The following is a 54,831-nucleotide window of genomic DNA, read 5'->3' on the forward strand; positions in this document are numbered from 1 at the left end:
TGACCGGCAGGTCGAAGGCCGTGAGTTCGTCGTGGACCGGGGCGTAATGGCCCTTGAGGTGGAAATCGGTGGTGGCCATGGATTCACGCGGCTTTCTGGGCGCGAGCCCGGACGATGCGCGGGTAGCGAATGGTGAACGAAATCGGAACCGCGAAGCCGAGGACCTTGATGATGATCAACCCGACGGTGGCGTGCGGTGCGGAGTGCAACAGCACGGCTTCGGCGATCCCGGCGAGCGTGAAGCTGGCTGCCCACACGGCGGTGATGACGACGTTCACCCGGCGAAACACCGGCGTCGCAGCGATTTCCGGCGGGACCATGGTTTTCGCGATCCCCAGCGTGAACGGCCGTTTCGCCGCGATCGAACCCCAGGCGGTCGCCGCCAGCCAAAGATCGGTCAGCGCGCCGACGTAATCCCTGAGCGGCGAGGCCGGGTCGCTGAAGGACCAGACCGAAAGAACCGCGAAGAACACCACTGCGGAGACCTCGATGAACAAGGTGTCCCAGTCCTTGCCGCGCCGGCGTTCGAGCAGGAGCAGCCCGCCCGCGAGCACCAGTCCGGTCAGTCCGGACCACCGCCAGTCGGCCTGGGTGGACACGATCGCGAAGGCGATCCACGGAAGGAAGCTCTTCAGGTAGTTCATCGGGTGCCCCTCGCTCACGTTCCTGTAGTGACATGTCAACGCTAGAACGTGCGGACTGGACATGTCAATAGTGGAAGGTAGGCTGGGTGCATGACTTTGCGACACGCGGTGCTCGGGCTGCTCGCCACCGCCCCCGGAAGCGGCTACGACCTGCTGAAACGCTTCGAAACGGCGATGTCGAGCGTCTGGACGGCCACGCAGAGCCAGCTGTACGGGGAACTGGGCAAGCTGGAGAGCGCGGACCTGATCAAGGTCTCCGCGGAGGGCCCGCGCGGCCGCAAGGAGTACGCGATCACCGACGCCGGGCGCGAGGAACTGCGCAAGTGGCTGCTGGAGGAGAGGCCGCCGGCGGCGCGGCGAAACGAAATGCTGCTGCGGGTGTACTTCCTGGGCGAAGTCACGCCGGAGGAAGCCCGCGGGTTCCTCGGCAGGCAAGGAGCCTCCGCCGAGCGCTTGGTCGAAGAACTGGCGGCGATCGAAGCCTCGGTCGACTGGGACGACAGCGATCTGTCGCTCTACGGCCGCCTGGCCCTGGAGTGGGGCAAGCGGTACGCGGCGATGGAACGGGACTGGGCGGAGTGGGCGGCGGAGACGATCCGTGCCCGCCGCGGGTGACGTGGGGGAGCGAGCGTGACCGAGAGCCAGGTCCGGCACTGCGGCGACGACGCTGTTTTCGCGCACGACCTTCGGGACGAGGGCCAGCCGGAGGCCGAGTTCAATCCCGGCATCGCCGCCCGGCTGCCGCGGAAGAACGCGGCCGCGGGCGTTCTCGCGCGCGATGAACACGACCAGGTTCTGTTCGTTTCTCCGACCTACAAGCCGTTCCTGGAGATTCCCGGCGGTTTGGTCGAAGACGACGAGTCACCGTTGGCGGCGTGCCGTCGAGAGGTGCGCGAAGAACTCGGCATCGACCTGACGGTGGGGCGGCTTCTCCTCGTCGACTGGTTGCCCGCGCACGGCGTTTGGCGGGACAGCCTGCAGTTCGTCTTCGACGGCGGCGTGCTGAGCCGGGAACAGATCAGCGCCATCAGTCTTGCCGGGGACGAATTGAGCGGGTTCGAGTTCCTTGACCTTGAGGTCGCGCAATCGCAATTGCGGCCCTCTAAGGCGCGGCGAATCGCGCTGGCGCACCGAGCGTTGCTGGCCGGGGAGACTTTCTACGGCGAGTTCGGCCGGAGGCTCGGGTAGTCCGAGCCTCCGGCCGAGTGTCACGCGTCGGAAGACCGCTTCCAGATGTTGATGTCTTCCTCGGTGGCGTGCTGGTCGATCTCGGCCAGCTCCTCGTCGGTGAACGACAAGTTGTCCAGCGCGGCCACGTTGTCCTCCAGCTGCTTCACGCTGCTGGCCCCGATCACGAGCGACGTCATCCGCGGATCCCGCAACGCCCACGCCAGCGCGAGCTGCGCCAGCGTCTGCCCCCGCCGTCCGGCGATTTCGCTCAGCGCGCGGATCTTGCCGAGCTTCTCCTCGGTGATCGTGTCCGGATTCAGCGACTTCCCTTGTGCCGCCCGCGAATCCGAGGGCACCCCGGAAAGGTACTTGTCCGTCAGCAGCCCTTGCGCCAGCGGCGAAAACGCGATGCACCCGGCCCCGGCCTGCTCCAGGGTGCCGAGCAGATCGTCGGTCTCGGTCCAGCGGTTGAACATCGAATACGACGGCTGGTGGATCAGCAGCGGCGTTCCCAGCTCCCGCAGCAGCTGTGCGGCCTCCGCGGTGCGCGCGGAGTTGTAGGACGAGATCCCGACGTACAGCGCCTTGCCGGACCGGACCGCCCGGTCGAGCGCCCCGACGGTCTCCTCCAGCGGCGTCTCCGGATCGAACCGGTGCGAGTAGAAGATGTCGACGTAGTCCAGCCCCATGCGGCCGAGCGACTGGTCGAGGCTGGCCAGCAGGTACTTCCGCGAACCCCACTCGCCGTACGGGCCGGGCCACATGTCGTACCCGGCCTTGGTGGAAATGATCAGCTCGTCGCGGTACGGCTTCAGGTCGCTCGCCAGCAACCGGCCGAAGTTCCGCTCGGCGCTGCCGTAGGGCGGGCCGTAGTTGTTGGCCAGGTCGAAATGCGTGATTCCGAGGTCGAACGCCCGGCGCACGATCTCGCGCTGGACAGCGAAGGGCCGATCGTCCCCGAAGTTGTGCCACAGCCCGAGCGAGATCGCGGGCAGCTTCAGGCCGCTGCGCCCGCAGCGGCGGTAGGGCATCGAGTCGTACCGGGTATCAGCGGCAGCGTAAGTCACGCCGCGATGCTAGCCCGCGAGCTGTCGCCGAGCTCCGCGCACGGTGGGTGACCTCCCTTGCCTTCCAAATCCGGTTTCGCGCGCGATGTCCCGTTTGGCCCCGTACTATGCGGGGCCATGGCTGGGCGGTCGCGAGTGCGACGAAGAAGGATGCTGAGTCGGCTCGCGCTGGTGCTGGCGGTCGTTGCCATGGCGGCGGGATGCGGCAGCGGTCCGGCGGAGACGTTCGCGAAGACGAACGCCTGTGAGTTGCTGGCAACTGCAGCGCGGGGCACGCCGATCGACCCGCAGCGAAGCGAGTACAAGCTGACGGAATCCACCCCGGCCGTGACGGGAGGGGTAGGCGGCTGCCGCACCGAGTGGAACCCGCCGCGCGGCAAGCTGACCGGCGACCTGGCCGCGACTCTGGACCTGGCCGAGGCGGAGGATTGGAGCGGGCACAGCGAGCCGAGTTCCCAGGGCGGGCATGAACTCCGGAAGGACACCACGAAAGGCGGCGGCGGATGCCGATATCAGGTCCAGATTTCCGGCACTGACGCGGCGGTGCACATCTGGTACCTCGACCGATCGGTGGGCAACGAAGGGTCCTGCCCGGTCGCGAAACGATTAGTGGACCAGGTCCTGCCCAGCCTGCCGTGAAGCGGGTCCGGTGCTCGACATCGCGAACCCGAGGCCCGGGTGGCGGCTCTGGCAAGCGCGCTCGGCGCCGTCGTGACGTTCGCCCGCTGTCCTCCGTTCAGCGCGACTAGCCAGTACAGTGCAGGTGAGCGATCGCTTAGGAGGTCACGTGGGCACCGGGTTTTTCTCGTCCGTCGACGATGTGTCGGCGCAGCTGGCCGAGGCCGGGTACCTCGCGTCGACCGCGGTCGCGACCACGGTGTTCCTCGCCGACCGGCTCGGGAAGCCGCTGCTGGTCGAGGGCCCGGCCGGGGTCGGCAAGACCGCGCTGGCGACGGCGGTCGCCGAGGTCACCGGCTCGCGGCTGGTGCGGTTGCAGTGCTACGAGGGCATCGACGAGGCCCGCGCGCTGTACGAGTGGAACCACGCGAAGCAGCTGCTGCGGATCACCGCGGGCCGCGACGAGACGTGGGACGAGGCGCGAACCGACATCTTCGGCGAGGAATTCCTGCTGCGCCGCCCGCTGCTCACCGCGATTTCCGGCACCGAGCCGACCGTGCTGCTGATCGACGAAACGGACAAGGCCGACGTCGAGATCGAGGGCCTGCTGCTGGAGGTGCTCGGCGATTTCCAGGTGACCGTGCCGGAACTGGGCACGATCACCGCGACGCAGCAGCCGTTCGTGGTGCTGACGTCGAACGCGACGCGCGAGCTGTCCGAGGCGTTGCGGCGGCGGTGCCTGTTCCTGCACATCGATTTCCCGGACGAGGACCTCGAACGCGAGATCGTCCGGCTGAAGGTGCCCGGCATCGAGGCCGCGCTGGCGGATTCGGTGGTGCGGGTGATCGCCGCGCTGCGGGCGATGGACCTGCGAAAACTGCCGTCGGTGGCGGAGACCGTCGACTGGGCGCGCACGCTGCTGGAACTGGGCGCGGGCGCGCTCGACGAGCGGGTGGTGCGCGAAAGCCTCGGCGTCGTGCTGAAGCACCAGGACGACATCGCGAAGGCCGGGGCCGGGCTGAATCTCGACCGGGTGCTGGACGCGTCATGACCGCCGCGCCGGGCCTGACCGGACGGCTCGCCGAGTTCGTGCGGGCCCTGCGGGCGCAAGGCATCCCGGCCGGTCCGGGCGAGACGGCCGACGCGGCGGCCGCGCTGGAAGTGCTCGGCCTGGACGACCGCGAACTGGTCCGCGAAGGGCTCGCCGCCGCGCTGGTCCGCCGGGGCGGGCAGCGGTCGGTGTTCGACGCCGCGTTCGACCTGTACTTTCCCGCCGGCATCGGCGCCCCGGAGCTGGCGCGCGAAAACCCCCCGCAGGACCGGGAGGAACTGCGGGAAGCGCTCGCCGCCGCCCTGGCCGAGGGCGACGACCAGGCGTTGGACCAGCTCGCCGGACTCGCCGTGGAGCTGCTGGGCCAGTACGGCGTCGGAACCGGCCCGGGCGGCGGGTACTCCGCGCACCAGACGCTGGACCGCCTGCAACCGCAGACGCTCATCGCCCAGGTGCTGGCCGCGATGCGCGCCTCGGGTACTTCGGACGAGTTCACCGACCGGCTCACGCGCGACGAAATCCGCCGCCGCGTCGAGGGTTTCCGCGGACGGGTGCGTACCGAGGCGCGCCGCCGGGCCGCCGAAGTCCGCGGCCGGGAACGGATCGCCAAGCACGCGATCGCTCCTGCAGCCGACCGCGTCGACTTCCTCCTGGCCAGCCGTACGCAATTGGCCGAGCTGCGGCGCACGATCCAGCCGCTGTCCCGCAAACTCGCCACCAGACTTGCCGCGCGCCGCAAACGCACTACCCGCGGCCAGATCGACTTGCGCCGAACGCTGCGTCGTTCACTCTCCACTGGCGGCGTGCCCTTGCGCCCAGCTTACCGGCACCGACGCCCCGGTCGCCCGGAAATCATCCTGCTGTGCGATCTTTCCGGCTCGGTGGCGGGTTTCGCGAACTTCACGATGCTGCTGGTGCAAGCTTTGCGGGACCAGTTCAGCAAAATCCGCGTTTTCGGTTTCGTCGACAGCACCGACGAGGTAACGCACCTCGTGGACACCGGTGCCGCCGATCCCGAACAGCTGGGCGCGCGAATGCTCAGCGAAGCCGCGGTAGTCCGCTGGGACGGCCACAGTGATTACGGCCGCGCGCTAGGCCAGTTCACTTCGCACTGGCTGGACGCCGTCGGCCCGAGAACGTCAGTCCTCATCCTGGGCGACGCTCGAACGAACGGCGGCGATCCGAACCTGGACGCCGTCCGCGCGATCCGCTCCCGTGCCCGGCATGTCCACTGGCTGAACCCCGAACGCCGATCCCTGTGGGGGACCGGCGATTCGGCCGCGCCGGACTACGCGGAGCTGGTGGAGATGCACGAATGCCGGAACGCGCAGCAGCTGGGCGTGCTGGTCACGCGTCTTCTGCCGACCTGAGCCAGCCGTCAATCTCCTTGCGCAGCAACGCTTTGGTCTCCTCCGGCGCGAACGAGGCCTGCACCGCGTTGCTCGCCAGCTTGGCGAGTGTCGCGTCGTCGTAACCGAAAACTTCCCTCGCGCGAGTGAATTCGTCGGTGATCGTGGTGCCCGTGACGTCAGGGACATCGGTGTTGAGCGTGACGCTGAGCCCCGCCTCGATCAACTGGGGCAGCGGGTGCTCCGGGAGCGTCGGCACCAACCCGAGCGCGACGTTCGACGAGGGACACACCTCGAGCGCGATCCCGGCTTCCGCGGTCTGAGAGGTCAGCTCCGGGTCCTCCAGGATGCGGATCCCGTGCCCGATCCGCTCGGTGCCGCCGATTTCGATCGCCTCGCGGATGCTGTCCGGTCCGGCGTCTTCGCCAGCGTGGTGAACGAGGTGCAACCCCGCCTCGCGCGCCCGGACGAAGACTTCTCGGAACGGAGCGAGCGAGTGCTTTTCCTCGCCAGCCATCCCGATCGCGACGATCTCTTCGTGCCGCTTGGCCAGCTCCAGCGTCTTCTCCGCCCGCTCGACCGACCGTCGCCGCGAGTGGTCGAGGATCAACCGCCATTGCAGCCCATGCTCTTTCCCGCCGTCCCACAGTCCTTTGAGGACTGCGTTCAGCGGCAGTTCAAAGTCCCCGATCCGTTCCCCGTGCGAGGCAGCGGTGAACGTGACCTCGACGTACCGGGTCCCCTGAGCGGCTTCGTCCGCGCAGAACTCGCGCGCGATCCGCTCGAAGTCCGCGCCTTCGCGCAAACACGAACGAGTGAGACTGTTGCGATCGGCGAACGCCCGAAACCCGTCGAACGCTGCGGGCTTGTCCGGCACCTGGACCCCGTGGGCAACCGCGAGTTCCTTGAGCGTGCCGGGTCGGATGGTGCTCTCGAGGTGGACGTGGAGGTGCACCTTGGGAAGGGCCGAAAGATCGCGCACGCGTGGATGATGCCCGCCTCGCGCGTCTCCTGTCATCCCGGTTTCGCCGGGAACCCTCGGAGACCGGTCGGCGTTGGGGTAGGTGACGGAAGTTTCCGCAGGGAAGGGACTTTGCGCGATGGCGTTGATGAAGAAACTCACCGTGCTGGCCGGTGCCGCGAGCGCGGTGTCGTACGTGCGGAAGAACCCGGAGAAAGTGAACGAGGCGGTAGGCAAGGCGGCGCGCTTCGTGGACGAGAAGACGAACGGGCGATATCACTCGCAGATCGAGGGAGCTGTCCGGAAGGTCTCGGAGACGACCCGCCCCCGGACGGCCGAGTGAGTCTTGGCTTGGCCCGGGTGCCGGTGGGGGAGTAAGCGGGTGGCCTGCGGGGCGAGGTGGGTGGCTCGCGGGTTGTAGCGTGCTGCGCTGGCGGCGTTCGCTTCAGCGGGCGGGGTTCTGGCCGATCACTTCCTGTGGCGTCGGTTCGTGCAGTTGTTCCGCCTCTGAGCACCCTCGATCGGCATTCGAGGCCCAGGCACGCCTTCCCTCGCTGGTCGGCGAGGCACCGGCGGAGCCCAGCTATCCGCGCCACAACCTTGGCCGGTTGTTCTGCCGCGCCCGCGATGGGTACTTGCCGATTCTGGCCGGTCGTGCTGGCCAGGCTGGTCTGCGGAGTCGGACCGGCCGTTCTGATCAGTTCTGGGGAGCCGGACCGGCCGTTCTGATCAGTTCTGGCTTGCGCCGCCGCCGAGGCTCGCCCATCGTTCCGCCCTGCTCACGTAGCCGCTCCACCGTGGATTCGGCCGTCGGTGCAAGCCAAGCGGAGGCGCTCTGCATGGTCCAGCTGGCGCGTCCAACCCAGCCAGCGTTCTTGCTCGCCAGCCTAGTCTCAGTTCGGCCCAGCCCTCACTCCTCAGCCAGCGCCGCGAGCACGCCCTCCCCGTACTTCGTCAGCTTGCTCTCGCCGATCCCGCTCACCGTGCCCAGTGCGTCGAGCGTCGTCGGCTTCAGCGCGGCGATCTGGCGCAGCGTGGCGTCGTGGAAGATGAAGTACGCCGGGACGCCTTGTTCCTTCGCCGTTGCCGCGCGCCAGGCACGCAGGCGCTCGAACACCGGTGCCGCTTCCTCGGGCATCTCGATCGGAGCAGCCGCCGCCGTGCGGCGGGAGGTTCGCGGGGCGCGCGCCGGGCGTTCCGGTTCGCGCCGCAACAGTACTTCTTGCGAGCCGTTCAGCACCGCCGTCGAGCCTTCGGTCAGCACCAGCGACCCGTAATCCCCTTCGACCGCGAGCAGGTTGCGGGCCAGCAGTTGCCGCACCACCGCGCGCCATTCCGGTTCGCGCAGTTCGGTGCCGATGCCGAAGACCTTCAGCGTGTCGTGCTGGAACTGGGTGACCTTCGGGGTTGTCTTCCCCAGCAGGATGTCGATGATCTGGCCCGCACCGAACTTCTGCCGTCGTTCGTTGCGCAGCCGGACCACTGTGGACAGCAGTTTCTGCGCGGGAATGGTGCCGTCCCAGCGTTCCGGCGGAGTCAAGCAAGTGTCGCAGTTCCCGCACGGCTGGCCGGACTGCCCGAAGTACGCGAGGATCTGCGTGCGCCGGCATTCGACCGTCTCGCACAGCGCCAGCATCGCGTGCAGGTGCTGGGCCTGCAGGCGGCGGTGCATTTCGTCGCCCTCGGAGTTGTCGATCATTTTGCGTTGCTGCACTACGTCTTGCAGCCCGTACGCGAGCCAGGCGGTCGACGGCAGCCCGTCACGGCCCGCGCGGCCGGTTTCCTGGTAGTAGCCTTCGACGGACTTCGGCAGGTCCAGGTGTGCGACGAACCGCACGTCCGGTTTGTCGATGCCCATGCCGAACGCGATCGTGGCGACCACGACGAGCCCGTCCTCGCGCAGGAACCTCGACTGGTTCCTCGCGCGGGTCGCCTTGTCGAGCCCGGCGTGGTACGGCAGCGCCGGGATTCCGTTCTGCACCAGGAAATCCGCCGTCTTCTCCACCGACGCGCGGGACAGGCAGTAGACGATTCCGGCGTCGCCCTGGTGCTCGGTGCGCAGGAGTTCGAGCAGCTGCTTCTGCGGCGAGTTCTTCGGCACGATCCGGTACTGGATGTTCGGCCGGTCGAAGCTCGCGACGAAGTGCTTCGCGCTGTCCAGTCCGAGCCGCTGCGAGATTTCCTTGTGCGTGGCCTCGGTCGCGGTGGCGGTGAGCGCGATCCGGGGCACGTCCGGCCAGCGTTCGTGCAGCGACGACAGCATCAGGTAGTCGGGCCGGAAATCGTGGCCCCACTGGGAGACGCAGTGCGCCTCGTCGATCGCGAACAGGGCGATCTTGCCGCGGTCGAGCAGCCGCACGGTGGATTCGACCGACAGCCGTTCGGGCGCGAGGTAGAGCAGGTCCAGTTCGCCCGCGACGAACGCCTCCTCCACCTCCTGCCGCTGCGCGAAATCCTGGGTGGAGTTGAGGAATCCGGCGCGCACGCCGACGTTGCGCAGCGCGTCGACCTGGTCCTGCATCAGCGCGATGAGCGGCGAGATCACGACGCCGACGCCCGGCCGCACCAGCGCCGGGATCTGGTAGCACAGCGATTTCCCGCCGCCGGTGGGCATGAGCACCAGCGCGTCGCCGCCGGAGATCACGTGCTCGACGATCTCCGCCTGGTCGCCGCGGAACGCGTCGTAGCCGAAGACGCGCTGCAGGGTCTCGAGAGCGGGGGAACGGGTGGCCTGCTCGGCCAGATCGGGGTGCGCCACGCGGCCGATTCTAGGGCGGGAGGCCGTCCGGGCGAGCCTGCCCCGCCGGGTCCGGCGCGAGAGTCCCCGTCGCGCTGGCCGTTTTCGGGCGGTGTAGCGGGCCCGGTCGCGCAGGGTGAGCAGCAAGGCGACTGGTAGCTGTTGGGATGACGGGACCCTTCATGACGTCCCCGTGACAGACGGTGTCGAGACTTCAGTCCCAGTGCCGTTCGCATTCGGTCCCGAGGCGCACAATGGGACCCGTGGCTTTTCCGATCGATGACCTGACCGGGTATTTCTCGGGCGAATGGCTGCTCGCGCGCGAAATCGTCGACGTCGACGGGGCGGCGATGGGCGAGGCGAGCGGCCGCGCGACGTTCACCTCCGACGACGGGGTGCTCGTCTACCACGAGTCGGGAGAGCTGCAGCTCGGAGCGCATCGCGGACCGTTTGTCCGCACTCTGCACTACCGGCCGGCCGGAGGCTCGCGCGCCGCGGTCCACTTCGACCACGGCGGGTTCTTCCACGACCTGGACCTGGCGACCGGGGAGTGGACGGCCGATCATCCGTGCGCCGCCGACTGGTATCGCGGGGCTTACCGCGTGCTCGACGACCGCCAGTGGGTACAGGAGTGGGTGGTGACCGGACCAGCCAAGGATCATGTGATCACCAGCCGGTTCACCCGAGCGGACAAGTGATCTTCCCAGGCCCGATTCCGCACCGCCGCGCTCGGCACGCGGCGGATATCGAAGCGAATGTCCTGCGTGGACTACTTGCGCCGGTTGCGCAGGATCACCAGCAGAACCACTATCGCCGAAACCGCGCAAGCCGCGGTGATCACCATGCCCGCCCAGGTGGGAATCGCGACACCGGCGATGTTGTCGAATCCGGGCAGGGCGCGGGGCGCGGGGATCGCCACGGGGCCCTCCGTTCGCGTCGTCGGCGTGCAGGTTGCTTGCGTGCCGGAGTTTACCTGACGTCGGACGCCACCGTCAGGTCCGAAGTGGACGGTTGCGGTCACCGTTGGTAGTCAGCGGATTTACCCCTGCTGAAGCGGTTTGGCCGGTGCGAGTGGACCCCTCGCGCCGCTCGAGTCACAGTGCTGGGCACAGACGGATCTTCGAGGCATGATCGAGGCAAGCGCACGACGACGGAGGAGGAGCGCGAGATGAATGTGGCCGATCTGCTCGTGGACGGATTCGGCCGGGTGCGGGAAGTGGTGCACCAGGCAGTCGACGGGCTGACCGCGGAGCAGCTGGCGGCGCGACCCGGCCCGGACGCCAACTCGATCGGCTGGCTGGTCTGGCATTTGGCGAGGGTGCAGGACGACCACGTCGCGGACGTCGCGGGCACCGACCAGCTCTGGACGGCCAAGGACTGGCGCGAGAAATTCGACCTGCCGTTCCCGGCAGGCGACATCGGCTACGGGCACAGCAGCGACGACGTCGCCAAGGTGCGGCCGCAGTCGCCGGATTTGCTCACCGGCTACTACGACGCCGTGCACGAGCACACGGTGTCCTGGGTGACCAGCCTCGACGAGGCGGCGCTGGACCGCGTGGTCGACGAAGGCTGGAACCCACCGGTGACGCTCGGCGTCCGGCTGGTCAGCGTGCTGTCCGACGACCTCCAGCACGCCGGACAAGCCGCCTACGTGAGGGGGCTGCTGCTGGGATGACCGCATTGGGGTGACTGACGCTCTGGGCGAGTGACCGGTCCCGCCCGGAGAGCGACAATCGGCTGGGGATAGGGGGCCTGCGTGCGGCAGACGTAGCGGCGTGGCATCGGTCGGTAAGCCGAGTGCTTCGCCTTGCAGGCGCCATGCGGCGAGGCCTGGGCGGTTGCGGTCGCCTGCGGGCAGTGGCCCTTATTCGTCGGACGGGGCGGGAGCATCCGACCGGTCGGCTAGCTGCGTCGGCTTGCACGTGGTGCGTCGCCAGATCCGGACGTCAAGCCTGTGAGTCCGTAGCCGGGGACGGCGGGCGTGCTGCGTGCGGCTGTTCGCGTCCAGTGCTTGCGGACCGCGTGCCAGGTATGGCGGGCTGTCGCGCGGGGTCGGCGGCGCGAGGCCGTGGGCTGCTCAGGTTTCGGCGGCGGGTGGGGGCGGGGCGGTGAGGCAGGCTGAGTGCGGCTGACTGGTGACGCGCGGCGGCACTCCCGGGCCGGGAGACCTCGGTGCCGTAAGCCTGCACACTGCGGGAACCCGCGCCCGGCGGGAACCTGCGGCCTGCGGGAACCTGCGGCCTGCGGGAACCTGCGGCCTGCGGGAACCCGCACCCTGCGGGAACCCGCGGCCTCCGAGACCCCGCGGCCTGCGGGACCCCGCGGCCTGCGGGAACCCGCAGCCTCCGCGAAACCTCAGCCGCCGAGCGGTGTCACTCGTACTCCGTTCCCCGGTGGTCCGGCAGCCGTCGCGGGCCGGGGCCGTCGTGGCCTAGTTGGTCGTTCGGGTTGGCGAGGCGGCATTTGGCCAGGGACATGCAGCCGCAGCCGATGCAGTCGTTCAGCTGGTCCCGGAGTTGTTCCAGCTGGCGGATGCGGTGGTCCAGGTCGGAGCGCCAGCAGGACGAGATGCGGGACCAGTCGGCGCGGGTGGGGGTCCGGTCGTCCGGCAGGAGGGCCAGCACGTCACGAATCTGCGCCAGCGGCATGCCCACCCGCTGCGACATGCGGATGAACGTGACCCGCCGCAGGGCGTCGCGGCGGTAGCGGCGTTGGTTGCCCGCGGTGCGCCTGCTGCGGATCAGGTTTTCGTCCTCGTAGAACCGCAGGGCCGACGCCGGTACGCCGCTCCGGCGGGAGAGTTCGCCCACGGTCAGTTCGGGCAGCTCCGTCTTCGCCATGCGCTCAGCATAGCTTGACTTAAAGGGAGCTTGAAGTTCGAGACTCGCTTCCGGAGGCGGGAAACCTGTTCCGCCCCGGGAAAGGAGAAAAACGTGTCCGAAGCTCCCGTCCGGCTCGCTGTGCTCGTCGGCAGTGCCCGGGAAGGGCGGTTCGCCCCCACGGTCGCGCGCTGGTTCGCCCGCCAGGCCGACCGGCACGGCGGGTTCGCGGTCGACGTCGTCGACGTCGCCGAGATCTCGTTGCCGCTCGCGATGAACGGCGAGGGGGCCGAGCCCGTCGCCGCCCGGCTCGAAGCGGCGGACGCGTTCGTCGTGATCACGCCGGAGTACAACCACAGCTACCCGGCCGCGCTCAAGAACGTCCTCGACTGGTTCCGCGGCGAATGGCAGGCAAAACCGGTCGCTTTCGTCTCCTACGGCGGGATTTCCGGCGGACTGCGCGCGGTCGAACACCTCCGTCCGGTCTTCGCGGAACTGCACGCGGTAACCATCCGCGAAACCGTGAGCTTCCACGGAGCGCACGGCCGGTTCGGGGAGAACGGCGAACCGGTCGACCCGGCCGCGGAGACTGCGGCGAAGGCGTTGCTTGACCAGCTCGAGTGGTGGGCTCGTGCGTTGCAGGAGGCGCGGTTGGTGCGGGCGTACCCGGCGTAGCTGTGGCGGGGCGGCGACGGTCGGTGCAGCCGGGTCTTGACCAGGTGGGCAGTGTGTCCGTGCGTTGCAGGAGGCGCGGAGCGGCGGAGCTCGGCACGGCGGGATCTCGTCCAGGCGGGCAGTAAGGCTGGGACGGCGGAGGTCGGGGCAGTTCTGGGTATGCCCGGAGGAACAGGCCCATCGCGGCAGCGTCCACGATGGGATGGCGAAAGGCGGCGCGATCCCGGGCATCGGCAGGGCGCGCGATGTCGCCAGAGCGGGCGGAAGCCGGTGCCAAGCGGCTGCAGTGCCCTCGACGGCATCGCCTCTCCCGCCTTAGCTTCCCCCTGCAAGAGCGGCGAAGGCCGGGAGATACCCCAGGCCTTCGCCGCCTTCCCGGACAGCACCGGCCGGGCCGTGCTTGCGCGGCGGCTGATCAACCGTGTCCGCCGAGGCCAAGCTCACCCGGCGTAACTGTCCACACCAGACCGCCGCGCGAAGGCAGGGGCGTGTTCCGGCCGAATTCCCACGCCGCCAAGGTATGCGGTCACCCCGGAAAGCACCGGGAATCGTTGCAGCATTCGCATCGGCGCGGGCAGGCGGTTCAGGGTTCCGTCGAGCGCCGGGCGCAGCAGCATTTCGTGTTCGCCCCGTTGGCTGGACTGCACCGCGACAGTGGGCAGCAACCGGCGGCGGCGGATCGCGGCCAGGCGGGACGTCGGAACTTCCCTGCGCCGCAACGGTTCCGCGAGCAGCCGGGCGGTCGCGACGGCGTCCTGCACGGCGAGGTTCACGCCGACGCCGCCCACCGGCGACATCGGGTGGGCCGCGTCGCCGATGCACAACGCTCCCGGCGCGTGCCAGCGCGGCAGCAGGCCCATGGTCACCTCTAGCAGCTTCACGTCGTCCCACGAACGGACGGCGGACAACTGCGCGGGCGTCCAACCGAACAACTCTCCCAGCCGCGAACGGAATCCGTCGATGAGGCCGGAGCGCAGCCGCGCGTCTTGGCCGCGGGGGATGAGGTACGAGGTCTGGTAGTAGTCGCCGCGATCCATGGTCACCGAGGCGTATCCGGGGCCGAACCTCGCGAACACCCCCGGTTCGCCCGGTCCGGCTTTCGGCACCCGGACCTGCCAAACGTCCATCGGGACTTCCGACTCCCGCAGTGCGAGGCCGAGTTCACGGCGCACCGTCGACCAGCGTCCATCACAGCCGACGGTCAGCGGTGCTTCGAGTGCGGCAACGGCACCGGTGTCGTCGCGGTAGTTCACGCCGGTCACGCGTCCGCCCTCGCGGCGCAGGGAAACGACGGAAGCGCCCATGCGCAGGGAGAATTTCGGTTCGGCCGCACCGGCTTCGGCCAGCAGGCCCAGGAATTCGGCTTGCGGCACCATCGCGATGTGCTTGTGCGGGCCGCGCAGTCTGCTGAAATCGGCGGCCACCACGGTCTCTTCGCCGATCTCCATTTTCATCCGCTCCAGGACCGAACGGGACAGAGCGGCGAACCGGGTGCCAAGGCCTAGCTCGTCCAACAGCCGCAGGGTCGACGGGTGCACGGTGTCGCCGCGGAAATCCCGCAGGAAGTCGCGGTGCTTCTCCAGCACCACCACCTCGACCCCGGCCCGCGCCAGCAGCAGGCCCAGCATCACGCCGGCCGGGCCGCCCCCGGCCACCACGCATCCGGTCCGCTCCATCGGGACCTCCAATCTTAGATAGACTCTAAGTTTAGAGTAACGCTAAGATTCACGCCATGACCGGGTTGCGGGAAGAGAAGAAACGGCGGACCCGCCAGGCGCTGATCGAGGCCGCGCTCACGTTGTTCGACGAGCAGGGCTACGACGGCACGACCGTCGCCGAGATCTCCGCTCGGGCGAAGGTGTCCCCGGCGACCTACTTCAACTACTTCGCCGCCAAAGAGGACGTGGTCTTCGCTGACCAGCATCTTTACGACGAGGTGGTGGACGAGGTCTTCGCGGCGGCGGAGCCGGGCGCACCGGTGGCGGAGCTGGTGACCAGAACCGTCCACGCGCTGGCGACGGCGGACGCGTGGAGTTTTCCCCTGGACCATCCGCTCACGGAGGTCCGGACGCGGCTGCTGGCTGGGGTGCCGGCGTTGCGCGCCGGATACCTGCTGCGCAACGCCGCGGTAGGCGATCGGTGGGCGGAGAAGCTCTACGAGACGTGTGCGCCGCAGCTGGACCGGGTCGAGGCTGCCGCGTTGACGGGTGCGGTGCTGGGCGCGTTGGAAGCGGCGTTGCGGCAGGTGCCGCAAGGACACAGCGCGACGGAGGTCGTCCTGGGCATCGTCGAGCGGGTGGTGTACGGGTTTGTGCCCAAGGCGAAAGACTAGTTGCAGTACAAGGATTCGAGTTTGGTGTCCGAGGCGACGACGGTGATCCCTTTGCCGACCGGCTGCCCGGTCGCCGCCATTGACGCGGACACAGTGCAGACCACCTGCTGCAGACCGATCGGGTAGAGCGATTTCATCGATTCCGCGACGGTTACGGTGACCGGAAGCTTGGAGGCGTCGACTGTGACGTGCTGGCCGGGCGTGAGCATCGAGTAGAAACCCTCTTGCTCTTCCTGGCGCGTCGGACCGCCGAACAGTTCGGTCAGCACTGTCGTGGGGGTCGCGTCCTTCGCCCAGGCGCGTTGCACCGGGCTGATCTGTCCCGCGTAGACGAAGTAGAGCGTGATCTGCGGCCGCGGTTCGCCCAGCTGGAACCCGCCGGGCGCCTCGCCGGCGGAGATCACTCCGGTCGGCTGGATGCCGCAGCCGGCGAGGAGAAAGACCGAGATCAGCGCCAAGACAAGCCGGGGAAGTTTCATCGCTCCTCCTGCGCGGTACGGGGCAGCCGGAGCGTGAACCGGGCCCCGTCGCCGGTGTTCGCCGCTTCGATGTCGCCGCCGTGCAGCCGGGCGTTCTCCAGCGCGATCGACAAGCCGAGGCCGCTGCCTTCAGAGCGGGCCCGCGAGGTGTCGGCCTTCGCGAAGCGGTCGAACACCTTCGGCAGCACCTCCTCGGGGATTCCCGGGCCGTGATCGGTGACCGTCAGCGAGACCGCCGCGTCGTCGGCGGTCGCCCGGATTTCGACCGGCGGTGCGCCGTGGCGCAGGGCGTTGCCGACGAGGTTGGCGACCACGAGGTCGAGCCGCCGCGGGTCGGCGGGCACGGTGACGCTGGGGAGGTCGGCCGTCACGGAGTCGGTCCAGCCGCGGGCGGCGAGGCTGTTCGCCACCGCCTCGGCGAGGTCGACCTGTTCGACTCGCAGTTCGGCCCGTCCGGCGTCGAACCGGGAGATCTCGACCAGGTCCTGCACGAGCCGCGTCAGCCGGCGCGTTTCGGCCGACACCAGCCGCGCTGCCACCGCGGTGTCCGCGGGCAGCTGATCGGCGTCTTCGTCGAGGACGTCGGTGACCACGTTCATCGCGGCCAGCGGGGTGCGCAGCTCGTGCGAGACGTCCGCGACGAACCTGCGCGCGTCGGCCTCCATTTCGCGCAGCGAGCCGACGGTGCGCTCCAGTTCCGCCGCGGTGTGGTTGAACGTGGTGACCAGCTGGGCCAGCTCGTCGGAACCCTTGGCGGGCAACCGAACGTCGAGCTGTCCGTCACCGAGTTTGCGCGCCGCCGAATTCAGCGCGCGCACCGGCTGCAGCACCTGCCGCGCGGCCAGCAGCGCCAGCGCGACCGCGACCGGCAGGGCCAGCGCGGTCATCTGCCACGCGCGCGTCGCCAGCTGCTCGATCGCGGTCTGCTGGGTGGCGAGCGGGACCGTTTTGTACACCTCGATGCCGGTGTGTTCGCCCTGCTTCGCGCCGTAGCGCAGCAGCGGCATCCCGATGTAGAGCACCGGACGGCCGCCCTCGAGGACCCGCTGGAACTGGATGGTGGTCCCCGCCGCGACCTCGCTGCGCAGGCCGGCGGGGATGTCCGCCGGATTCAGCCCGACGCGCGAATGCAGCGACCCGAAGACCACGGTCGTGATGCCCTTGAGCGAACTCGCCATGTTGTCGAGCTGCCGCTGGTCGGGCGGGAGCGTCAGCTGCGGCAGGTACGCCCTGACCTCGTCGCGCAGCTGCACCATCGCCGGATCCTGCACGCCGGCCAGGATCGTGTTGCGCGCGGTCACATAGCTCGCGCCCGCCGCCGCGCCCGCGCCGACCAGGGTCATCGCCGCGAACGCCAGTACCAGTCGCAGGCGCAGCCCGGACGCCCACGACCGGAGCCGCTTCACGACCCGGCCCTCACGAGCGACCGAACCGGTAGCCGAAGCCGCGGACGGTCTGCACGTGGTCCGGCCGCGCCGGAACGTCCTCGATCTTCGCGCGCAGCCGCTGCACGCACGCGTCGACCAGGCGGGAATCGCCGAGGTAGTCGTGCCCCCACACGGAGGTGAGCAGCTGGCTGCGGCTGTACACCTGGCCCGGCGTGCGCGAGATCTCCAGCAGCAGCTTCAGCTCGGTCGGCGTGAGCGAAACCTGCTCGCCGTGTTTGCGCACCAGCATCCCGGCCCGGTCGATCACCAGGTCGCCGTGCTGTTCGGGTCCCGCGGCACCGGGTTCGGCGGCGGTGCGGCGCAGCACCGCGCGGATCCGGGCGTCGAGCACACGCGGTTCGATCGGCTTCACCACATAGTCGTCCGCGCCCGCTTCGAGCCCGGCGACGACGTCGAAATCGTCGCTGCGCGCGGTGAGCATGATGATCGGCACCTGGCCGAGCGCGCGGATCCGGCGGCAGGTCTCGAATCCGTCGATGCCGGGCAGCATCAGGTCGAGCACCACGAGCTCCGGCGCGCGTTCGCGCAGCTGGGTCACGCCGTCCTCGCCGGTCGCGGCGGTGTGCACCGTGTGTCCCTGACGGCGCAGCGCCAGCTCCATGCCCTCGCGGACGGACGCGTCGTCCTCGATCACCAACACCACTGCCACAAGGGCCATTATTCGGACTGTTCGCGGATCCGCGCGAGCCGGGCCGATCTTGTAGCGAAACCATGACACAGCCCAGACGGGATCCCGAAATCCCGCGGCCAGGCTCGAAGGCATGGCAGTGCTGACTCCTCACCCCCCGACTCGCCCTCCGACGTCCGAAGCGCGCCCGTCCTCGCCCCGGCACGCGCTCGCCCCTCGCCGGCGTTCGCGGACCGCCGTGCTGGTCGCGGCCGCGATCGGGTTCGCGGGCGCGTTCGTCGTCGCCTATCTGCTGTTCGTGCGGACCGAGGCCGGGCAGCGCGCGGAGGACGGAGTGGTCCGCTTCGCGCAGAACCTTCCGCGGTCCACTGTGGACTGGGCGCGGCCGCTGGCCGGGGTCGACGGGGTCGAGGTGTTCGGGGCGGCCGGAATCGTCATCGTGGCGCTTGCGGTGCTGCGCAAGCGATTCGCGCTCGGCGTGACCGCGCTGGTGCTGTATTTGCTGCCGCTGGCCGCCGCGCAGCTGCTCAAGATCTACCTGCTGGACCGGCCCGACGTCGGTTCGGCCGGAGCTCCGCACCACAACAGCTTTCCGAGCGGGCACGTGAGCGCGGCGACCGCCGTGCTGCTGGCACTGGCCGTGGTGCTGCCCGCGCGGTTCCGGACCTGGGTGCTCGTCGTGGGTGCGCCCGGCGTCGCCTGGGTGGCCGCGGCGACCGTCGCGCTCAGCTGGCACCGGCTGTCGGACACCGTGGGCGCGTGCCTGCTGGTGGCCGCGGTCGTGTCGGCGGGCGCGGCGGTCGTCTCGGCGCGCCGTCCGGACGGCGGCCGGATTCCGCCGGTGCTGACGGCGGTCGCGCTGCTCGGGCCGGTCGCGGGGGTGCTGGGCGGCTACGCGGTGCTCGCGTCGGCGACGTCGGTGCCCGCCCGGTTCATCGCGGCACTGGTGCTCGCGGCGTTGAGTGCGATGGCGGTGGTGTTGCTGGCCGCCGGACCACTCCGGCGGGTGAACTTCGACCCGTCCGGGGCGCGGAACCGGTTGTGCGCTGGTGAGCGTTGATCCCGGCGCTAGCCGCGATCGCCGCTCACGAGGGGTTCCGGCGCGGTTTGATCCGCACCGCGGGCAGCGGGGGAGCGGGCAGCCGCGCCGGGCCGCCGGGGTACGGCTCGATCGCGCCGAACTGGTCGGAATTCGCCTCCCACGCCGCGCGGTACTCGGCGATCTCGTCGTGGCTGCGGCCGACGAAGTTCCACCACATCAGGATTTCCTCGCCGAACGGCGGCCCGCCGAGCACGATCGCGCGGGCGGGCCCAGGCCCGGGGTTGTGCAGGTCGAGCGTGGTCGCGCCGATGCCGAGGTAGCCGAGCTGCGCCCGCTGCAGCGGGGTGCCCGCGAAGGCGAGCTCGCCGGTGTCGAGCAGGACGCCGTGCTCGAAGGACGGATCCGCGTCGAGGCTGATGCCCGCTCCCGGGTCGAGGACGATTTCCGCGCCCAGCAACGGAGTGAACGTCTTCACCGGCGAGGTTTCCCCGGCCAGCGAGCCGAGGAAGACGCGCGCGGTGGCCCCGCCGAGTTGGGTGGCCGGCGGGACGTAGTGCTGGAAGTCGCGGGCGGTGTGCCGGTGCTCGTCCGGCAGCGCGACCCAGAGCTGGACGCCGTGCAGCGTCGTGGTTTCCGGCGTCGACACCTCTTCGTGGCAGATGCCGTGCCCGCCGGTCATCAGGTTCAGCTCGCCGGGCCGGACCATCGCGTGCGAGCCGAGGCTGTCGCGGTGCTCGATCTCGCCGGTGAACAGCCAGCTCACCGTCTGCAGCCCGGTGTGCGGATGCGGGCCGACGGACATGCCGCCGCTGACGGAGGTGTCGTCGGGGCCGTAGTGGTCGGCGAAGCACCACGCGCCGATGAGCGATCGCTGGCGTTGCGGCAGCGTGCGGCGGACCGGCATCGCCCGCGGCCCGCCGAGCGGGACGGAGCGGGCGTCGAGGATCTCGACCTTGCCGGGGGCGACGGGGTCGCCGCCGCACGCTAGTTCGGCCGGGTCGGCCTCGACGTTGCTCATGCTGGACACGATAACCGGCGGTCAGCGGGGAACAAGGTTGCGGAGCCAGCCGAGCGCGGCCGGGAGCGCGTTGAGCACCGAGACGTGCCCGTCGCGCGGACGCGACCACAGTTCCGCGTCCGGGAGATTCCGCAGGAGCCATTCGCCGTGGCGGAACGGCACGACCCGGTCGTCGCCGCCGTGCACCAGCAGCACCGGAACGCGTACGTCGGCGACAGCAAAGCCCCACGGCGCGACGTACGCGAGATCGTCGTCGGCTTCCGCGGCGATGTCGGACGCGGCGCCGGCGTCTTGCCCCAGCGGCTCCCACGTGCCGCGCAAGGCCGCCCAGTCCGCGTCGGTGAAGCTCGTCGGGTCGAATTCCTGCGTTTCTCCGTGCCGCAGCCGGGTTTCGCGGCCCTTGCGGGCGGCCCGCAGCGAGCTGTCATCGGCCATCCCGCCGTACCAGTCGTACTCCTCGGAGAACGGCGCCAAGCTGGCGAGGCACACCGCCGCCGTCACCCGATCCGGCAGCTTCGCAGCGCAAGCCAGGGCGTGCGGCCCGCCGCCGGACGCTCCCATCACCGCGAAGCGCGGCAGGTCCAGCGCGTCCGCCACCTGAAGCACGTCCGCAGCGGCCGACCCCACCGTCAGCCCGATCTCCGGAGTGGATTCGGCGTATCCGGGCCGCGCATACGAAACGACCCGAAAGCCCCGCGCGGCCGCAGCCTCGACGACGGGCGACAGCAAGCGACCGGATTGCGGAGTCCCGTGGTGCCACACCACCGGAAAGCCGTCGCCGCCACTGTCGTGGACCCGGAGGTTCCGGCCGTCCGGCAGCGGCAGATCGGTGGTAGTCGTCCCCATGCCGGGGACTCTAGCCACCCCGACGCGCCCGGTCGGCGAAATTGTCCCAAGCCTGGCGGACCAGCGCGGGATGCGCGAGCAGATCCGACGCGGTCCGGGCCAACGCCGACGCCGTCGCGAGCAGCACCGTCCGAGCCCGCGGCGACCCCGTCGCCTCGGCGAACGCCCGGCTGCCGACCGCGCGCACCGGATCGTGGAGCGCGACCGACGGATGGATCGTCGGCATCCGCACGCTCAAGTCGCCCACCTCGGCCCGGCCGGGGACCGCCGCGGTGCCCGACGGCGACGCGTGGATCCCGCACGCCGCGAGATGCCGGGCGAAATGCCCGGACAGCACCGGATTGTCGTGGAACCGCGCGTGAATCGGGCCGAACCGTTCGACGTTCGCCTTGGTTCCGGTCGCCATCGCGGCGCCCTCGGCGGCCGTGGTCACTTCGGTGACGACCCGGCCGAGCGTTTCCGAATCCGGCGCGCGCAACCCGAACCGGGCCTCGGCGAAATCGGGCACCACGTCGGTGGATTCCCCGCCGTGCGTCACGATTCCCCGCACCGCCGCGCCGGACGGCAGCCGGGCCCGCAGCGCGGCGATCGCGGTGAAGACCTGCACCAGCCCGGCGACCGCGTCGGTGCTGTCTTCGGGCGCTGGGCCCGAATTCCCGTGCACGGTGACGCGCAGCTCGGTCCGCGCGGCGAGCGGCGCGGCGGCCCAGGTGTGCACGCCGGGTTGAAAAGTCAGCACCGCGTCGATCCCGTCGGCGGGGCGGTCGGTGACGACGACGGAACCGGATTCCAGCGTCCGGACGGTGGCGAGCGCGGCGCCGGCCACCGCCGCGGCGACGAGGTTGTGCCCGAATTCCCGGTGCCGGTCGGACGGAAGCAGCAGTGCGACGCACGGACGTCCGGAACCGTACCGCGCGGTGCGGCCGGTGATTTCGAAGCCGGCTCGCGCGAGCGGACCGAGATCCGGCTCCTGGTCGCCGTCCGGCTCGCGGGACCAGGCCCAGAGCCGCTCGGCGAGCAGTTCGATCTCGTGGTCGGTCCGGTCGTGCCGGTCCTCGTCGGACTCCATGCCGCCCAGGTACCCACCGGGCAGGCATTCGATCCCTGCCGGAAGTGGGTAATTCGGCCGTTGGCGCGCCACTGCCGGTGCGCGAGGGTCACTGCCATGACAGCGGGAAGCTACCGGGTGCTGCCGGCCGAGGTGTCGGCGATCGTGAAGAACGTGGAGGGCCTCGGCGCCGCGGCGTTCTCGGCCGTCCGCGACCTCGAGACGCTCGTGATCGACGCCTTGTCGTTCGCGGGCATCGGCAGCGGGGTCGCCGCGGCGAACACCGTGCTGCAGGCGAAACTCGTGTCGTCGCTCGGCGATTTCGTGAAGCTGATCGAACAGGTCAACGGCAAGGTGCGGCACGCAGCGCAGAACTACGCCGATGCCGACACCGCGGTGGCGCAAGGCTACGGCGGCGGGGGAGCCGGGGGCGGCGGTGCGGCCGCCGGGGGTGCCGCACCGCAGCAGCTGGATGGCCGCGTCGTCGATTCGATCATGCGGTCGGAGGGCGCGACCGGCGAACAGGGCGGCGTGCGCGAGGCCTACGGCTTCCGGGAGAGCATGCACAACGGCTACGACCAGATCATGGCCGCCCGCCAGCAGTACGGGATCGGCAGCGCCGAGGAACGCGCGGTGGTCGCGCAGCTGATGACGGCCAACGCGCGCCGCGCCGGTGCGCTGGAGTTCACCGACCCGGGCGCGCAGGCCGCGATCATGTCCGGCGCGCACATGCGCGGCGCGGGCGGCGTCCGGGCGATCCTGAACCACATGGGCGGCGCGGACATCGTGCGGAGCGCGCGCACCCTCGACCCGGCCGCCGTGCAGCAGCTGCGGGACCTGTCTCCGGAGGAATTCCAGCAGCGGTTCCACGACGCCCGGATCGAATACGACCGGGAAATCTACGGCGACACGACCACCCGCCAGCACGGGCACCCGCAGAACTGGTGGGACCGCTACGGAAACGGCCTGACCCAGCGCTACGACCGCGAGCAGCGGGAGTTCCTGCGGCTGTCGCGGTAGCGCGGTTCAGTCCAGATCGGACAATCGGGCCGTCAGGTCGTCGACCAGCCGGGTCAGCAGCCGGTCGAGGGTCTGGCGGTCTTCCGCCGTCCAGCCGCTGAGCGCGTCGGAGAACCAGCCCTCGATGACCCCGACGTAGCGTTCGGTCGCGGCTTTTCCCTCCGGGGTCAGCTCGATCAGCCGGGCCCGCTGGTCGTCCGGGTCTGCCACGCGCCGCACCAGCCCCCGGCTTTCCAGCCCCTGCACCTGGCGCGTGACGTGCGGGCCGACGACGTTCATCCGGTTCGCGATCTCGCCTACCCGCAGCGGCGCGCCCTCGATGTGGAGGATGCCGAGCACGCTCATCGCCGGCCGTTCCAGCGGGAGCCCGGTGGCCTCGACGGCGCGCTCGAACAGCTTGCCGCGGCGCAGCGTCCCGCTCAGCTCGTTCAGGCGGGGGAGCAGGTCCCGCAGCAGGGAGGGGACGGAGGACATCGCGGGCTCCTTGTTTAGATACCTAACTTAGGTATACAGTTGGGCTCACCGGGATCGCGCGACGCGGTTCCGGCCGGTCTCGAAAATGATACCTAAGGTAGGCATCTATCGCCTGCTGAGGGAAGGGGAGAACCATGAGCAGGAGTGTGCTGATCTCGGGGGCGAGCATCGCGGGCCCGGCGCTGGCGTACTGGCTGAACCGGTACGGCTTCGCGGTCACCGTGGTGGAGAAGGCGCCCGCGGTGCGCGGCGGCGGCTATCCGATCGACATGCGCGGCCCGGCCGTCGAGGTGCTGCGGAGGATGGGGCTGGAGGAGAAGGCGCGGGCGAAGCACGTCGCGACCCGGCGGATCACGTTCCTCGACGAGGACGGCGACGTCCTGAACAGCGTCGAACCGGCCGCGCTCACCGGGGACGCGGCGGGGTACGACATCGAACTGGCGCGCGGAGACCTCACCGGCCTGTTGTACGACGCGGTCCGCGATGACGTCGAGTTCCGCTTCTCGGAGTCGATCGCCGCGCTGGACGACCGCGGCACCGGGGTCGACGTGATCTTCTCCAGCGGCCGGAGCCAGACGTTCGACCTGGTCATCGGCGCGGACGGGCTGCACTCGAAGACCCGCTCGCTGGCCTTCGGGCCGGAGGGGCCGTTCCACCGCTACCTCGGCTACTGCTTCGCCGGATTCACCATGCCGAACCATCTCGGCCTGTCGCACGAGGGCGTTTCCTGGGCGGTCGCGGGCCGGATGGCGACGCTCTACGCCACGAGCGACAGCGACGAGGTGCACGGGTTCCTGGTGTTCACCCGTGCCGACGCGCCGTTCTCCGCGTTCGCCGACCCGGCCGCGCAGCGCGACCTCGTCGCGAGCCGTTTCGAGGGATACGGCTGGGAGGTGCCGCGGATGGTCGAGGCGATGCGCACCGCCGACGATCTGTTCTTCGACGTGGTCAGCCAGATCCATCTGCCGGTGTGGTCGAAGGGCCGCGTCGCGCTGGCCGGGGACGCCGCGCACGCGACGTCGTTCCTGTCCGGACAGGGCTCGAGCCTCGCGATAATCGGTGCGTACCTGCTCGCGTACGAGCTGGCTGACGCTCCGCACGACGTCGCCTTCGCGGCGTACGAGAAGCGGTCGCGGGAGTTCGTGGAGGCCAACCAGGCGTTGGCGACCGGCGGGTCGGCGGTGATGTCGCCGCGAACTGAGGAGGAAGCGGCGGCGCGGAACGCGGCGTTGCGGGCGTTGGACGGGCTGCCGGGGGAATCGAGCTCCGAGGTGCACACCATGCTGACGCTGCCGCCGGAGCGCGCGACCGTCTGAGCTGCTGCTGGCGAGTCGCTGCCCGGCGCGCCGCCGCGGCGTGCGAGGCTACCCGGCGGCATTGCGCGGTGACGGAACGGGGCGGGATGAACGCGATTGCGCGCGGCGGCGGGATGCTGGCGGCGATTCTGGTGGTCGTCGGCGGGACGGCCGGGCTCGGAGTGGCACTCGGGCTCGGCGGGACGGCGGTGCTGGCCGGGCTGACCGCGTTGTTCTGCTTCATCGCCGCCACCGGCGGGCCGTTGCGACCGGACCTGTGGCTGTTCGCGGCGTTCGCTCCGGCGGTCGTGATCGGCGGGGCCGGGCCGCGGTTGCTGGGCGAGGTGTCGCCGGTCGCGTCGATCGCGCTGCTCGTGCTGGTGGTGTTCGCGGCGGCGGTGGTGCCCGCGCTGGGGCCGCGGTACGTGACGGTCGGGCTCGGGCTCGGCATGGCTTCGGTGTTCGGCTACGGCTTCCAGTTGAGCGGGGCGGCCAGCCCGGTGCAGATCATCTGCGCGCCGGCGCTGGCCGTCGGGGTCGTGTTCGTGCTGCGGCTGCTGATGGGCTTGAGCGATCCCGGCAAGCCGACCCGCACCGCGCTGGCCGACGCGCTCGCCGGACCGGATCGCGCCAGCGCGGAGCGAGCGGTGCGGCACTGGGTGACCGACCGGCCGCGGGCGTGGCAGGCGCGGGTTCTCGCCGGAGGCGCGCGCTACCACGGTACGGCTGCGGTGCTGCGGGATCGGCTGCGCGCGTTCGGCGAGGAGCAGGCGGCGGCGGTATCCCGCGTGCTCGACGCCGCGGACGAACAGGTCGCGGCACTGGCGGAAGCCGTGCGTGCCAAGACAGTTTCGGATCCGCCGGAGATCGAGCGGATCGACCCGGACGTCGCGTTGCCCGGCGACACCGCCGCGTTGCTGGACGAGGCGTGGGCCGGGCTGTTCGCGATCCGGGAAGCCGTGCTGAACCGGGACGAGTCCATTGTGGACTTCCCGCGGCATCTCGTCCGCGAGGCGTTGCGGCGGGAGGCGACCGGGGTGTTCTCGTGGCGGTCCGCGCAATTGCGGCACGCGGTGCGGTGTGCGTTGGGGATGTTGGTCGCGGCGGTGATCGCCACGTTGCGCCCGGGCGACCCGCTCACGGTGTCGTTCCTGATGACGACGTTCGCGCTCATGCAGCCGGAATGGCGGGACACGCTGGCGAAGGCGTGGCAGCGCGCCGCCGGTGCGGCGGCCGGGGCCGTGGTGCTGGCGGTCGCGCTGTGGCTGTTGCCGCCCGGGGCGTTGCTGCCGCTGGGGATTGTCGCGCTGCTCGTCGGGTTCCCGTTCATGCAGGTGAAGCCGATGGTGTTCAACGGATGCATGGTGCTGATGAGCGTCGGGATGAACGCGACGACGCGGCATCTGGACGCGGTGTCGGTGCTCGTGGAGTACCTGCTGCTGGTGGCGCTGGCGGTGGTGATCGGGCTGCTGTTCGGTTTCGCCGCGGTTCCGGGGGTGCCGAAACCGTCTGTGGCGCAGCGGTTTTCCGACGCCGTCTCCGAGACTGGCGAACTGCTCGCGTCGGTGGCGGAGCGGTTGCGCGGCGGAGGCGGCCGGCGTGAGGTCGGGCTGCGGTTTCGCGCGGCGGCCCGGACACATCAGGACTTGCTGAGCCCCGAGCCCGGCAGCCGGGAGCCTTCGTCGGAGCAACGAGAAGCTTTGGAGGAGGTCGGGGAGGGATTGCGCGGCCTCGCCGCGTCGGCGGGCGCGCTGCTGCAGCGAGGCGGGCAGTCGCCGACGATGGCGTCCTTCGCGGAGGCGGCTGCGGGCGCGTTGGCGGGGAGCGGGGAATTGCCCGCACGTCCGGTGGAGGCGGACGAGGAGGAGCGGCTGCTGGCCGACCTCGTACGGGCTGACCTGCTGCGCGTGCATCGCGGCGCGGAGGTGCTCGCCGGCTGAAAGGCCACCACCCCCGCGCCGGGCCTCCAAACCACCGGCGCGGTCAACGGCAACTGCCACGACTGGCGCTAGCCGCCCCTGGTGGGCTGGGACGGCTGGCCGTCGACCAACCTGCGCGACCGGCTGACGAACGCGGACTTCGGCACCGCGACGATCAAGATCAGCGAAGGCCGGTACCCGGACCTGCTGGAGAAGTCGAAGCCCGCCGGAATCCCCTTCGACCCGCGCGGCTGAGGTTTCCATCACGGCCCGCCGCAATCCGTGAGGTGATTCCCTCGGGGGGCCCTTCACGGACCACCGAACCGCCGCCGACCCCGCAACGATCGAGGCACCCACCCCACCCCCGCACCCCGATACGAAGCCTCCTCGGCGGTCCGGGGGTGCTTGTCAAGGCATCTTTCCCGCCTTGACAAGCACCCCCAGACCGTCAGCACACTCCGGCTTCGGGGTGCCCCACGCAACACAGCATCCCCGCGAAATCCGGGTAATAGTAAGCAGCATGCACCCAGCCACCGCCGCGCTCCCGCTGGACGGAATCACCGTCGTCTCCATCGAACAGGCCGTCGCCGCCCCGCTGGCCACCCGCACCCTCGCCGACCTGGGCGCTCGCGTTATCAAGGTCGAGCGAGCCGACGGCGGGGACTTCGCCCGCGAATACGACCACGTCGTCCACGGCACCGGCGCGCATTTCGTCTGGCTCAACCGCGGCAAGGAATCCCTCGCCGTAGACCTGAAGACCGCGGAAGGCCGCGACGTCGTCCAGCGCCTGATCGCCCGCGCCGACGTCTTCGTGCAGAATCTGGCCCCCGGCGCGGCCGCGAGGCTCGGGTTCGGCGCGGCCGGACTGCGGGCCGACCACCCGGAACTCGTAGCGGTCGACCTCTCCGGCTACGGCACCGGCGGCCCGAAGGAGCAGCGCAAGGCCTACGACATGCTGGTCCAGGCCGAAGCCGGGCTGATCGGCATCACCGGCACGCCGGACACCCCGGTCAAGACCGGCATCCCGACGTCCGACATCGCCTCCGGGATGTACTGCGCGCAGGCGGTCCTCGCGGCGCTCTTGCGACGCTGGCGGACCGGGCAGGGCGCGACCGTCGAGGTGTCGATGCTGGAGGCGACCGTCGAGTGGATGGGCTACGCGATGTACAGCCAGATGTACTCCGGACGCCAGCCCGCGCGGATGGGCCTGAGCCACGCCTCGATCGCGCCGTATGACGCGTATCCGACGAAAGACGGTCAGATGCTGATCGGGGTCCAGAACGACAGCGGCTGGCGGACGTTGGTCACCTCGGTCCTCGAAGCGCCGCGACTGGCCGAGGATCCGCGATTCACCACGAACGTGCTGCGCGTGGAACACCGCGCGGAATGCGACGCGGCGGTCGCCGCCGAAACGGCGCGATGGTCCACAGTGGAATTGGACGAGCGGCTCGCGAAAGCGGGAATCCCCGCGGCGCAAGTGAAACAGGTGGCCGACGTCGTGGCCGATCCGCAGCTGCGCGCCCGCGATCGCTGGCGAAAGATCGGCACCGAACACGCGACCGTCGACGCGTTGCTGCCGCCGGTGACGTTCGCGGACGTCGAGGCGCGCATGGGCGACGTGCCGGCGTTCGGCGCGCATACCCGTGCGCTGCTTGAAGAAGCCGGGGTGGACGCGGAAGAGCTGCTGCGCCGGGGGATCGCCGCCGGGCCGCGTTGACAGTTGTATGGTGCATCTCTAGCATGCGGGGACATGCCGGGAGAAGGCCGCGACGGCGATGCCCTGGACGCGATCCACCGCGCGATGATCCTCTTTTCCCGCGGGTCGCGGGTGCGCTCGAACGAACTGTACGAGGGGCTCGGGTTCGTGCAGTACACGATGCTGTCCTCGATCGACCTCGCGGATTGCGCGCACGCGGCGGATCTCGCCCAGGAGTACGGGCTCGACCCCTCGACCGTCAGCAGGCAGCTGGCGGAGCTGGAAAACGCCGGGCTGCTGGTGCGCGGCCCGGACCCGCGGCATTCGCGCAGGCAGCGGCTCGAGCTGACCGAAACCGGGCACCGCGCGCTGGCGGTTACCCGTGCGGCGCAACGGGAACGGCTCGAAGAGCGGCTGCGGGACTGGCCCAGCGGCGACGTCGCCGAGTTCGCGCGGCTGCTGAGCAAGTTCGTCGAATCCTGAGAGTCCATTGTGGACGATCGGCGGTCGTGCGGGTGCCGCCGGGTCGTGGTCACCCGCGGCGGATCGGGCCCAGTTTCGCGGAAAGGTCCTCGGCGAGATCGGCCGGACGGGGCGGTCCGGCGGCGCGGTCGGCGGCCCAGGCGAGCGCGAGCCTGCTCGGTTCCCAGCCGTCCTCGTCGATCCGGACCAGCTTGAACTCCGGCGGCGAGAACATCCGGCCGATGAACGACGCCGGCGCGTAGGTCACGAGCGCGACCAGCCGCCGGTTGAACACCTGCGCCGCCATCTCGAGCTCACCGCCGCGTCCGCTGACCGCGCGGACGATGTTGCGGATCCCGCGTTTCGCGAGCCGCCGGGTCAGCGTGGCGAGGATGAGCGGGTTCGGCCGGGCGAAGTCGATGACCACCTCGCGGTCGCGGAGTTCTTCGATGTGCACCAGGTCGCGGCAGGCGAGCGGATCGTCCGCGCGGACCGCGATCGCGCCCTGGTACTCGGCGACGGTGCGGGCGCGCAGCCGCGGGTCCTCGACCGCGAGGTGGATCAGCCCGAGTTCGAGGTGCCCGGACACGAGTTTCGCGGTGACTTCGGCGGCCGAACCGGCCACCTCGAACGTCGCCGGGACGGCCAGCCCGCCGACCGCGGTTTCGAGGTCTTCGAGCAGATCCGACGGAGCGTACGCGGTGGCCCCGATCCGGATCGGCGTGCCGTCCTCGAGAACTCCCGCCGCGATGTCCCGGAGACCGTCGACCTGGCGCAGGATCGCCCGCGCCGGGCCGAGAAGCGCTTGGCCCAGCGGGGTGAGCCGGACCTCGTGGTAATGCCGTTCGAACAGCGGGCCGCCGAGTTCGCGCTCCAGCAGCTTGATCTGCTTGCTGAGCGGCGGAGGCGTGATCCGCAGCCGGTCCGCCGCGCGTTTGAAGTGCAGTTCGTCGGCGACCGCGACGAAGTACTTCAGCCGGGTGAAATCGATCTCCATCGTCCAATGTCCAGCGAGGCGGGCGGGTTCCGGCGATCATACGGCGGGTTCGGCCGATTGTCGGGACGGCTTCGGCACCGGGGAGTGGTGAAGCTCGGCGCTCACCCGGCGCGAGCGGCGCTCCCGTCTTGCTCGTCCGGTGCCTCCAGCACTCCGCGCGCGATCAGACCTGCCGTCTCCGCAACCCCTAGTCCCAATAGCTCAGCCGCGATCTCGAACGTCTGCTCGCCCAGCAACGGCGCCTGCCCCACCGGCGGGTCAGCGACGTGCGCCGCGTGGATCTGCACGTTTTCGAGCACATACGGCTCCTCCGCGTACGGATGCAGCTCCTCCCGGAATGCCCGCCGCTCCCGGTACTGCTCCCATTCCGGCAGGTCTCCCGCCCGCAGCATCGCCCCGGCGGGAACGCCGGCGGCCTGCAGCAGATCCATCGCCGCGAACGGAGAACGCCGCTCCGTCCACTCGGTCACCGCCGCGTCGATCCGGGCCCGGGAAGCAGCCCGGCCGGAGCGGGTGGCCAACGCGGGGTCGGCCGCCAGGTCGGGGCGGTCCAGCACCGCGCACAACGCACCCCAATCCGCGTCGTTCCGGACGGTGACGGCCAGCCAGTCGTCGTCCCCGGCGGCCGGGAAGACGCCCCAAGGCGCGTCATGCGCGGGCTCGGTCAGGCGATGTCCGCGGCGGGCCAGGTCTTCGGCGGCGATCCGGTCCGCGAAATGACTGAGCATCACCTCGGATTGCGCGACGCTCACCGCTCCGCCCTCGGCACTGCGTTCTCGCCGGACAAGGAGCGCCAGCGCGGCCAGCGCGCCGATCCGGGCGCATACGTGGTCCGGGTAGACCGTGACGGCGTCGCTGAACGTGCCCGGTTCGCCCGGATAGATCCACTCGCTGGTGAGACCCGTCGCGGCGCGCACGAGCGGACCGTAGCCGAGCCGTTTCGCCCACGGACCGGTCGGGCCGAACGCCGAGCTGTCCACCACGACGATGCCCGGGTTCACCTCGGACAACGCGGCCCGGTCGAGTTTCAGGGAGGCGAGGACGCCGGGTTTGAAGTTGGTAAGCACGACGTCCGACTGGGCGACGAGCCGCCGCACCAGGGCTTGGCCTTCGGGATCGCGCAGGTTGACGCCGATGGCCCGTTTGTTGCGGTGCCCGGCGGCGAATCCGTGCGACATCAGGCCGGGCAGCGCGGCGCGGGAACCGTCCGGGAAAGCGGAGTTCTCGATCTTGATGACATCCGCGCCGAGGTCGCCGAAGAGCCGTCCGGTGTCGCCGCCGACGACGATCACGCCGAGGTCGAGGACCCGGATTCCCTCCAGCGGACGTCCTTCGCCGCGCCGGGGGCGAGCGGCCAGGATCGGCGCGGAGGCGACTCGCGCGCCGGTGTCCGGACCGGCGACGGCGCGGCGTCCGTCGATTTCGGCGATCCCGGCCGGGACCGGCGCGACCAGCCCGGGCGACAGTTCGGTGTCACGGAAGAAGCCGCGGGCCGCAAGCTGGTCGGTGTGCAGGGCTTCGGCGAGCGTGAGCACCGCGGCGGTGGGCACGCCGTGACGCTGGCCCTCGCACTCCAGTTCGGCGCGGGTGCGTTCGGCGAAGAACCGGCCGATCGCGGGCAGCAGGTCCGGCGACGCGTAGCGTTCCTGCAGCTGGTCGTACTTCGGGTCGGCGAATGCGGTCGGGCTGCCCATCCACTCGAACATCCCGCGCCACTGCCGCCGCGACAGCAGGCAGATCCGGATATACCCGTCCTGGCAAGGGAAAATCGGGTACCGGTGGCGTTCTTCGGTGCGTCCGCGGGGAAGGTCGCTCAGCGGAACCCCGGCGGCCGCGCTGCCGACCATGCCGAACGCCGGGTCCAGCGCCTGCATCGCCCCGTCGAGGACGGAGAAGTCGATGCGTCGCCGCGTCCGGTGCGCAGCCGGTCCAGGTACAGGCTCACCGCCTGGAACGCGGCTTGCGCGGCGGCGACGTGGTACGGCAGTTCGCCGGGCGGCAGCAGCGGAGCGCGGCCGGGGATGCCGGAGCGGGAGAGTTCGCCGGTCAGCGCGTGGAACACCGGAGTGGTGGCCTGCCAGTGCCGCCGGGTCGTGGCGCGGCCGAAGTCGCTGATCGACAGGACGACCAGCGCGGGATGCCGGGTGCGCAGGCCGGGGACGTCGAGCAGTTCCTCGGCGGGCGAACCCGGCGGGGTGGTCTCGATCAGGAGATCGGCGTCGGCCAGCAGCTGCTGCCAGCCGTGCGAGCCGGGTTCGGCGGTGGCGTGGGCGAAGCCGTGCCGGTCGATGGCGGTGCCGATCGCGACGCCGTCGACGACCGGGCCGGTGGTCTGTTCGTCGGTGACGCCGGGCAGGACGACCCGGGTGACGCGCGCGCCGAGATCGGCCAGCAGCCGGCCGGTCGCGGTCATCGGGCCGGAGGACAGGTCGAGCACGCGGACGCCGCACAGCGGCGGGTCGTAGGCGTCGGCGGTGGGGGAGGTGTCGGGCAAGGGAACCAGCCTCCTCGAGGCTCAGCTGCGGCGGACGGCGCGGAAGGGCAGGTCGCGGTCGACCTCGGGTTCCTTGGGAAGGCCGAGGACGCGTTCGGCGATGATCGTGCGCTGGATCTGGTCGGTGCCGCCGCCGATGGAGGTGAAGAAGGCGTTGAGCGCCAGGAAGTTCACGTCGTCGGCGACCGGATTCTCGTCCCCGGCGAGCAGCGTTTCCGGACCGGCGATGGCGGTGCGCAGTCGCCCTTCGGCGTGCAGGATCCCGGACATCGCGAGTTTTCCGAGCGACATCACCGAACTCGACGTGCCTGGTTCGGCGGCGGCTTTCGCCCGGGCGTTGTTCAACGCGTTCAGTTCGCGCAACGCGAGCACGGCGGCCAGGTTGTCGCGGATGACCGGGTCGGCGAGACGGCCGCGTTCCCGGGCGAGGCCGACGAGGTCGTCGGCGATCGATCCGTGCCGCGACGCCCGCGCGCCGTCGCCCATGATCGAGCGCTCGTACGCCAGCGCGGTCTGCAGCACCCGCCAGCCCTTGCCCTCGTCGCCGACCAGGTAGTCCGCCGGGATTTCGACGTCGGTCAGGAAGACCTCGTTGAAGTGCGCTTCGCCGGTGATCTGCACCAGCGGCCGGATGTCGACGCCGGGCTGGTGCATCGGCACGACGAAGTAGCTGAGGCCCTTGTGCTTCGGCACATCCCAGTCGGTGCGCGCGATGAGCAGCGCGTAGTCCGCGGTCTTCGCGCCGGACGTCCAGACCTTCTGGCCGTTGACGATCCAGCGGTCGCCGTCGCGGACCGCGGTCGTGCGCACGCCGGCGAGGTCCGAGCCCGCGCCGGGTTCGCTGTAGAACAGGCAGGTCCGGGACCGTTCGGTGAGGACGTCGTGCAGGAGGTCGTTCTTGAGTTTTTCGGTGCCGAACGCGAGGACGGTGTTGGCCGGGATGCTGTACTTGTCCTGTCGGGCGCCGGGCGCGTCGACGGCGTCGAACTCCGCTGCGATCGTGTCGGCCAGTTCGGCCGGGTAGCCGCGGCCGAACCATTCGACCGGCCAGGTCGGCACGGCGTATCCGGCGGCGACGACTTTTTCCAGCCACGCCACGCGTTCCGGGGTGGTGCTCCAGCGGTCGGGTGCCGGGGCGAGTCCGGTCCATTCCGCCGCGAGCCATGCGCGGACTTCTTCGCGGAGCTGCTCCGCGCTGGGCAAAGCGGTGGTCATGCTCAAGCCCCCTTCGAGACGAGGTAGCGCTCCCGGTGCAGCCGCGAGCCGCCGAACAGCTGTGCGCCGGAGCGGGCGCGGCGCAGGTACAGGTGCGCCGGGTGTTCCCAGGTGAAGCCGATCCCGCCGTGCATCTGGATCGCGGACAGGGCAACGGTTTCGTACGCTTCCGCGCAGGCGAATCCGGCGAGCGCGATCGCGCCCGGGCTGCCGTCGGCAGCGGCGTGCCGAGCGGCGGAGGTCGCGGATTCGACGTCCAGGAGGCGGTCCGCGGCGAGGTGTTTCATCGCCTGGAAACTGCCGATCGCACGGCCGAATTGAACGCGAGTCTTGAGATACTCGACGGTCGTCTCGAAGATCTTGCGAGCCCCGCCTGCCTGCTCCCCGGCCAGCGCGATGGTGCTGAGGTCCAAGGCCTTCCGCACGGCTTCCCAGCCTGCCGTACCCACTCGCCGTGCTGGCGTATCAGCGAAGGCGAACTGGGACAGCCGCACGGTCGGGTCGAATACCTCCGCCGCCGTCCGCTGGAAACCGGACGCGTCCGGGGCGACCTCGAAGACGCCGATGTCGTCGCCAGTGCGAGCCACCACGAGGATGACGTCGGCGAGCTGGCCGAAGGTGACGTAAGAAGCGGTCCCGGTGAGGGTTCCGTTTGCTTGCACGGCAACGCCTTCGGGCGTCCAGCTTCCGGTAGGGCCCGTGACGGCAACGGTTCCGATCGAGGACCCGTCGGCGAGCGCGGGCAGAAGACGGCGTTTGTCCTCTTCAGTCCCGGCTGCGTCGATGAGGGTCGCCGTCAGCACGGAGCTGGACAGGAACGGCGACGGCACCAGCGCCGCCCCGATTTCCTCCGAAACCGCTTCGAGTTCTTCCGCGCCCAGGCCGACCCCGCCGTAGCCGGTCGCGATCACCAGGCCGGGCAGTCCCAGCTCGGCCAGTTGTTTCCACAGCTCGGGGTCGTACCCGGGCTCGGTCGCCATTGTCCGGCGCACGTCCGCCTCCGTGCAGCGGTCCGCGAGCAGGTCGCGCACCGCCTCCCGCAGCTGTTCGGTTTCCGCGGCGCTGATCGCCATCGCCGGACCGCCTTTCCCGTCGTCGGGTCCCGATTGCCATGCTGGGTGCGGAAATCCGCGATGTACATCACGTATTCCGACACCGGCAGGTTTCCGGCAGCGACATCGGCGCACGTGTCGCGGGCGCTCATCTGCCGGTGTCCCGACCGGTCGTTTACGCCGCGTCAGCGGGATGCGAACGTGGAGGTGCGGCCACCGGCCGGGAACGGAGTGCGATGATGACGAGCAGGCGGGAGACCCCGGCGCGCCGGAGGGCGGCAATCGCCGGTCTCGGGCTCACTGAGCTGGGGAAAGTCTACGGTCGCAGCGCGCGGCAGTTCGCCGCGCAGGCCGTCCGGCGGGCAGCCGCGGACGCCGGGATCGGGCTGTCCGACATCGACGGGCTGCTGGTGTCCGCCGGCACGACGCCCGGCGTGGACCTCAGTCTGCAAGTCGACTTAGGCCTGCGGGACCTGCGCCTGTTCACCCAAATGCAGGCTTTCGGCTCGACGGCGGGCGCGATGGTGCAGTACGCCGCGATGGCGGTCGAAGCGGGCATGGCCGACACCGTCGCGTGCGTATTCGCGGACGCGCCGCTGCAGCAGGGCAAAGCGACGGGCGCGGCCTACGGCGGCCGGCGCACGACCCCGACCGGCTGGGGAAGCCTCTTGGGCTCCAGCGGTTTCGCCGGGCCGAACTCCTTCTACGCACTCGCCGCGCGACGGCACATGAAGACTTACGGCACCACGAGCGAGCAACTCGGCGCGATCGCGGTCGCGCAACGCGCGTGGGCGGCGAAGAACCCGCTGGCACAGCTGCGCGACCCGATCACTCTGGCCGACCATCAAGCGTCGCGGTTCATCGCGGAACCGTTCCACCTGCTGGACTGCTGTCTGGTTTCGAACGGCGGCGCGGCGGTGATCGTGACCTCCGCGGAACGCGCGGCTTCTCTGGCGCAACCCGCTGTGCAGGTGCTCGGCTGGGGTCAGGCACACCCGGGGAATTCCTTCCGCCGCAACGACAATCTCGGCCTCGTGAGCGGCGCGGCGCAGTCCGGGCCGGCGGCGATGGAGATGGCCGGAGTGACGATCGAGGACATCGACGTCGCCGAGATCTACGACTGCTACACCTTCACCGCGCTGCTCACCCTGGAGGACTACGGGTTCTGCGGCAAGGGCGAAGGGGGCGAGTTCGTCGCGACACCGGGCATGCTCGGCCCGGACGGCAAGCTCGCGGTGAACACCGGCGGCGGCCAGCTGTCGTCCTACTACCTGTGGGGCATGACGCCGCTGTCCGAGGCGATCATCCAGGCCCGCGGCCAGGGCGGCGAGCGCCAGGTGCCGAAGCACGACACCGTGCTGGTCTCCGGCAACGGCGGCATCCTGGACCACCACAGCACGCTCGTGCTCGGCGCGGCGTGAGCGGAGGGACGGCAATGCGTATCACCCCAGTCGCCCGCGACGACGAGTCCGCGGCGTTCTTCGACGGCACCGCGATCGGCGAGTTCCGGCTGTTGCGGCGGCGCTCCACCGGCGAATACCTGGACCCGCGCACGGTCCCGGACCCGACGACGACCTCGAGTGGACGGCCGCCGCGGGAACCGGCACGGTGGTGTCGTGGTCGGTGGTGCACAAGCGGGCGCGCGACGGCGGCGAGCCGGAGCGCGTCGTCGTGGGCATCGTGGAGCTGGCCGAGGGACCGTGGTGGTGGTGCCGGCTCGACGCCGACCCGGACGCGGACCTCTGGCAGCTGCCGGTGCGGGCGGTGTTCGTGCCCTCCGGCCCCGATCCCGACCACGAGAAAGTGCCGGTCTTCGCACCGGCGGAGGAGGCCGACCATGTCTGACGACGCCCCGGCCGCGCTCGTCGACCAGCGCGGGCACGTCCTGGTGATCACGCTCAACCGGCCGCACGCGATGAACGCGGTCAACGCCGAGCTGAGCGAACTCGTCGGCACGGCGCTGGACCGGGCCGAACAGGACCCGGAAACGCGCGTCGTCGTGCTGACCGGCGCGGGGGAGCGGGCGTTCTGCGCCGGAGCCGACCTGAAAGCCGTGTCGCGGGGCGAATCGCTCGCCGCGCCGGGCCACGAGGACTGGGGATTCGCCGGATACGTGCGGCATCCGATCTCGAAGCCGACGATCGCCGCGGTCAACGGCTTCGCGCTCGGCGGCGGCACCGAACTCGCGCTGGCCAGCGACCTGGTGGTCGCGGCCGAGTCGGCGAAATTCGGGCTGCCCGAGGTGAAACGGGGCCTCTTCGCGGCGGCGGGCGGCGTGTTCCGGCTGCCGCGGCAGATTCCGCAGAAGATCGCGATGGAGATGATGTTCACTGGCGAACCGCTCGACGCGGCCCGCGCGGCGACGCTGGGACTGGTGAACCATGTGGTCGCGGACGCCGATGTGCTGACCGAAGCGTTGGCTCTGGCGGAGAAGATCGCCGCGAACGCGCCGTTGGCAGTGCAGGCCAGCAAACGCGTCGCACTGGGCATTGTGGACGGTGCGATCTCCGCGGAGGCCAGCGACTGGGACAGCACCCGTGAAAACGCGGTCGGGGTCATGACGAGCGAGGACGTCCGCGAGGGGACGACGGCGTTCGTCGAGAAGCGCGCGCCGGTTTGGCAGGCTAAGTAGCTGCCGTGAACGTCCGTGAGGGGACCCCAGGGAAATCAGATTCCCTCCGGGTTCCCCTCACGGATTTTCGACGGGCAATCTAGTCCACTTTGGACGGATGCCGCGCGAGTGCGGTCACCTGGATGTCCATGTACGGGAACAGCGGCAGGTTCGACAGGATCTGGTGCAGTTCGTCGTGGTCGGCGACGTCCAGTACCGAATAGTTCGCGTACTCGCCCGCGATCCGCCAGATGTGCGGCCATTTCCCGCTGCGCTGAAGCTGCTGGCTGTACTCCTTTTCGCGCGCGATGAGGGCGTCGCGGACCGCCGGGTCCAGGTCCGGGGGAAGGCGGACGTCCATCCGCACGTGGTAAAGCATGGTTCTCCGATCGAAATCAGGCCGGGTCGAGGACGAAGTTGTACTCGATGGTCTCGCCGTCGCCAGCCGGGCGGGGGTCGAGCAGCAGTTCCGGCTTCACCGCGGAGGCGATGTCGTCGTCGTTGTGCTCGTCGCCCGGGAAGTACAGCTGCGCGGTGAGCAGTTCGTGCCCCGGCGCGGACACCTTGACGTGCAGGTGCGCCGGACGCCAGGCGTGCCAGCCCGCGGCCGCGATCAGTTTGCCGCACGCGCCGTCGGTCGGGATCTGGTACGGCGCGGGCCGCACGGTGTGGATTTCGAAGCGGCCTTCGTCGTCGGTGGTGAAGGTGCCGCGCAGGTTCCACTCCGGGATGCCCGGCGCGAACTGCGAGTACAGCCCGTCCGCGTCCGCGTGCCACAGTTCGACTTTCGCGCCGCCCAGCACCGCGCCGGTGGTCGAGGTGACCTGGCCGGTCCAGGTGAGCGGGGTGCCCGGCTCGTTCTCCCGCGTCGGGATCGAACCGCGCGCGCCCTGTTCGGGGGCGTCCGGCACGTAGTAGGGGCCTTCGATGGTGCCCTTGTTGCCCTTGCGGTGCTCGGTGGCGACTTCTTCGACGACGTGCTCGACCCAGACGTCCAGGAACAGCGGCCATTCGCCGTCCTCGCCGACGCTGATCAGCCACGATTTGAGCGCGTTGTACTCGTCGTAGGTCACCTTGTGCTTGCGGATCGTCGCGTGCACGGCCTCCAGCACCTCGCGGGCGAGCAGGCTGACCCGTTCCTTCGGGGTGTCCGCGACGCCGGCGAGCTTGTCGCTCTTGAACCGTTCGGTGGCGTTGGCTCCGGACGCGGCGGCGGTGGGGGAATGCGTGGCAGTCATGAATCCTCCTTGATCCATCGGGGGTTTCCGGCTAGCGGTCTTGCCGGTAGTGCCGGAGCTTGCCGGGGTCGAGTTCGGCGCCGAGCCCGGCGCCGGGGCGGATGACCAGTTCGCCGTCCGCGATGCACAGCGGTTCGGCGAGCAGGTCGTCGGTCATGTCGAGGAAGTTGGACAGTTCTCCGGGGCGGCGCGACGTCAGTTCGAAGGCGGATCCGAAAGCGACAGTGCACAGTGAACCGAGCTGGCCGTCGATCTGGTTGCCCATCACCACTTCCAGCCCGAGCCCCTCCGCGAGATGGTGCGTGCGCTGCGAGCGGGTGAAGCCGGTGCGGGCGGTTTTGATGCTGATCGCGGTCGCCGAGCCGCCGAGGATCTCGCGGGTCACGTCGGCCGCGGTCACCGCGGATTCGTCGGCGATGAACGGAACGTCCAAACGCGACACGAGCCAGCGGCGGCCCAGCACGTCGTCGGCGGGGCACAGTTCCTCGGCGAACAGCAGGTCGAGATCGGCCATTTCCCGCATCGCGCGGGCGGATTCCGCGGCCGTCCAGCCTCGGTTGCCGTCCACGTACAGGTCGACCTCGGAGCCGAACCGCTCCCGCAGCGCGCGAACCACTGCGGTGTCAAGGGAAATCGGCCGGCGGCCGACCTTCACCTTGAACGTCGTGACGCCGTAGCTGTCGCGAATCCGCTCCGCCTCGGCGACCATCGCGGCAGGCTCGTCGAAGCCGAGCATGTGCGACACCTTCATGCGGTCGGTGTAGCCGCCGAGCAATTCGGTGACCGAAACGTCGAGGCTTTGCCCGAGCGCGTCCCAGATCGCCATGTCCAAAGCGGACTTCGCGGCCGGATTGCCGACGGTGCGGGAGAGCCGGGCGTGCACCGTCTCGCGTTCGAGCAGGCTCAACCCCACGACCTGCGGCGCGAACACGGTTTCCAGCACGGCCACGATCCCGGCTTGCGTCTCGCCGTAGGTGAACGGCCGCGGCGGCGCTTCGGCGACCCCGACCACGCCGTCGTCGGTGTGCACGCGGACCAGCACATGCTCGGCCGTGTGCACCTCGCCGGACGCGAAACGCAGCGGTTTGCGGTAGGGGATGGCGAACGGGATCGCCTCCACCCGGGTGATCTTCATCGTGTCCTCCCTGACACGGGCACTTCGACGGGGAACAGTTCGCCGAGCGCGTCGAGCACGGCCGGGACCAGTGCCGAGGCCCGTTCGCGGTGCCAGGCGAGTGCGAGCTGGACGGTGGCGGCCCCGGCGAGGTCGCGGAAGACGACCCCGGCCAGCGGCAGCGCCCGCGCGGACGCGGGGACGACGCCGACGCCGAGACCTCCGGCGACCAGCGCGAGCAGCACCGCGGTACCGGCCGCTTCGTGCTCGCGCTGCGGGGTGAACCCGGCGTCGCGGCAACTGCGGAGAACCGCTTCGTTGACGACGGAATAGCTGGCGGGATAGGTGACGAACGCTTCGGCGCGCAGATCGCTCATCGCCACCACCGGTTCGACCGCGAGCCGGTGGTCGGCCGGGACGGCGAGCACCAGCGGCTCGGTTTCGATGACGTGCAGGTCGAGGTCGCCGCCGGTGACCGGCGGGCGCAGCACGCCGATGTCCAGCGTGCCGTCGCGCAGCTGCTCGCACTGCTCGCCGGTGAGCAGGTCGGCGTGCACTTCGAGTTCGACGTCGGGCAGCCGGTGCTGCAGCGCGCGGGCGACCCGCGGCAGGTGCGAGAGCGCGGCGGTGCCGGTGAAGCCGATCCGGGCGAGGCCGCGGCGGCCGTCGGCGATGCGCCGGGCTCCGCGTGCGCCCGCCTCGACGGCGTCCAGGATCCGTTGCGCCTCGGCGAGGAAGAACCGGCCGGCCGGGGTGACCTGCACCTGCCGCGTCGTGCGGCTGAGCAGGGCGACGCCCAGCTCGTCCTCGAGCTGCCGGATCGCGTGCGAAAGCGCGGGCTGGGCAAGGTGCAGGCGTTCGGCGGCGCGGCCGAAGTGGCAGGTCTCGGCGACGGCGGCGAAGTACCGCAGGTGGCGCAGTTCCATCGGGCTGCCTCCTCACCGGCTCCTCGCGTGGTCCCGCTCACCGTAAGTTCCGGTATTGAGTGAAGACAAGGAGCGGTTTGCGTGCGATTGATAAACGACATCGAATAATCACACCCTAGGTCAGGACTGGGTCTTGCCCTGGGGTGACTGCCGCCACGGGGTGGCACAGTGCGGGAAACCCCCTGCTGGGGAGCCGATCAGTGCAGATCGCCAGGCCCGTTGGAGGAGTCATGACCGAGACGCTGGACCACGCCGCCGCCGTTGTCGCGGACGCGGTGGTGGAGGACCCGGAGGCGGGCGTCTACCGCGCGAACCGCCGGATCTTCACCGACGAGGAGATCTTCGAACTCGAGATGAAGCACATCTTCGAGGGCAATTGGATCTACCTCGCGCACGAGAGCCAGCTGCCGAACCCCGGCGACTACTTCACCACGACGATCGGCCGCCAGCCGGTGGTGATCACTCGCGACAAGGCCGGCGAGATGCACTGCCTGATCAACGCCTGCGCGCACCGCGGCGCGATGATCTGCCGGCGCAAACGCGACAACCGCCCGACGCTGACCTGCCCGTTCCACGGCTGGACCTTCCGCAACGACGGCAAGCTGCTCAAGGTCAAGGACCCGGACGGCGCGGGCTACCCGGAGTCGTTCGACACCGACGGCTCCCACGACCTGACGAAGGTCGCGCGCTTCGAGTCCTACCGAGGCTTTCTGTTCGGCAGCCTCAACCCGGACGTGCTGCCGCTGACCGAGCACCTCGGCGACGCCACGAAGGTGATCGACATGCTGGTGGACCAGTCGCCGGACGGACTTGAAGTACTGCGCGGGGCGTCCACGTACACCTACGACGGCAACTGGAAGGTCCAGGCGGAGAACGGCGCGGACGGCTACCACGTCACCGCGACGCACTGGAATTACGCGGCCACGACGGCCCGGCGCAACACCGGCGAATCGGCGAACGACACCAAGACCCTCGACGCGGGGTCGTGGGGCAAGTCCGGCGGCGGCTACTGGTCGTTCCCGCACGGCCACCTGTGCCTGTGGACCTGGGCGGGCAATCCGCAGGACCGTCCGTTGTGGCCGCGGATGGCGGAGCTGAAGGAGAAGTACGGCGACGCCAAGGGCGAGTTCATGGTGCGCGGGTCCCGGAACCTGTGCGTGTATCCCAACGTGTACCTGATGGACCAGTTCTCGACGCAGATCCGGCATTTCCGGCCGATCGCGCCGGACAAGACCGAGGTCACCATCTACTGCATCGCGCCGAAGGGCGAAAGCGCCGAAGCGCGGGCGTGGCGGATCCGGCAGTACGAGGATTTCTTCAATGCCTCAGGCATGGCGACGCCGGACGACCTGGAGGAATTCCGGTCCTGCCAGCTCACTTTCCGCGCGACGGCCGCACCGTGGAACGACATGAGCCGTGGTGCTCAGCATTGGCTCACCGGGCCGGACGAGGTCGCTTCTTCGCTCGGCCTCGACGGTGTCGTGTCGTCCGGGCAGAAGAACGAGGACGAGGGTCTTTATCCGGTGCAGCACGGGTATTGGCAGGAAACCCTGCGCGCGGCGATCGCCCGCGAGCAGGCCGTTCGAGGAGAAGCCCGATGACCGCCGCCGCCGAGAAGACCATCACCCAGCACGACGTCGAGCAGTTCCTCTATCGCGAGGCGCGGTATCTGGACGACCGCGAGTTCGAGAAGTGGCTGGAGTGCTACGCCGACGATGTCGTGTACTGGATGCCTTCCTGGGGCGACGACGATCTGCTCACCGAGGATCCGCAGCGCGACATTTCGCTGATCTACTACCCGAACAAGGGCGGGCTCGAGGACCGGGTGTTCCGGATCCGCACCGAACGGTCGAGCGCGACGTCCCTTCCGGAACCCCGGACCAGCCACAACATCACGAATGTCGAGCTGATCGAACGGCACGGCGATCTGGTGGACGTGCGGTTCAACTGGCACACGATGTACTTCCGGTACCGCACTGTCGACCCGTACTACGGGACTTCGTTCTACACCATCGATTTCTCCGGTCCTTCGCCGCTGATCCGGCGGAAGACGGTGGTGCTCAAGAACGACTACATCCATCACGTCGTCGACGTGTACCACTTCTGAGCGGAGGCGGTCATGAACCACCGGATCGCTCTGTCCTTCGAGGACGGTGTCACCCGCTTCGTCACGTGCGCGCCGGATCAAACTGTCGCGGACGCGTCGTACCGGCAGCGCATCAACATTCCGCTCGATTGCCGCGACGGTGCGTGCGGAACCTGCAAGGCATTCTGCGAATCGGGGGAATACGAGGGCGGGTCTTATCTCGAAGACGCGCTGAGCGCGGACGAGGCTGAGCGTGGTTATGTGCTGCCGTGCAGTATGAAACCGAAGTCCGATCTGGTGTTGCAGATCGCGAGCACGTCGGCGGTCGCGAAGACGCAGGCCGCGGAGCATCACGGCACTCTCGTTGCGCTGGAACGGCTTTCGCCCACGACGATGTCGCTGGCGGTGGAGATCCGCGATCGGGATCGGCTCGCGTTTCTGCCGGGGCAGTATGTGAACATCACCGTTCCGGGGACCGACGTGACGCGGTCGTATTCGTTCAGCAATGCGCCCGGCGACGAGCGGCTGACTTTCCTCGTGAAGCTCACGCCCGGTGGTGTCATGTCGGATTACCTGACCGGGCGGGCGAAATCCGGTGACGAGCTGACGTTCACCGGGCCGCACGGGAGCTTCTTCCTGCGCGAGACGGATCGTCCGGTGCTGCTGCTGGCCGGTGGCACCGGGCTCGCGCCGATTCTGTCCATTGTGCGCACTATGCGCGATTCCGGCGTGCCCAGGCCAGCGCATCTGGTGTACGGCGTGAGCACCGACGACGACCTGGTGGAGACGGCGACGCTGGAGAAGCTCGCGGTCGACGTTCCCGGTCTGACCTGGGACTACTGCGTTTCGGATCCGGGGAGCGCCGCCCCGAACAAGGGGTACGTGACCACACTGATCCGGGACGAGCACCTGCACGGCGGCGATGTCGCGGTGTACCTGTGCGGTCCGCCGCCGATGGTGGAGGCGGTGCGGGGACACTTCGCGTCGGCCGGATTCGAGCCGACCGGCTTCTACTACGAGAAGTTCGCGCTCGCCGCGCCGGTGCGCGCACCGGAAATCCCGGTGCAGCCGGTGGCGGCGGATCCGGAACCCGAGCCGGAGCTGGAATTCGTCGCGAGCCGGGCGCTGGCCGGGCAGGAACTGTTCCCGACGGTCGACCTGGTCCCGCTGCGGGCCGGAGCGGCGTTGTCCGCGGCGGAGGAAGCGCGGGTGGCGCGCACGATCGCGGGTCAGGAAATGCTTCCGCCGGCCGACGAACCGCCGGGCGAGTACGAAATCGGCGAGGAACACCCGTCGGTGCACGAATCGGACGCGGTGTTCGAGGCAAGGCAAGCCCTCGAACTGGGCGCGCTCGAGCTGACGATCGGCCGGCTGACGTCGGGTCAGCTCGCCGGATACCGGTTGCTGGCCGAGTCGACAGTGCCCTATGTGGACGGTGACCGGTTCCTGGACGCCGCTGCCTACACCGAAACCAACGCGGCGTTCCACGACTACCTGTTCACGCTCACCGGCAACGAGCACCTCCTGCAGGCCTATCAGGCGCTCGGCGTGAAAGGCCACATGGCCGAGACGCTGCGCAACGCGACCTGGTGCCATCCGCGCTGCACCCAAGACCACCTGGACCTGGTCGCCGCCTTCGAATCCGGAGACCGGGCGACCGCGCGACGGCTGATCGCCGAGCACGCGGAACGGTCGAAGATCACCACCCGGCGGGCGATGGGCGGCGCGGCGGCGGGTCCGAGATTCCTGTCGCCAGGACGGTTCGCGGGCAAGGTCGTGGTGGTCACCGGCGCCGCGCAGGGGATCGGCGAGGCGACGGCCCGGCGGATCGCCGCGGAGGGCGGCGCGCTGGTGCTCGCCGACCGGTCCGGCCTGGTCGGCGGCCTGGCCGACGAGCTCCCCGAGGCCGCGGCGGTGGTCGCCGACCTGGAGACGTGGCCGGGCGCGCAGGCGGTCGCGGAAGCCGCGGTGGCCCGATACGGCCGGATCGACGTGCTGGTCAACAACGTCGGCGGCGCGCTGCGGTTCAAGCCGTTCACCGAGTTCAGCCCGGACGAGATCGAAGCCGAACTCCGCCGGTCCCTGCTCACCACCTTGCTCTCCTGCCGGGCCGCACTGCCGTCGATGGCGCAACGGGGCAGCGGGGTGATCGTGAACGTCTCGTCGGCGGCCACTCGCGGCATCCACCGGATCCCGTACTCGGCGGCGAAGGGCGGGATCAACGCGCTGACCGCGTCGCTGGCCTTCGAGTACGCCGACGCCGGCATCCGCGTGGTCGCGACCGCGCCGGGCGGCACCGAAGCGCCGCCGCGGCGGATCCCGCGCGGCGGCCCCGATCCGGTCACTGACCAGGAGCGGGAGTGGTTCCAGGCGCACATCGACCAGACTGTCGGGTCGTCATTGCTGAAGCGGTACGGCACCCTGGACGAGCAGGCCGCGGCGATCGCGTTCCTGGCCTCGGACGAGGCCTCGTACGTCACCGGCACCGTCCTGCCCGTCGCCGGGGGCGATCTCGGCTGACGGAGGCGTTCGGCGAAGCGGGGAGGACTGTGACCGGATCGGCGGAGGAGCTGGCCGGCCTGCTGTCCCGGGCGGGCCGCGCGGTACTGCTGTGCGGTCCGGCCGGATGCGGGCGCACCACGCTCGCACGGCGGGCCGCCGACGAGTTCCCCGGCCCCGTGCTCCAGGCGACCGCGGCCGAATGGGAGAGCGGCAGCGCGTTCGCCGTGCTGCGGCAGCTGTTCCCGGCGGTGTCGACGGAAGACGGCCCGCTGCCGGTCGCGGGACGGATCGCGGCGGAGCTGGTCCCGGGGACGTTGCTCGTGGTCGACGACGCACATCTGGCCGATGTGGACTCGGTGCGGACGTTGTCGTCGCTGCTGCGCCACCACCCGGCGGCGCGGGCGACAGTGCTGCTCACCGCGGGGACCGGCGATCGTCGCGCTCGCGCGGACGTTCTGGAACTGCTCGCGCGGATGTCCGACGATGAGGTGCGCGTTCCGCCGCTTGAGGCCGCGGAAGTGTCCGAAATGGCCTCAGCGCGCGGTATCGCCCTTCATCCGACGATGGCCGAACGCTTGTGCCGGCACACTCTCGGCCGGCCGCGCTACGTCGTGCAATTGCTGACCGAGGTCCCGCGTGCCACCTGGGCCCGGTTCGATCCGAATCTGCCCGCACCAGCCGCGGTCACCGCTTCGGTTCGCGAACGGATCTCTCAGCTTTCCCCTGCGGCGGAACGGTTTGTCGCGGCTGCCGCGGTGCTCGGCGCTGGTGCCGCAGTGCGGTCGGTGGCTTCGCTGGCTGATCTCGACGGCGATCCGTTGCCGGTGCTGGACGAGGCGTGCGCGGCGCGGCTGGTCGAACTCGCGCCGCGCGGGCTCGCCGAGGTGGGACCGCCGGATCCGATGGTTCGCGCGGCCGTGCTCGCCGGACTGGGGCCGGAGCGACGCTCGAAGCTTCAGCGGCGGGCGGCGGTGCTGGTCGAGGATCCGGCGCGGAGCCTGCGGCTGCTGGTCGCGGCCAGTCCGGTGCCGGATGCCAGTGTCGCGGATCGGCTTGACGCGCTGGCGGTCGAGCGCGCTGCGGCGGGGGCGTGGGGGACGGCCGCGGTGCTGCTCAACGATGCCGGGCGGCTCACTGAAGACGCTGAGCTGCGGCAGGCCCGGATCACCCGGGCTGTCGATGCGTTGATCGGTGCGGGCGATGTGTTCCGGGCTGCTGCGCTTGCCCCGGAAGTCGAGAGTGTGCGCGAGACGCCGTTGCGGGACGCGGTGCTCGGTTACCTCGCGGTGGTGCGCGGCCGGGCCGCTGAAGCTGGCGGACGGCTGAGCCGGGCCTGGGACATCGTCAACGCGTCGAGGGATCCGGAGACGGCGGCGTTGATCTGTCAACGGTATGTGCTTGACGCGCTTTGCCGGTACTCCGCGGAGGATCTCGTGCGGTGGGCGGACCGGGCGATCGAGCTGGCTGTGCCGGAGACTCCGGCGGCGGTGGAAGCTGCGGCGATCCGGGGGCTCGGGCTCGCTGCTTCGGGCCGGGCCAAGCAGGCGCGGCGGGATTACGCGCAGCTGGCCGAACGGATTCGCCATGGTGCGCAGGCGCAGCGCGTGGTGATGGCACGGGGATGGCTGAATCTGCTCACCGATCGGATCGACGACGCCCGCGTGGATTTGGAAAGTGCGGTGCCCACTAGCTATTTGGGCGGGTCGGCACGGATTTCCTTGTGGGCACAAGCGTGGCTGGCGCGGACGTTGTTCCTGAGCGGGGAATGGGACGACGCGTTGCGGGTGGTTCGGGAAGCGCTCGTGCTGGTGGACCGGACCGGGATTGTGCTTACCGCGCCGTTGCTGCAGTGGACTTCGGCCGCGGTGCATGCGCTGCGCGGGGATCAGGCGCGAGCGGAAGAGGCGTTGCTGGCTTGTGCTTCGGGACCGCAGGATTACGAGATCATGCGGGTTCCCGCGTTGCTGGCCCGGGCGCAGGTCGCGGAGGCTGCCGCTGATTCCGCTGGGGTGTTGCGGGCGTTGCATCCGCTGACGCGGCTGTCGTTGCCGGCTTCGGTGGACGAGCCTGGGCATTGGCCTTGGCATGACCTGTACGCGCATGCCTTGGTCCTTAGTGGACGGACCGAGGAGGCGGATGCGTTTCTGGCTCCGCATGAACGGGCCGCGGGGAAACGGGAGCACCTTTCGGCCCGGGCTCGGCTGGCGGCTGCCCGGGGGCGGTTGCTGGGGGCGCGGAACGATCATGTCGGAGCGGTGGCGGCGTTTGATGCCGCGGTGGAGATGATCGCGGGCTTGCCGTTGCGGTATGACCAGGCTCGGATCGCGTTCGCGTATGGACAGACGTTGCGGCGGTTGGGGCGGCGGGCTCGGGCGGATACGCAGCTGGGTATCGCTCGGGACGGGTTCGCTTCGATGGGGGCGGTGACTTATGTGGCCCGGTGTGAGCGGGAATTGCGGGCCGGGGGCGTGCATGTGCCGCGGAGCGGGGTGGATCTGCTGACGCCGCAGGAGGAGGCGGTGGCGCGGATGGTGGCTCAGGGGCGGTCTAACCGGGAAGTGGCCGCGGAGTTGTTTTTGTCGGTGAAGACCGTGCAGTACCACTTGACGCGGATTTACGCGAAGTTGGGGATTCGGGGCCGGACCGAGTTGGCGGTGTTGCGGTCCGGGGAGGAATGAGGCGAAGGCCTCCTCGCCGCGATGGCAAGGAGGCCTTCGTGCGTCCACTATGGATTCAGCACACGCGGCGTCAACGGCACTTCGCGGTTTCGACGATCGACACTCCGCCGACCGTGCTGCCGTCGGCGGCCGGGGCGAATTCGAAGCGCCAGCCCGGCTTTTCCGCGATGGGCAGCTCGAACCGTCCGGCCGCGCCGGGCTTCAAGCCGCGCGCGTCGTACGCCTTGTGCAGGTCGGCCAGCGAGGATCCGGCGCCGATGCCCTCCGCGGTCTTGGCCCCGGGCGGAGCGCCCAGCTCGTGCAGGCCGTTCTTGCCGAACGAGGCGCCACCGGCCGCGGCGAACGCCTTGTCCCGCTCCTCTCGCTTGCCTGCCAGGCCGACACTCGCCTGCGCCGCGTCTGCCGCCAGTTGCGCGGCTTCCGCGTCCTGGGCGGCGGCTTGGGCAAGCTCGGCGGCGGACTTGCCGGAAGGGCGCTTCGCGGCCTGGTCCGCCGCGTCCGCCTTGGCGTTGAGGTCGTCGGCCTTGCGCTGCGCCTCGGCCTCGGCAGCGAGCCGGGCCGGGTCCGGCGCGGCCCCGCCCTGCCAGCTCAGGTCCGTGCAGCCGTCCAGCACGGACACCGGCGCGGTGGCGAGTTTTCCGGTGGCGAGCGCCGCTTCCTTGGCCATCCCCGGGGCGATGCCGCGGTAACCGGCCGCGCCGAAGACCTCGGCGGGGGCGGCGGAGGTCGCGGCCGGTGCCGCGGCGGTTTCCGCCGAACACGCCGCCAGCGCGGCAACCGCGGCGATCGCCGCGGCCGAGCGGCCGATGGGCAGGACAGAACTCTTGTGCATCTGATTCCCCTCGTACCAGACCCGGTGTGCCGGGTCGTCGTTCCCGGTGCACCGAGATATCGATCAACTTACCGGCGGGGACCACCGGATTTCCCCGGCTCTTCCGGGATCGGAGCTGGGAAGGGCTCCTTGCGGGAATCGGATTCCCGCAAGGAGCCCTCCACGAATGGGATCAGCTGCGAATACTGAAAGTCCACCGCGCGTGCGCGCCGGGACCGACGACGAGCGTCGAGTGGCCCAGTTGTTCGACGTGCCTCGTTCCGGTGGGGTGATTGAGGGCCAGGTCGATCTGGCGCAGGCCGACCTGGTCCGCAGGGACGGCGTCGAAGCGGATCGTGGTCATGCCGTCGGACGCGAGGGCGCCGGTGGGGAGCTCGCACACCGTCATTCCTCCGGCGCGCAGCAGCGGCAGCGTGTTGCCGAGGTCGCGTGCGGTGATGCCCAGGCGGATGCCGGTGACGTCGCGCATCTGGTGGTCGCGGTAGTCGTCGGGCAGGTACCGGTTGCGGCTGACGTCGCCGGGGTACTGCGCGGGACCGGTGTTGCTGCGCGGGTCGGCGAAGTACTCCGCGCGGTATTCCATGCCCCAGGCGCCGAAGGTGTCGTACTGGTCGGTGGTTTGGACCCCGTCGAACCACGGTACCGGCTTGCCGTCGCCGAAATCGCGGGTTTGCAGGAATTCCACCGGGTTCGCGATGCCCGCGTCGCGCAGGTGCTGGACCACTGTGGACAGCTGGCCGGTGTGTTCGACCGAGACTCCCAGACCCGCCGAACCGAGGTCGCCGTCCTTGCCGGGGACGTCGCCGACACCGAACAGTTCCAGGTAGGTTTCCCGGCCCATCAGGTAACGGCCGGTCCATTTTTCGCCGCCTGCGCCGGTCGTGGTGCGGACCTGGAAGTTCGCGAAGTCCTTGAGGTAAGCCGAATGCTCGATGGCGTCGGCGGTCTCGCGGTCCAGGACGCCGTAGGAGTGGTTGAAGTGCAGCAGGTCCGGTTCGTCCGCCTGGGCGGTGGCGGCGCCGGTCGCGGCCAGGGCGAGGAGCACGGCCAGGAGCTGGAGGATCGTCCGGGTTCTTCGAGGTGTCGACATGGCGCAGGAGAGTAAGGCGAGCGCGGCGGGCCGGCGGCGTTTTCGGGGAACTCGACCGCAACGGCCTACTGAGAATGTCTTTCTCGTTGCCCGGTCAAGTGGAAATTAGTTCACTTGGAGCAGTGACAGTGCATCACATTTAGTAACAGAATCAGGTCCTCGTGCCACCTGATCGGGTGGCATGTCGCGAGGGCATCCGAAAGGACCTGTCAATGACCACTCACCACTGGGGACCCGCCGGGAGGGCGCGCCGCCGCCTGGCCGGAGCGGTGTTCGCCGCGGCTGCCGCCCTGCTCGTGGCGACCGCGCCGAACGCCTCGGCCGCACCTGCCGCGGCCGCGAGCACCTCCGCCGAGACGCCGGACAACCATCAGATGGGCGCCTCCGTCCGGGCGCACGAACCCGGCGGCACGGCGGTCGCGCCCGCGTCGGTCGAGACGACCACGCCGGGCATCGACGTGAGCAGCTACCAGGGGGCGGTCGACTGGCAGTCCTACTGGAACCAGGGCAAGCGGTTCGCCTACGTGAAGGCGACCGAGGGCACCGGCTACCAGAACCCCGACTTCAGCCAGCAGTACAACGGCTCCTACAACGTCGGCATGATCCGCGGCGCATACCACTACGGCCGTCCTGATCTCTCCGGCGGCGCGGCGCAGGCCGACTACTTCGTCGCGCACGGCGGCGGCTGGTCGCAGGACGGCAAGACGCTGCCCGGCACGCTCGACATCGAATGGGGGCCCAGCTCCGCTTGCTACGGACTGAGCCAGTCCGCGATGGTGTCGTGGATCAAGGCGTTCAGCGACGAGTACCACGCGAAGACCTCGCGCTGGCCGGTGATCTACACGGCCGCCAGCTGGTGGACCCAGTGCACCGGCAACGGGGGCGACTTCAGCTCGACCAACCCGCTGTGGGTGGCGGCCTACGCCTCGTCGCCGGGAGCGCTGCCCTACGACTGGGGCTTCTACACCTTCTGGCAGTACACCTCGACGCCGCTCGACCAGGACTACTTCAGCGCCGGGGTCGACCGGCTGAAGGTGCTGGCCACCGGCTGATCCGGTCCCGTCCGGGAGCCGCGCGCTCCCGGACGGGCTTTCAGCACCTCGCCAGCACCTCCATGACCGCGCTGACGATCCGGCGAGTCTGCGGCTGGCACGCCGCCCACGTCGTCAGCGGGACGCTCGGCTCGACCAGTTCGCTCCAGGCCCACCGCGGCAGCATCCGGTTCGCGCTGGGCCGGCTCAGCAGCACCGCGTCCGCCTCGACGGCCTCGGCGCAGGCCAGCGCGTTCTCGGTGAACCGCGCGAACCGCCAGTTCGGCGACACTCCGAGCCCGTGCGCGGCGGCGAGCATCTGGTCGTGCCCGGCCGGGACCTGCGCCCGCGCGTGCGCGAGCACCCGGACGTCGTCGAGATCCCGCAACCGGCACCGCGGGCGGCCGAAAAGCGCGTGGCCGGGCCGGATCGCGACGCCGAACGGATGCTCGAACAACAACCGCCCGTGCAGCGTCGAGGGCGGGTTCTGGTGGACCAGCCCGATGTCGATCCGCCCTTCGCTGAGCATCCGCAGCTGTTCGGTGCTGCTGGCGTCCAAAAACGACAGTGCCGCGTCCGGCACCTGACGCCGGATCTCCGTCAGCGCCGCGAGCACCCAGTCCTGCGGAATCCCGGGCGGCAAGGCGATCTCGACCTGCTCCTTCACCGGCGCCGCCGACCGCGTGACCTCGCGCGTCGCGTCGGCGAGCCGCAGGAGCTGCCGCGCGTGCTCGTGCAACGCCCGCCCGGCCACCGTCGCCTGCACGCCGGTCGGCACCCGGTCGAACAACGGCGTCCCGAGTTCGCGTTCGAGGACGCGGATCTGCCGGGTCAGCGCCGGTTGCGACATCACCAGCGACGCGGCCGCCCGGCTGATCGACCCCTCGGTGAACACGGCGACGAAGTACCGCAGCTGACGCAGTTCCATACCCTCGGGTTATACCCCTTGGTTTGCGCCCCGGCGTCCATCGGCGGACGCTGGCAGGAGAGCCCCGACGCGGAAAGGAGCCGCTGTCCCGATGAGCAAACGCCAAGTCCATGTACGCCGGGTCTACGACGCGCCGGAATCCGCCGACGGCTCGCGGGTCCTGGTCGACCGGCTGTGGCCGCGCGGGCTGAGCAAGGACCGCGCCCACCTGGACGACTGGCTCAAGCAGATCTCCCCGTCGACGGAACTGCGCAAGTGGTACGCCCACGACCCGGACCGCTACGGCGAATTCGCGAAACGCTACCGCGCGGAACTCGAAGAACCGGAACGCGCGGAAGCACTGGACCACTTGCGCGCACTGGCGAAAAAGGGCCCGCTGACTCTGCTGACCGCAACCAAACGCAGCGATATCAGCGAAGCGGCGGTGCTGGCCGACCTGCTTCGCTCCTCCTAGCTGTCGTTCAGGAAATGCCGACCGGAATGCCGTTGCGCTCGGCATACCGGCTGCCCCATTCGTACAGCGCGGTCAGCGCCGGGCGCAGCTCGTCGCCTTCCGGGGTCAGCCGGTACTCGACCGTCGGCACCCGGCCGTCCACCTCGGTCCGGTTCACCAGCCCGGCCGCGGCCAGCTCCCGCAGCTGCGCGGTGAGCACCTTCTCGGTGATGGACGGAATGGCGCGGCGCAGCTGGCCGTACCGGTGCGGGCCTTCCTTGAGCCGCGCCAGGATCACCGGCTTCCACTTCCCGCCCATGACGTCGACAGCCAGTTCGACCGCACACGAGTAGCGCGCTTTCATTCCTCCATCATCGCCTGCCGCGGGTACGCACCGGCAAGTGCGTACTAGGCGGCCTGCCCGGTGCGTGCTTGGGTGATCCGGTGATCCTCGAGTACATCCGGTACCGCATTCCGGACGGCGGCCACGCGGACTTCGAAGCCGCCTACCAGCGCGCGGCCAAGTCGCTGGCCGCCGCGGAACAGTGTCACGACTACGAACTCGCTCGCGCCGCCGACGAGCCGGGCTGCTATCTCCTGCGCATCGTCTGGACCTCGGCCGACGCGCACCTTCAGGGTTTCCGGGGCGGACCCCATTTCGCCGCGTTCTTCGCCGAGATCCGGCCCTATGTCGAGCAGATCGAGGAGATGCGGCATTACGAACGCACCGAGGTCGCCGGCCCGGGCGGCGCGGTGCCGACGCTCTACGAGTGGGCAGGCGGAGCACCCGCGTTGGCCAGGCTCACCGAGGCGTTCTACGTGAAGGTGGCCGAGGACGACCTGCTCGCCGACGTGTTCGCCGGGATGAGCCCGGAGCACCCCGCGCACGTAGCGGTGTGGCTCGGCGAGGTGTTCGGCGGCCCGGCCGCGTACACCGCCCGGCACGGCGGGCACGAGCACATGGTCTCCAGGCATGCCGGACGCGCGATCACCGAGCCGCAGCGGCGGCGCTGGGTCTCGCTGCTGCTGGCCACCGCCGACGACGTCGGACTGCCTGCGGACCCGGAGTTCCGCGCCGCGCTCGCGGGATATCTCGAATGGGGCAGCAGGCTCGCGGTCGTGTTCTCCGCGCCGGACGCCGGACCGCCGGGCGATCAGCCGGTGCCCCGCTGGGGCTGGGGTTCGGCCCCTCCGTGGAACGGAAACTGAACTCCGACGCTGTGCTGCGTTATGCCGCTTGCCGAAGGATTCCGCGCACCACCAACGGCGCGCGAATCGCCGCGAACGTCGGCAATCGCGGCGGAACTCACCGCCGCGACGACCTGGGGGAGCGGGTTGGGGCCAGGGACGGCGCAAGCGGCGCCCGGGAGGACAAGGGGCGCGGGATCAGGAGCGTGATGCTGCTGGTCCGCTCGGCCGAGGGGCAACGCAGAACGCGCTCGGCCGAGGGGGAACGCAGAACGCGCTCGGCCGAGGGGGAATGCAGAACGCGTTCGGCGGATGGGGAACGCGGAACGACGGGTGGCGTCCGAGCCCGGTAATGTCTCCGCCGCCCGGAGTCCTCTGTGGACAGTCAATTTTTTCAGGCGGGTTCGGCCGTGCGGAGCCGCGTCATCGGGTACAGCTCCCGGGTGACCTGCCGGGCGGCGGCAGCGACCAGTGGCGCGACCCGCTCCAGCGCCGTGTGCGCGTCGCCGACCAGGGAGATCGCTGCTTCGGGACCTTCCGGGCCGCGGATGGCGACGGCGACACAGGAGATCTCGGGAAAACACTCGCCGCGTTCGAAGGCGAGGCCGTTGCGCTCGCGGATCCGGCCGAGTTCGCGGTGCAAGGTCACCAGGTCGCAGATCGTCCGGCTGGTCTGGCGGCCGAGCGTCGGCATGATCCGGTCTTCGACCTGTTCGGCGGGCAGCCACGCGAGCATCGCCTTGCCGAGGGCGGTGCACTGCGCGGGCGCGCGACCGCCGACGCGCGACGGGACGGTCGCCGCGAACCGGCCGCCGATCTTGTCGAGATACCGGACGTCGGCGCCGTCGAGGATCGCCAGATGCGCGACCATCCCGGTCCGCACCTGCAGCTCGTGCAGCACTGCCGCGGCCGCCTCGCGCAGTTCGAGGTGGCTGCCGCCGATGCCGCCGAGATTCAGCGCCCGGGTGCCGAGCGCGTAGCCGGACGACGAATGCGACAGCCACCGCAGCCGCACGAGCTGGTCGAGGATGCGGTGCGCGGTCGAACGGGGGAGACGGGTCGTGCGCGTGACCTGTTCGAGGGTGAGCCGGGTGCTCGGCGCGTCGAAGGCGTCGAGGATCAGCGTCATCCGCTCGACCATCGAGGGCGGCAGCGCGCGGTCTCGCGAGGCGTCCGTGCCGGGAGAGTCCGTTTCGATCGCGACCACCGCCATGCCGTGCCCCTCGCGGACGAACTGAAATCATTTCTAGTTCGGACGGTAGCACGGTGTCCGCGTACGGCGTCAACACGCGAGGGGCCACGACGGCGGCACAGCTCCCGATCAGCGGGAGAACCCGCTCGTGTCCGCCCGGCGGCTCTGGCGTGACGGTTTCCCGCTCGGCATCGCTTCCCGCGGAGTACAGGAACGCTGGCGGGCGAGCGGTTGTGGACAGCGAACGAGATCGCGCCGGACGGTTGCTTGGACCATGGTCCGGCTCGACCAGCTGGCCGCCTCCGCCGTGCCGTTTCCTCCCCGGACGGGGTCAGCCCAGCGGCTTCTCCCAGATTGAGACGTGCTGCTCGCTTTCGTGGGTGAACGGTTTCCCGGCCCAGTTCTCCCACCTCGACCGCAGCCGCA

The 54,831-nt window shown here is 70.1% G+C and carries 55 protein-coding genes and 1 pseudogene (1 of these 56 only partly in view); 27 read left to right on the forward strand and 29 right to left on the reverse strand.

The window, feature by feature from the left end; translation table 11 throughout:
• Window positions 1-83: 83 nt before the first annotated feature.
• Window positions 84-644, reverse strand: a complete 561-nt coding sequence (locus H5411_RS27110) for a hypothetical protein (RefSeq protein WP_101439136.1) — start codon at window positions 642-644, stop codon at window positions 84-86.
• Window positions 645-734: 90 nt separating this feature from the next.
• Here H5411_RS27110 and H5411_RS27115 point away from each other — a divergent pair, with 90 nt between their 5' ends.
• Together H5411_RS27115 and H5411_RS27120 are read left to right on the forward strand one after the other, a co-directional pair.
• On the forward strand, window positions 735-1,259 hold the full coding sequence (locus H5411_RS27115) for a PadR family transcriptional regulator (protein ID WP_101439137.1): 525 nt from the start codon (window positions 735-737) through the stop codon (window positions 1,257-1,259).
• Between the two features lie 15 nt (window positions 1,260-1,274).
• The gene (locus tag H5411_RS27120) at window positions 1,275-1,832 is read left to right on the forward strand and encodes an NUDIX domain-containing protein (protein WP_101439138.1); all 558 of its coding nucleotides are present in this window, start codon (window positions 1,275-1,277) and stop codon (window positions 1,830-1,832) included.
• A gap of 20 nt (window positions 1,833-1,852) precedes the next feature.
• Here the strand turns inward: H5411_RS27120 and mgrA are convergent, their stop codons facing one another.
• Window positions 1,853-2,881 (reverse strand): L-glyceraldehyde 3-phosphate reductase, encoded by a 1,029-nt coding sequence (gene mgrA, locus H5411_RS27125; protein ID WP_101439139.1) that lies wholly within the window; start codon window positions 2,879-2,881, stop codon window positions 1,853-1,855.
• 150 nt (window positions 2,882-3,031) lie between these two features.
• On the opposite strand from mgrA, the gene H5411_RS27130 reads away from it, so the two are divergent.
• From H5411_RS27130 to H5411_RS27140, 3 genes are all read left to right on the forward strand, one after another.
• Complete coding sequence (locus H5411_RS27130) at window positions 3,032-3,520, forward strand: hypothetical protein (RefSeq protein WP_101439140.1); 489 nt, start codon at window positions 3,032-3,034, stop codon at window positions 3,518-3,520.
• A 148-nt stretch (window positions 3,521-3,668) separates the two neighbouring features.
• Entirely contained in the window at window positions 3,669-4,550 is an 882-nt protein-coding gene (locus H5411_RS27135; RefSeq protein WP_101439141.1) for an AAA family ATPase, read from the forward strand.
• Window positions 4,547-5,920, forward strand: a complete 1,374-nt coding sequence (locus H5411_RS27140; protein WP_101439142.1) for a vWA domain-containing protein — start codon at window positions 4,547-4,549, stop codon at window positions 5,918-5,920. Before H5411_RS27135 ends, H5411_RS27140 begins: the two co-directional genes overlap by 4 nt.
• Here H5411_RS27140 and add read toward each other — a convergent pair.
• Complete coding sequence (add, locus tag H5411_RS27145) at window positions 5,898-6,881, reverse strand: adenosine deaminase (protein WP_101439143.1); 984 nt, start codon at window positions 6,879-6,881, stop codon at window positions 5,898-5,900. The two genes, H5411_RS27140 and add, sit on opposite strands and share 23 nt — an antisense overlap.
• A 118-nt stretch (window positions 6,882-6,999) precedes the next feature.
• On the opposite strand from add, the gene H5411_RS27150 reads away from it, so the two are divergent.
• The gene (locus H5411_RS27150; RefSeq protein WP_101439144.1) at window positions 7,000-7,203 is read left to right on the forward strand and encodes an antitoxin; all 204 of its coding nucleotides are present in this window, start codon (window positions 7,000-7,002) and stop codon (window positions 7,201-7,203) included.
• A 567-nt stretch (window positions 7,204-7,770) separates the two neighbouring features.
• On the opposite strand, the gene recQ is transcribed toward H5411_RS27150, so the two are convergent.
• On the reverse strand, window positions 7,771-9,618 hold the full coding sequence (gene recQ / locus H5411_RS27155; RefSeq protein ID WP_183125438.1) for a DNA helicase RecQ: 1,848 nt from the start codon (window positions 9,616-9,618) through the stop codon (window positions 7,771-7,773).
• Between the two features lie 233 nt (window positions 9,619-9,851).
• On the opposite strand from recQ, the gene H5411_RS27160 reads away from it, so the two are divergent.
• On the forward strand, window positions 9,852-10,295 hold the full coding sequence (locus H5411_RS27160) for a DUF6314 family protein (protein ID WP_101439146.1): 444 nt from the start codon (window positions 9,852-9,854) through the stop codon (window positions 10,293-10,295).
• A gap of 71 nt (window positions 10,296-10,366) precedes the next feature.
• On the opposite strand, the gene H5411_RS27165 is transcribed toward H5411_RS27160, so the two are convergent.
• The gene (locus tag H5411_RS27165; protein ID WP_158242549.1) at window positions 10,367-10,516 is read right to left on the reverse strand and encodes a hypothetical protein; all 150 of its coding nucleotides are present in this window, start codon (window positions 10,514-10,516) and stop codon (window positions 10,367-10,369) included.
• A gap of 249 nt (window positions 10,517-10,765) precedes the next feature.
• Between H5411_RS27165 and H5411_RS27170 the strand changes: the two genes are divergently transcribed.
• The gene (locus H5411_RS27170) at window positions 10,766-11,272 is read left to right on the forward strand and encodes a mycothiol transferase (protein ID WP_101439147.1); all 507 of its coding nucleotides are present in this window, start codon (window positions 10,766-10,768) and stop codon (window positions 11,270-11,272) included.
• 697 nt (window positions 11,273-11,969) lie between these two features.
• Here H5411_RS27170 and soxR read toward each other — a convergent pair.
• On the reverse strand, window positions 11,970-12,437 hold the full coding sequence (gene soxR / locus H5411_RS27175) for a redox-sensitive transcriptional activator SoxR (RefSeq protein WP_101439148.1): 468 nt from the start codon (window positions 12,435-12,437) through the stop codon (window positions 11,970-11,972).
• 93 nt (window positions 12,438-12,530) lie between these two features.
• Here soxR and H5411_RS27180 point away from each other — a divergent pair, with 93 nt between their 5' ends.
• The gene (locus H5411_RS27180; protein ID WP_183125439.1) at window positions 12,531-13,091 is read left to right on the forward strand and encodes an NADPH-dependent FMN reductase; all 561 of its coding nucleotides are present in this window, start codon (window positions 12,531-12,533) and stop codon (window positions 13,089-13,091) included.
• Window positions 13,092-13,531: 440 nt separating this feature from the next.
• On the opposite strand, the gene H5411_RS27185 is transcribed toward H5411_RS27180, so the two are convergent.
• A complete protein-coding gene (locus H5411_RS27185) occupies window positions 13,532-14,767 on the reverse strand; it encodes an FAD-dependent oxidoreductase (protein ID WP_183125440.1) in 1,236 nt (411 codons plus the stop codon).
• Between the two features lie 56 nt (window positions 14,768-14,823).
• Between H5411_RS27185 and H5411_RS27190 the strand changes: the two genes are divergently transcribed.
• Window positions 14,824-15,423 carry a TetR/AcrR family transcriptional regulator gene (locus H5411_RS27190; protein WP_183125441.1) on the forward strand — a complete coding sequence of 200 codons (600 nt, stop codon included), beginning with the start codon at window positions 14,824-14,826 and terminating at the stop codon, window positions 15,421-15,423.
• Here H5411_RS27190 and H5411_RS27195 read toward each other — a convergent pair.
• From H5411_RS27195 to H5411_RS27205, 3 genes are all read right to left on the reverse strand, one after another.
• Window positions 15,420-15,902: a hypothetical protein gene (locus H5411_RS27195; protein WP_183125442.1), complete on the reverse strand. Its 483-nt coding sequence runs from the start codon at window positions 15,900-15,902 to the stop codon at window positions 15,420-15,422. The genes H5411_RS27190 and H5411_RS27195 overlap by 4 nt on opposite strands.
• A complete protein-coding gene (locus H5411_RS27200) occupies window positions 15,899-17,245 on the reverse strand; it encodes a sensor histidine kinase (protein WP_220817547.1) in 1,347 nt (448 codons plus the stop codon). The genes H5411_RS27195 and H5411_RS27200 overlap by 4 nt, the downstream gene beginning before the upstream one ends.
• Window positions 17,246-17,318: 73 nt before the next feature.
• On the reverse strand, window positions 17,319-17,999 hold the full coding sequence (locus H5411_RS27205) for a response regulator transcription factor (RefSeq protein ID WP_183125478.1): 681 nt from the start codon (window positions 17,997-17,999) through the stop codon (window positions 17,319-17,321).
• Window positions 18,000-18,111: 112 nt separating this feature from the next.
• On the opposite strand from H5411_RS27205, the gene H5411_RS27210 reads away from it, so the two are divergent.
• Window positions 18,112-19,038 (forward strand): phosphatase PAP2 family protein, encoded by a 927-nt coding sequence (locus H5411_RS27210; protein ID WP_183125444.1) that lies wholly within the window; start codon window positions 18,112-18,114, stop codon window positions 19,036-19,038.
• A gap of 25 nt (window positions 19,039-19,063) precedes the next feature.
• On the opposite strand, the gene H5411_RS27215 is transcribed toward H5411_RS27210, so the two are convergent.
• Genes H5411_RS27215 through H5411_RS27225 form a run of 3 tightly spaced genes read right to left on the reverse strand, consistent with a single transcriptional unit; the run spans window position 19,064 to window position 21,953 of the window.
• Window positions 19,064-20,038 carry a pirin family protein gene (locus H5411_RS27215; protein WP_183125445.1) on the reverse strand — a complete coding sequence of 325 codons (975 nt, stop codon included), beginning with the start codon at window positions 20,036-20,038 and terminating at the stop codon, window positions 19,064-19,066.
• Between the two features lie 21 nt (window positions 20,039-20,059).
• Window positions 20,060-20,884, reverse strand: coding sequence for an alpha/beta fold hydrolase (locus tag H5411_RS27220; RefSeq protein WP_183125446.1), 825 nt, complete (start codon window positions 20,882-20,884; stop codon window positions 20,060-20,062).
• A gap of 10 nt (window positions 20,885-20,894) precedes the next feature.
• Entirely contained in the window at window positions 20,895-21,953 is a 1,059-nt protein-coding gene (locus tag H5411_RS27225) for a peptidase dimerization domain-containing protein (protein ID WP_183125447.1), read from the reverse strand.
• A gap of 96 nt (window positions 21,954-22,049) precedes the next feature.
• Between H5411_RS27225 and H5411_RS27230 the strand changes: the two genes are divergently transcribed.
• On the forward strand, window positions 22,050-22,952 hold the full coding sequence (locus H5411_RS27230; RefSeq protein WP_183125448.1) for a hypothetical protein: 903 nt from the start codon (window positions 22,050-22,052) through the stop codon (window positions 22,950-22,952).
• A gap of 6 nt (window positions 22,953-22,958) precedes the next feature.
• Here H5411_RS27230 and H5411_RS27235 read toward each other — a convergent pair whose 3' ends face one another.
• Window positions 22,959-23,426, reverse strand: a complete 468-nt coding sequence (locus H5411_RS27235; protein ID WP_183125449.1) for a MarR family winged helix-turn-helix transcriptional regulator — start codon at window positions 23,424-23,426, stop codon at window positions 22,959-22,961.
• 134 nt (window positions 23,427-23,560) lie between these two features.
• Here H5411_RS27235 and H5411_RS27240 point away from each other — a divergent pair, with 134 nt between their 5' ends.
• From H5411_RS27240 to H5411_RS27260, 5 genes are all read left to right on the forward strand, one after another.
• Complete coding sequence (locus H5411_RS27240) at window positions 23,561-24,742, forward strand: FAD-dependent monooxygenase (RefSeq protein WP_183125450.1); 1,182 nt, start codon at window positions 23,561-23,563, stop codon at window positions 24,740-24,742.
• Window positions 24,743-24,828: 86 nt separating this feature from the next.
• Complete coding sequence (locus H5411_RS27245; RefSeq protein ID WP_183125451.1) at window positions 24,829-26,661, forward strand: FUSC family protein; 1,833 nt, start codon at window positions 24,829-24,831, stop codon at window positions 26,659-26,661.
• Window positions 26,662-26,742: 81 nt separating this feature from the next.
• Window positions 26,743-26,895 (forward strand): hypothetical protein, encoded by a 153-nt coding sequence (locus H5411_RS27250; protein ID WP_220817540.1) that lies wholly within the window; start codon window positions 26,743-26,745, stop codon window positions 26,893-26,895.
• A gap of 265 nt (window positions 26,896-27,160) precedes the next feature.
• Complete coding sequence (locus H5411_RS27255; RefSeq protein WP_183125452.1) at window positions 27,161-28,357, forward strand: CaiB/BaiF CoA transferase family protein; 1,197 nt, start codon at window positions 27,161-27,163, stop codon at window positions 28,355-28,357.
• A gap of 33 nt (window positions 28,358-28,390) precedes the next feature.
• Window positions 28,391-28,819 (forward strand): MarR family winged helix-turn-helix transcriptional regulator, encoded by a 429-nt coding sequence (locus tag H5411_RS27260; RefSeq protein WP_101439163.1) that lies wholly within the window; start codon window positions 28,391-28,393, stop codon window positions 28,817-28,819.
• 49 nt (window positions 28,820-28,868) lie between these two features.
• On the opposite strand, the gene H5411_RS27265 is transcribed toward H5411_RS27260, so the two are convergent.
• The 5 genes and pseudogenes from H5411_RS27265 to H5411_RS27280 form a co-directional block, all read right to left on the reverse strand.
• Complete coding sequence (locus H5411_RS27265; protein ID WP_183125453.1) at window positions 28,869-29,795, reverse strand: LysR family transcriptional regulator; 927 nt, start codon at window positions 29,793-29,795, stop codon at window positions 28,869-28,871.
• A 101-nt stretch (window positions 29,796-29,896) separates the two neighbouring features.
• The gene (locus H5411_RS48555; RefSeq protein ID WP_376772232.1) at window positions 29,897-31,261 is read right to left on the reverse strand and encodes a CaiB/BaiF CoA transferase family protein; all 1,365 of its coding nucleotides are present in this window, start codon (window positions 31,259-31,261) and stop codon (window positions 29,897-29,899) included.
• Window positions 31,259-32,208, reverse strand: a pseudogene (locus H5411_RS47830) (CoA transferase); the annotation flags it as partial. The pseudogene H5411_RS47830 and the gene H5411_RS48555, both read right to left, overlap by 3 nt.
• Before the next feature lie 102 nt (window positions 32,209-32,310).
• Complete coding sequence (locus H5411_RS27275; protein ID WP_183125454.1) at window positions 32,311-33,504, reverse strand: acyl-CoA dehydrogenase family protein; 1,194 nt, start codon at window positions 33,502-33,504, stop codon at window positions 32,311-32,313.
• A 2-nt stretch (window positions 33,505-33,506) separates the two neighbouring features.
• A complete protein-coding gene (locus H5411_RS27280; protein WP_183125455.1) occupies window positions 33,507-34,577 on the reverse strand; it encodes an acyl-CoA dehydrogenase family protein in 1,071 nt (356 codons plus the stop codon).
• 218 nt (window positions 34,578-34,795) lie between these two features.
• On the opposite strand from H5411_RS27280, the gene H5411_RS27285 reads away from it, so the two are divergent.
• From H5411_RS27285 to H5411_RS27295, 3 genes are all read left to right on the forward strand, one after another.
• Window positions 34,796-35,977 carry a thiolase family protein gene (locus H5411_RS27285; protein WP_183125479.1) on the forward strand — a complete coding sequence of 394 codons (1,182 nt, stop codon included), beginning with the start codon at window positions 34,796-34,798 and terminating at the stop codon, window positions 35,975-35,977.
• Between the two features lie 187 nt (window positions 35,978-36,164).
• The gene (locus tag H5411_RS47125) at window positions 36,165-36,401 is read left to right on the forward strand and encodes an OB-fold domain-containing protein (RefSeq protein WP_376772231.1); all 237 of its coding nucleotides are present in this window, start codon (window positions 36,165-36,167) and stop codon (window positions 36,399-36,401) included.
• Window positions 36,394-37,188, forward strand: coding sequence for a crotonase/enoyl-CoA hydratase family protein (locus tag H5411_RS27295; RefSeq protein ID WP_183125456.1), 795 nt, complete (start codon window positions 36,394-36,396; stop codon window positions 37,186-37,188). Before H5411_RS47125 ends, H5411_RS27295 begins: the two co-directional genes overlap by 8 nt.
• A gap of 79 nt (window positions 37,189-37,267) precedes the next feature.
• Here the strand turns inward: H5411_RS27295 and catC are convergent, their stop codons facing one another.
• From catC to H5411_RS27315, 4 genes are read right to left on the reverse strand one after another with little or no spacing between them, the layout of a single operon-like run.
• Window positions 37,268-37,546 carry a muconolactone Delta-isomerase gene (catC, locus tag H5411_RS27300; protein ID WP_037367634.1) on the reverse strand — a complete coding sequence of 93 codons (279 nt, stop codon included), beginning with the start codon at window positions 37,544-37,546 and terminating at the stop codon, window positions 37,268-37,270.
• A 16-nt stretch (window positions 37,547-37,562) separates the two neighbouring features.
• Window positions 37,563-38,405: a catechol 1,2-dioxygenase gene (gene catA / locus H5411_RS27305; RefSeq protein WP_101439170.1), complete on the reverse strand. Its 843-nt coding sequence runs from the start codon at window positions 38,403-38,405 to the stop codon at window positions 37,563-37,565.
• 31 nt (window positions 38,406-38,436) lie between these two features.
• Window positions 38,437-39,540, reverse strand: a complete 1,104-nt coding sequence (locus tag H5411_RS27310) for a mandelate racemase/muconate lactonizing enzyme family protein (RefSeq protein ID WP_183125457.1) — start codon at window positions 39,538-39,540, stop codon at window positions 38,437-38,439.
• The gene (locus H5411_RS27315; RefSeq protein ID WP_101439172.1) at window positions 39,537-40,445 is read right to left on the reverse strand and encodes a LysR substrate-binding domain-containing protein; all 909 of its coding nucleotides are present in this window, start codon (window positions 40,443-40,445) and stop codon (window positions 39,537-39,539) included. The genes H5411_RS27310 and H5411_RS27315 overlap by 4 nt, the downstream gene beginning before the upstream one ends.
• A gap of 230 nt (window positions 40,446-40,675) precedes the next feature.
• Here H5411_RS27315 and benA point away from each other — a divergent pair, with 230 nt between their 5' ends.
• The 4 genes from benA to H5411_RS27335 are packed head-to-tail and all read left to right on the forward strand — an operon-like array spanning window position 40,676 to window position 47,711.
• A complete protein-coding gene (gene benA / locus H5411_RS27320) occupies window positions 40,676-42,046 on the forward strand; it encodes a benzoate 1,2-dioxygenase large subunit (RefSeq protein WP_183125458.1) in 1,371 nt (456 codons plus the stop codon).
• Entirely contained in the window at window positions 42,043-42,552 is a 510-nt protein-coding gene (gene benB / locus H5411_RS27325; RefSeq protein WP_183125459.1) for a benzoate 1,2-dioxygenase small subunit, read from the forward strand. Before benA ends, benB begins: the two co-directional genes overlap by 4 nt.
• Before the next feature lie 12 nt (window positions 42,553-42,564).
• The gene (gene benC / locus H5411_RS48560; protein ID WP_183125460.1) at window positions 42,565-45,051 is read left to right on the forward strand and encodes a benzoate 1,2-dioxygenase electron transfer component BenC; all 2,487 of its coding nucleotides are present in this window, start codon (window positions 42,565-42,567) and stop codon (window positions 45,049-45,051) included.
• 29 nt (window positions 45,052-45,080) lie between these two features.
• A complete protein-coding gene (locus tag H5411_RS27335) occupies window positions 45,081-47,711 on the forward strand; it encodes a helix-turn-helix transcriptional regulator (protein ID WP_183125461.1) in 2,631 nt (876 codons plus the stop codon).
• 70 nt (window positions 47,712-47,781) lie between these two features.
• Here H5411_RS27335 and H5411_RS27340 read toward each other — a convergent pair whose 3' ends face one another.
• Both H5411_RS27340 and H5411_RS27345 read right to left on the reverse strand, forming a co-directional pair.
• Entirely contained in the window at window positions 47,782-48,543 is a 762-nt protein-coding gene (locus tag H5411_RS27340) for a hypothetical protein (RefSeq protein WP_246369295.1), read from the reverse strand.
• A 172-nt stretch (window positions 48,544-48,715) separates the two neighbouring features.
• On the reverse strand, window positions 48,716-49,633 hold the full coding sequence (locus H5411_RS27345; RefSeq protein ID WP_183125462.1) for a DUF5829 family protein: 918 nt from the start codon (window positions 49,631-49,633) through the stop codon (window positions 48,716-48,718).
• 212 nt (window positions 49,634-49,845) lie between these two features.
• On the opposite strand from H5411_RS27345, the gene H5411_RS27350 reads away from it, so the two are divergent.
• The gene (locus tag H5411_RS27350) at window positions 49,846-50,685 is read left to right on the forward strand and encodes a GH25 family lysozyme (protein ID WP_220817543.1); all 840 of its coding nucleotides are present in this window, start codon (window positions 49,846-49,848) and stop codon (window positions 50,683-50,685) included.
• A gap of 40 nt (window positions 50,686-50,725) precedes the next feature.
• Here the strand turns inward: H5411_RS27350 and H5411_RS27355 are convergent, their stop codons facing one another.
• The gene (locus H5411_RS27355) at window positions 50,726-51,592 is read right to left on the reverse strand and encodes a LysR family transcriptional regulator (RefSeq protein ID WP_183125463.1); all 867 of its coding nucleotides are present in this window, start codon (window positions 51,590-51,592) and stop codon (window positions 50,726-50,728) included.
• 91 nt (window positions 51,593-51,683) lie between these two features.
• Here H5411_RS27355 and H5411_RS27360 point away from each other — a divergent pair, with 91 nt between their 5' ends.
• On the forward strand, window positions 51,684-52,046 hold the full coding sequence (locus H5411_RS27360) for a DUF488 domain-containing protein (RefSeq protein ID WP_183125464.1): 363 nt from the start codon (window positions 51,684-51,686) through the stop codon (window positions 52,044-52,046).
• A gap of 7 nt (window positions 52,047-52,053) precedes the next feature.
• Here the strand turns inward: H5411_RS27360 and H5411_RS27365 are convergent, their stop codons facing one another.
• Window positions 52,054-52,389 carry a winged helix-turn-helix transcriptional regulator gene (locus H5411_RS27365; RefSeq protein ID WP_183125465.1) on the reverse strand — a complete coding sequence of 112 codons (336 nt, stop codon included), beginning with the start codon at window positions 52,387-52,389 and terminating at the stop codon, window positions 52,054-52,056.
• 80 nt (window positions 52,390-52,469) lie between these two features.
• On the opposite strand from H5411_RS27365, the gene H5411_RS27370 reads away from it, so the two are divergent.
• The gene (locus tag H5411_RS27370) at window positions 52,470-53,234 is read left to right on the forward strand and encodes a group II truncated hemoglobin (protein ID WP_183125466.1); all 765 of its coding nucleotides are present in this window, start codon (window positions 52,470-52,472) and stop codon (window positions 53,232-53,234) included.
• Window positions 53,235-53,607: 373 nt separating this feature from the next.
• Here the strand turns inward: H5411_RS27370 and H5411_RS27375 are convergent, their stop codons facing one another.
• Both H5411_RS27375 and H5411_RS27380 read right to left on the reverse strand, forming a co-directional pair.
• Window positions 53,608-54,426, reverse strand: a complete 819-nt coding sequence (locus H5411_RS27375; protein ID WP_183125467.1) for an IclR family transcriptional regulator — start codon at window positions 54,424-54,426, stop codon at window positions 53,608-53,610.
• Between the two features lie 310 nt (window positions 54,427-54,736).
• Window positions 54,737-54,831, reverse strand: the 3' end of a protein-coding gene (locus H5411_RS27380; RefSeq protein WP_183125468.1) for a class I SAM-dependent DNA methyltransferase. Its footprint extends 679 nt past the window's final position; only the last 95 of its 774 coding nucleotides appear in the window; its start codon lies off the right edge, out of view; its stop codon occupies window positions 54,737-54,739.

The organism is Amycolatopsis echigonensis, from assembly GCF_014174495.1.
Classification (GTDB): Bacteria; Actinomycetota; Actinomycetes; order Mycobacteriales; family Pseudonocardiaceae; genus Amycolatopsis; species Amycolatopsis echigonensis.

Excerpts from the sequence above, each read along its gene's own strand:
- H5411_RS27110 (WP_101439136.1), bottom strand. The coding sequence starts at position 644 with ATGAACTACCTGAAGAGCTTCCTTCCGTGGATCGCCTTCGCGATCGTG.
- H5411_RS27115 (WP_101439137.1), top strand. The coding sequence starts at position 735 with ATGACTTTGCGACACGCGGTGCTCGGGCTGCTCGCCACCGCCCCCGGA.
- H5411_RS27130 (WP_101439140.1), top strand. The coding sequence starts at position 3,032 with ATGCTGAGTCGGCTCGCGCTGGTGCTGGCGGTCGTTGCCATGGCGGCG.
- H5411_RS27140 (WP_101439142.1), top strand. The coding sequence starts at position 4,547 with ATGACCGCCGCGCCGGGCCTGACCGGACGGCTCGCCGAGTTCGTGCGG.
- H5411_RS27150 (WP_101439144.1), top strand. The coding sequence starts at position 7,000 with ATGGCGTTGATGAAGAAACTCACCGTGCTGGCCGGTGCCGCGAGCGCG.
- H5411_RS27160 (WP_101439146.1), top strand. The coding sequence starts at position 9,852 with ATGGGACCCGTGGCTTTTCCGATCGATGACCTGACCGGGTATTTCTCG.
- H5411_RS27170 (WP_101439147.1), top strand. The coding sequence starts at position 10,766 with ATGAATGTGGCCGATCTGCTCGTGGACGGATTCGGCCGGGTGCGGGAA.
- soxR (WP_101439148.1), bottom strand. The coding sequence starts at position 12,437 with ATGGCGAAGACGGAGCTGCCCGAACTGACCGTGGGCGAACTCTCCCGC.
- H5411_RS27185 (WP_183125440.1), bottom strand. The coding sequence starts at position 14,767 with ATGGAGCGGACCGGATGCGTGGTGGCCGGGGGCGGCCCGGCCGGCGTG.
- H5411_RS27190 (WP_183125441.1), top strand. The coding sequence starts at position 14,824 with ATGACCGGGTTGCGGGAAGAGAAGAAACGGCGGACCCGCCAGGCGCTG.
- H5411_RS27195 (WP_183125442.1), bottom strand. The coding sequence starts at position 15,902 with ATGAAACTTCCCCGGCTTGTCTTGGCGCTGATCTCGGTCTTTCTCCTC.
- H5411_RS27200 (WP_220817547.1), bottom strand. The coding sequence starts at position 17,245 with ATGACCCTGGTCGGCGCGGGCGCGGCGGCGGGCGCGAGCTATGTGACC.
- H5411_RS27210 (WP_183125444.1), top strand. The coding sequence starts at position 18,112 with ATGGCAGTGCTGACTCCTCACCCCCCGACTCGCCCTCCGACGTCCGAA.
- H5411_RS27215 (WP_183125445.1), bottom strand. The coding sequence starts at position 20,038 with ATGAGCAACGTCGAGGCCGACCCGGCCGAACTAGCGTGCGGCGGCGAC.
- H5411_RS27220 (WP_183125446.1), bottom strand. The coding sequence starts at position 20,884 with ATGGGGACGACTACCACCGATCTGCCGCTGCCGGACGGCCGGAACCTC.
- H5411_RS27225 (WP_183125447.1), bottom strand. The coding sequence starts at position 21,953 with ATGGAGTCCGACGAGGACCGGCACGACCGGACCGACCACGAGATCGAA.
- H5411_RS27230 (WP_183125448.1), top strand. The coding sequence starts at position 22,050 with ATGACAGCGGGAAGCTACCGGGTGCTGCCGGCCGAGGTGTCGGCGATC.
- H5411_RS27235 (WP_183125449.1), bottom strand. The coding sequence starts at position 23,426 with ATGTCCTCCGTCCCCTCCCTGCTGCGGGACCTGCTCCCCCGCCTGAAC.
- H5411_RS27240 (WP_183125450.1), top strand. The coding sequence starts at position 23,561 with ATGAGCAGGAGTGTGCTGATCTCGGGGGCGAGCATCGCGGGCCCGGCG.
- H5411_RS27245 (WP_183125451.1), top strand. The coding sequence starts at position 24,829 with ATGAACGCGATTGCGCGCGGCGGCGGGATGCTGGCGGCGATTCTGGTG.
- H5411_RS27255 (WP_183125452.1), top strand. The coding sequence starts at position 27,161 with ATGCACCCAGCCACCGCCGCGCTCCCGCTGGACGGAATCACCGTCGTC.
- H5411_RS27260 (WP_101439163.1), top strand. The coding sequence starts at position 28,391 with ATGCCGGGAGAAGGCCGCGACGGCGATGCCCTGGACGCGATCCACCGC.
- H5411_RS27265 (WP_183125453.1), bottom strand. The coding sequence starts at position 29,795 with ATGGAGATCGATTTCACCCGGCTGAAGTACTTCGTCGCGGTCGCCGAC.
- H5411_RS27275 (WP_183125454.1), bottom strand. The coding sequence starts at position 33,504 with ATGACCACCGCTTTGCCCAGCGCGGAGCAGCTCCGCGAAGAAGTCCGC.
- H5411_RS27280 (WP_183125455.1), bottom strand. The coding sequence starts at position 34,577 with ATGGCGATCAGCGCCGCGGAAACCGAACAGCTGCGGGAGGCGGTGCGC.
- H5411_RS27285 (WP_183125479.1), top strand. The coding sequence starts at position 34,796 with ATGACGAGCAGGCGGGAGACCCCGGCGCGCCGGAGGGCGGCAATCGCC.
- H5411_RS27295 (WP_183125456.1), top strand. The coding sequence starts at position 36,394 with ATGTCTGACGACGCCCCGGCCGCGCTCGTCGACCAGCGCGGGCACGTC.
- catC (WP_037367634.1), bottom strand. The coding sequence starts at position 37,546 with ATGCTTTACCACGTGCGGATGGACGTCCGCCTTCCCCCGGACCTGGAC.
- catA (WP_101439170.1), bottom strand. The coding sequence starts at position 38,405 with ATGACTGCCACGCATTCCCCCACCGCCGCCGCGTCCGGAGCCAACGCC.
- H5411_RS27310 (WP_183125457.1), bottom strand. The coding sequence starts at position 39,540 with ATGAAGATCACCCGGGTGGAGGCGATCCCGTTCGCCATCCCCTACCGC.
- H5411_RS27315 (WP_101439172.1), bottom strand. The coding sequence starts at position 40,445 with ATGGAACTGCGCCACCTGCGGTACTTCGCCGCCGTCGCCGAGACCTGC.
- benA (WP_183125458.1), top strand. The coding sequence starts at position 40,676 with ATGACCGAGACGCTGGACCACGCCGCCGCCGTTGTCGCGGACGCGGTG.
- benB (WP_183125459.1), top strand. The coding sequence starts at position 42,043 with ATGACCGCCGCCGCCGAGAAGACCATCACCCAGCACGACGTCGAGCAG.
- benC (WP_183125460.1), top strand. The coding sequence starts at position 42,565 with ATGAACCACCGGATCGCTCTGTCCTTCGAGGACGGTGTCACCCGCTTC.
- H5411_RS27340 (WP_246369295.1), bottom strand. The coding sequence starts at position 48,543 with ATGCACAAGAGTTCTGTCCTGCCCATCGGCCGCTCGGCCGCGGCGATC.
- H5411_RS27345 (WP_183125462.1), bottom strand. The coding sequence starts at position 49,633 with ATGTCGACACCTCGAAGAACCCGGACGATCCTCCAGCTCCTGGCCGTG.
- H5411_RS27350 (WP_220817543.1), top strand. The coding sequence starts at position 49,846 with ATGACCACTCACCACTGGGGACCCGCCGGGAGGGCGCGCCGCCGCCTG.
- H5411_RS27355 (WP_183125463.1), bottom strand. The coding sequence starts at position 51,592 with ATGGAACTGCGTCAGCTGCGGTACTTCGTCGCCGTGTTCACCGAGGGG.
- H5411_RS27360 (WP_183125464.1), top strand. The coding sequence starts at position 51,684 with ATGAGCAAACGCCAAGTCCATGTACGCCGGGTCTACGACGCGCCGGAA.
- H5411_RS27365 (WP_183125465.1), bottom strand. The coding sequence starts at position 52,389 with ATGAAAGCGCGCTACTCGTGTGCGGTCGAACTGGCTGTCGACGTCATG.
- H5411_RS27375 (WP_183125467.1), bottom strand. The coding sequence starts at position 54,426 with ATGGCGGTGGTCGCGATCGAAACGGACTCTCCCGGCACGGACGCCTCG.